Below are 57,671 nucleotides of genomic sequence, written 5' to 3'. Positions count from 1 at the left end.
AGCATGCCGGTGTCAGCATTCCAGAAGTCGCGGAAGTAGAAGTGGGCGGAGTGCTCGCCGCCGAAAACGGCACCTTCCTTGGCCATGACTGCCTTGATGAAGGAGTGGCCCACGCGCGTACGGACTGCGCGTCCGCCGTCGTGCTCCACGAGTTCGGGGACCGCGCGGGAGGTGAGCAGGTTGTGGATGATGCTGGGTGTTTCCTCGCCCTGGGCCTTGGCGCGGGCGATCTCGCGCCGGGCCACCATGCCGGTGATGGCCGACGGCGACACGGGCTCGCCTTTCTCGTCGATGACGAAGCAGCGGTCGGCGTCGCCGTCGAAGGCCAGGCCGATGTCCGCCCCGTGTTCGATCACTGCGGCCTGCAGGTCCCGGAGGTTTTCCGGTTCCAGCGGGTTGGCCGGGTGGTTGGGGAACGAACCGTCCAGCTCGAAGTACAGGGGAACGATGTCGAAGGGCAGCTTGGGCAGGAGCGTGTCACCCAGGACAGCCGGGGTGGTCAGGCCGGCCATGCCGTTGCCGGCATCCACCACCACCTTCAGCGGGCGGGAGGCGGAGAGGTCAACAAGCTTGCGGAGGTACTCGGAGTAGTCCCGGAGGACGTCGCGGACGCTGATGAGGCCCCTGGTGCCGGCAGCGGGAATGGCACCTGCGTTGAGGTACTGCTCCGAGAGGGCCTGGATTTCCTTGAGGCCGGATTCGGAGGAGATGGGCACGGCGCCTGCCTTGGCCATCTTGATCCCGTTGTACTCGGCAGGGTTGTGACTGGCGGTGAAGGTTGCCCCGGCACGGTTGAGGAAACCGCAGGCGAAGTAGAGTTCGTCCGTGGAGATCAGGTCCAGCAGCTCCACGTTGGCTCCGCGGGTTGCCGCTCCATTAGCGAAGGCTTTGGTGAACTCGGGAGAGGAAGGACGCATGTCCCCGCCCACCACGATGGTCTGTCCCTCAAGCTGCAGGACATCCACGAACGCGGCCCCCACGGCTTCGACGATTTCGGCGGTGATCGACTCGCCCACAATCCCCCGGACGTCGTAGGCCTTGAAGGATGCCGAGAGATCAAATGTCGTTGTCTGTTCGCTAGTCACGGGCTTTATCTTACGTGTGCGCCGCCTGTGGCAAAGGGGGCTTTGAGGCAACTTGCGTAACAGCCGGAGCTTTGCAGTGCGTCGTTGACCGGTTTCCACATAGCGTTTCCACATAGCGGCCCTGGTGCTGTGCGGGGTGTCGGAGGGTGCTGGGATACTGAATCAATGGCCAATAACCAGTACGCTTCCACAGTTTCCGCCACCCCAGTCAGAGATTCGGCAGATCCGGGTGCGCCGGGAACCGCAACGCACGCCGAGGCGCTTGAGGTTCTCCGCGGCCTGGTGGGGAACCCGGGCGCCGTCTTCCACAACGGGCAGTTTGAAGCCATCGAGGCATTGGTCGACGGCGGACGGCGGGCCCTGGTGGTCCAGCGCACCGGCTGGGGCAAGTCAGCCGTGTACTTCGTGGCATCCCTGCTGCTGCGCCGCCGGGGCGCCGGCCCCACGCTCATCGTCTCGCCCCTGCTTGCCCTGATGCGGGACCAGGTGGCAGCCGCTGCCCGGGCCGGGGTCCGCGCCGTCGCCATCAACTCCGCCAACCAGCTGGAGTGGGACACGGTTCGTGAGCGCCTCGCCGCCGATGAGGTGGACGTCCTCCTGGTTTCCCCGGAACGGCTCACCAACCCCGCGTTCAGGGAAACGCAGCTGCCCGAGCTCCTCCGCAGGACCGGTTTGCTGGTCATCGATGAAGCCCACTGCATCTCGGACTGGGGCCACGACTTCCGTCCCGATTACCGCCGGATTGCGGACCTCATCACCCGCCTCCCGGACACGGTACCGGTCCTGGCCACCACGGCCACGGCCAACTCCCGCGTGGTGCATGACATTGAAGAGCAACTCGGCGCAGGAGTCCTGACCATCCGCGGCTCCCTGGGCCGTGACTCGCTTCGGCTTGGCGTCCTTGCGCTGCCGAACTCGAAAGAGCGGCTGGGGTGGCTGCTGACCCACCTGGCAGACCTCCCCGGGAGCGGCATCATCTATACCCTGACCGTTTCCGCGGCGGAGGACACCGCCCGGCTGCTGTCCGAAGCGGGACACAACGTGCTCGCCTACACGGGGCGGACCGATCCGGCGGACCGTGAGCGGGCCGAGCAGCTCCTGAAGGACAACCAGGTCAAGGCGCTGGTGGCCACGTCCGCCCTGGGAATGGGCTTCGACAAGCCCGATCTTGGCTTCGTTGTCCACCTCGGCGCGCCCTCTTCGCCGGTGGCCTACTACCAGCAGGTGGGCCGTGCCGGCCGAGGTGCCGCGAATGCCGACGTGCTGCTGCTCCCCGGCTCCGAGGACCGCGAAATCTGGCAGTACTTCGCCACAGCGTCCATGCCATCCGAGGAGAAGGCGGCGGCCGTGCTGACGGCGCTGGCCGAAGCCGGCTCAGCGCTGTCGACGGTGGCGCTGGAAGCCAGGGTGGATCTTCGCCGCACGCCGCTTGAACTGTTGCTGAAAGTGCTGTCCGTTGACGGAGCCGTGGAGCGGGTCGGCGGGGGCTGGCGGTCCACTGGCCAGCCGTGGGTTTACGACGCCGAGCGCTACCGCCGCATTGCCGAGGCTCGCGTGGACGAGCAGGAGTCAATGGTGATTTACCAGGACACTGCGGGCTGCCGGATGGAGTACATCACCTCGGTCCTGGACGACGAGACGGCCCGTCCGTGCGGCCGGTGCGACAACTGTGCCGGCCAGTGGTTCCCGGCGGATGTGGCGGCCGACGCCACAGCGGCGGCAAACCAGACCCTCAGCAGGGCGGGCGGCGTTGTGGAACCGCGTCTTCAGTGGCCCAGCGGCATGGACCGTCTTGGGGTTCCGGTGAAGGGGAATCTCAAACCGGGCGAGGGCCTTTCGGAAGGGCGGGTCCTTGCCAGGCTGACGGACCTGGGGTGGGGCGGTGCCCTGCGGGAACTGTTCGCCGCCAACGCGGAGGACCGGCCGGTGGATCCGGGAATGCTCCAGGCCTGCGTGCAGGTACTGCGCGAATGGGGGGCCGGTGATGGCCGGAATCCCGGATGGAGCGGGGCTGGGAGGCCGGCCGCCATTGTGGCTGTGCCGTCCCGCAGCAAACCCCAACTGGTGGGTTCGCTGGCCCGGGGCATCTCCGACATCGGTCGCATCCCCTACCTTGGCGGGCTGGAGCTGGCCCACGGGGGTCCCACCGGCGGACGCGGCGGCAACAGCGCCTACCGGCTCGCGGGGGTATGGGACCGGCTGGTGGTGGGCCCGGAGCTCGAAGCCGCCCTGCAGTCTGTCCAGGGCCAACCAGTGATGCTGATCGACGACCTCACGGACAGCCGGTGGACCCTCACGGTCGCGGGGCGTGCCCTTCGGCAGGCCGGGGCGGGAGCGGTGCTGCCTCTGGTGCTGGCTCAGGCCGGCTGACTGCTGCCCCTGCATGCCGGGGGAGCAGGACGCTGTCCACGGTGCTTGCCAGCATCAGGACGGCCATCGCCAGGAACGCGCCGCGGAAAGGGCCGGCCGGATCGTGGGCCGCGGAGCCGAGACCGTCAAAGGTTCGGATCAGCAGGGCCGCGACCGCTATGCCCGAACCCGTACCCAGCTGTACCAGCGTGGCCGAGACCGTGTTGGCTGACGTCAGCTGTGCCGGGGGAATATCCGCGTACTGGACGGAGGCGTAGGCCGAGAAGCCGATGGAGCGGAACGCACCGCTGCACACCAGCAGGACAACCATCAAAACCTCCGGGGTTTCCGGTGTCAGGAGGGAGCAGAGCGCGAAGGTAACTGCAGATGCCAGCGAGGCGAACACCAGCATCGCCTTGAAACCGAACTTCCTGATCAACGGGGTGGTGGCGGGCTTAATCCCGATGTTTCCGACGAACACGGCTGCCACCAGGGCGCCGGCGTGCAGCGGTGACCAGCCGAACCCGGCCTGGAACATCAGCGGCAGCAGGAACGGGACCGAACTGATGGTGACCCGGTACACGAATCCGCCCGTGGCCATGGCCCGGAACGTCCTGGTGCGGAAGACCTGCAGGTTGAACAGCGGATGGGGTGTCCGCCGCATCCAGAGCACGGCGCCGGCCAGTGCCGCAACCCCCGCCACGGCGCTGATTCCGGCCCAGGGCAATTCCGGGCGGCTGCTTGCCAGCTCCAGGCCAGCCACCAGTGCACCCACCCCCACGGTGGTCAGGGCCATCCCGGGCCAGTCCAGCCGCCGGCCGGGATCTCCGGGCACTGCCGGAACCAGCCGCAGCGACGCCGCAAACGCGGCAACGCCTAGCGGAAGGTTCACCAGGAAGATCCAGTGCCACGACAGGTACGTGGTGAGCGCCCCGCCCACCAGCGGTGCCAGTACTGGCGCCAGGAGCCCGGGCCACACCAGGAACGCGGTGGCACGCAACAGCTCGGACTTGGGGGTGCCGCGCAGCACCACCAGGGTTCCCACCGGCACCATCATGGCGCCGCCGGCACCCTGGGCGATGCGGCTCAAGGTCAGCATGGCCAGGTCCTGGCTGAGGGAGCAGGCCAGGGATGAGAGGGTGAACACCGCGATGGCCGTACAAAAGATCCGCCTGGCACCAAACCGTTCAGCGAGCCAGCCGCTGAGGGGGATCCCGATCGCCACTGTCAGCAGGTAGGCAGTCATGGTGATGTTGACGTCGGCGGCAGGGATGGCGAAGTCCGCGGAAATGCTGGGAATGGCCGTGGTGAGGACCGTGCCGTCCAGGAATTCCATGAAGAACGCTGCCGCCACCAGGAGTGCCAGGCGCGGGTTCCATGCCGTATGGACGCCATCCGGCTGGTGTGGGTTGTTGCGTGCCGCCATGCGCTAATCCTGCCACTGCGCCACCGGCAGACGCCCGCGGTGTCCGTAGGCCGGACAGCGCGTTCCGAGCGCCGGAGGCACTCTCCCAGCCGGGGGCCAGTGCTGGTCCACCCGCCCGGGAACGCAAAAGGCCCGGGAACGCAAAAAGCCCGGGAACGCAAAAGGCCCCGGTCCAAGGACCGGGGCCAAACGCGGAGACGGGGGGATTTGAACCCCCGGTCGAGTTTAACCCCGACCCTTCATTAGCAGTGAAGTCCATTCGGCCGCTCTGGCACGTCTCCAATTGCTATTCCTAGCCCACCAAGGATACGCAGAACCGGCCATGCAGTGCAAAACGGTGCCTTAGACGGCGTTCAGTCCGGCTGACGGGGACTGGATGCTCAGAGGTCACCGCTGCGCGGGGCGGACCATGCGAATCTCCGGCAGGTCCTCCCAGTCCGGCAGGACGTCCTCTGCGCCGTCGGGGTGGAAGCCGAAACGCCGGTAGAAGCCGATGGCCCGGCTCTTGCCGGCGGCAAACGTGCCCCTGGGCCAGCCGCTCAACGTCGCCGGCGCAGGCCCTCCGGACCGCCAACCCAGGTGCCATGGCGGTCAGCCCGCCAAAGCTTTCCACAGGAAGTGCTGGCTGCGGGCCTGCAGCGCGGCGGCCTGCCGGTTGTCCGAGGCGCCGGCGTGCCCGCCCTCCAGTGCTTCGTGGAACCACACATTGGGGATGCCCATTGCCAGCATCCGGGCTGCCATCTTGCGTGCCTGGACGGGACCCACACGGTCGTCCGAGGTCGCTGTCCAAATGAACGTTTCCGGATAGTCCACTGCGTCCTTGAGCAGGTGGTAGGGCGAGAAGGTCCTGATGTACTCCCACTGTTCGGGAACGTCCGGGTCCCCGTACTCGGCAATCCACGAGTGCCCGGCAGAGAGCCTGGTGTAGCGGCGCATGTCCAGCAGGGGCACCCCGCAGGAGACGGCCCGGAACAGTTCCGGGTACCGGGTGAGCATGTTCCCCACCAGGAGTCCACCATTGGAGCCCCCCACGCAGCCCAGCCGCCGTGGGGAGGTGACCCCGCGGGAGATGAGGTCGCGGGCAACGGCTGCGAAGTCCTCATAGGCCAGGTGACGGTTTTCCTTCAGCGCTGCCCGGTGCCAGGCCGGACCGTATTCGCCGCCGCCCCGGATGTTCGCCACCACATACACGCCACCGCGCGGGTGCGGGGCCTTCCCGTCGCTCCCCTCCGACAAAGTAGTCCGCCGCTCCAGCCACGCCCGGCCCACGGTGCCGCTGTAGGCAGGTGTTCGCGAAACCTCAAATCCGCCGTAGCCGGACAGCTGGGTGGGGTTCTGCCCGTCCAGGGCCAGGCTCCGCGGAGCTACCTGGAAATACGGGACCCGGGTGCCGTCGTCGGACACGGCGAAGTGCTGCTCCACCTCATAGTCACTGTCCGCAAAGAACGACGGCGAGGTCTTGACCACCGCGTGGCGGCTCACCACCCCGGCTGTCCCGGCGCTGCCGTCCTCCGGGGCACGGTCCTCGGGGGCACGGTGCTCCAGCGTGCCCCGCATCAGGGTGGTGGGGGTGGTGAAGCCCGTGGCGATGAGCCAGAAGTCATCGCCTGCGCCGCCGTCGGCCGTCCCCTCATCCTCGTCATCCACGGCGTAGGCGTTCACGTCGTGCAGGGGCGGGCAGGCATCCAGGAGGGTGGCCGGCCAGCTGCCGTCCGCGCCGGCGGAAGGCCGGGACGGGTCCAGCACCCGGATCTCGGAGGAGACGTCCTTGAGCAGGTTGAGCAGGAGATGGTTCCGGGTCCAGCTCCAGGACTGCAGGGACGTGTGGGCATCGGGGGTGAACAGGACCGTGAGGCTGCGACCGCCGGCCAGGTAGTCCTCGAAGTTGGCGGCAAGCAGGGCCCCGGAAGGGTAGGTGGTGCCGTCCAGGACCCAGTCCTGCTGCGGACGGAAGAGCAGCCATTCCCGGTGGGCGCTGACGTTGACGTCCGTGGGCACATCAATCTGTACCCAGGCTTCGTCCCGCAGCACGAAGTTGGTGCGGTTGAAGAAGTCTATGTAGTCCACGGCGAAGGTCCGCTCAAAGCCGGGCGTGGAGTCGTGCGCAGCGACGGCCATCATGTGCTCTTCCGCCACCTCGAACAGGCGCGGGGCAGCTGCCAGGGAATCGCCGCGCTTGAGTGTCACCGCCGTCCGCGCGTAGGAGGATGCTGTCTTAGGCAGCCCGTCCGCGGTGGAGGCGACCAGCAGCGCATCGGCGTTCAGCCAGGACACGTTGCCTTTCGCCGTGGGCAGGTCGAACCCGCCCTGTGCGGGATCGACAAAGGCGCGTGCCTCGACGTCGAACTCCCGGTAGCGGTTCGCGTCGCCGCCGTCGGGAGAGAGGGCAAGCAGCGCGAGCCGGTAGGGCTCGCCCGCCGCGGGGCGCAGGAACGTGGCGCCGTGGAACACCCACTCTTCCCCTTCGGCGCGGGACAGCTCGTCAACGTCCAGCAGGATGTCCCATTCGGGGGCATCGGTGCAGTAGCTCTCCCAGGTGGTCCGCCGCCAAAGACCCTTGGGGTTCTGCCGGTCGCGCCAGAAGTTGTAGTACCAGTCCCCGCGCTTACCCACCATGGCGATCCGGTCCGTGGAGTCCAGCACTTCCAGGATGCCGGCTTCGAGATCCGTGTAGCCGCCGTCCTCCAGCAGGTCCTCGGTGCGGGAGTTTTGCTCCTTGACCCAGGCCAGCTGTTCCTCGCCATAGATGTCCTCCAGCCACACATTCTCGTCGACGGGTTCCGGTGCGGCTTCCCGGGAAACTGTGCCTGACGTGTCCCGGCCGGGACCGGGAACGGACGCTTGATCAGCTGCTGTGGTGGTCATGCGCCCCATCCAAACAACATCCCCCGTGGCTGGCAAGTCAAGCGGCCGGCGCACACTCCGCCTCCAGCCCGTACGCTGTATGGCGTGGAATTATCGCAGAGCAACCGGGCCGTCATCATCGGCGGCGGCCCCCGTGGCACCAGCGTGCTGGAGCGGCTACTCGCCCACACTGCCGCGGCCGGGGACCGGAAAGCGCACCTGCATATCGACGTCGTGGATCCCTACCCGGTGGGCCCGGGTCACGTGTGGCAGCCGGATCAGTCCCGGCTGTTCCTCATGAACACCCAGTCCTTCTATCCCACCCTGATCCCCGAGGATCCGTCACTGCCCGCGCCTATTGCCGGCACCACCTTCGACCAGTGGCGGGCACGGCACCAGCGGGACCCGCTGCCGGCCCTCACCGCCGGGGAACGGGCGGAGCTGGCGGTGCTGGAATCGAATGACTTTCCCAGCCGCGCCCTCTACGGCCGCTACCTGCGCTGCACCGTGGAGGAGTTGCTGGGCAAGGCTCCGGACGGCGTCACGGTTGAATTCCACGAAACGTCGGCACTGTCGGTGCGTCCAGCGGGGGACGGAACGTTCGACGTCGGGCTGGCCACCGGAGCGAGCATCAGAGCCAGCTCCGTGGTGCTGGCCCTGGGGCACATCCCCTCGCGGCTGAATCCGGAACAGAGGGAACTCCAGGGCGCCGCCGGCCAACTGGGCCTGCAGTACTTTCCCCCTGCCGTCCCCGCGGACGTGGACTGGACCAGGATCCCTGCCGGTGAGCCGGTCCTGGTCCGCGGCATGGGACTGAACTTCTTCGACACCATGGGCCAGCTCACCGAAGGCCGCGGGGGGAAGTTCGTGTCCACTGGCAACAGGCTTGAATACGAAGCGTCCGGCCAGGAGCCCCTGATCATCGCGGCGTCCCGGCGCGGAACCCCCTACCGCGCAAAAGCGGCCCTGGACGGTTACTACGCCTCCGCCATCACGCTCCGCTACCTCACTGAGGCCGCCATCGAACGGTTGGCCAAGGCCGGAATCCGTCCGTCCTTCGATCACGATCTATGGCCATTGCTGCACCGCGACGCCCTGTGGGCCTACTACTCAACGCTGGTGCGCTCGCAGCCCGGCGCCGTGCCCGATTCTCCCGCGTTCCTCGCAGCGCTGGAGGAAGCCCTGCAGCCGCACGCGCACAGTGCCGCGAACTGGGAGGACAACGTTGAGAGCGTCCTGGCCGTCCATGTAGGTCCGCGGCACCGACTGGACCTTCCCGGGCTCGCGGCTCCACTGGCAGGCCGTTCGTTTGAGTCCCGCAGGGGCCATGACGCCGCGGTGGTGGAGTTCCTGCTTGACGATGCACGCCGCTCGGGCCTGGGCGAGGATGATCCGGTCAAGATGGCCATCGCGGCGTTGCACCACGGACGCGCGGTGCTCAAGACCGCAGTGGCCGACGGCGGCATCACCGATGAATCATGGGTTGCCGGCCTGCGTGGCTGGTTCGAGTCGTTTGTTGAGGGCCTGGCCAGCGGACCGCCCGCACTGCGTGCCGAACAGCTCGCTGCGCTCGCAAGGGCCGGGGTGGTCAGCTTTGTTGGGCCCGACCCGAAATTCCGCGTTCACCGGAAGCCTGCGCTGTTCACCGCGTCCTCGCCGTGGGTGGCGGGGCCGCCCGTCACCGCGCGGACCATGGTAGAGGCGTTGGCCCCCGGCAACCGGGTCTCGGCCAACGATTCACCGGTTCTGGAGCAGTTGCTGTCCGATGGGCTGGTGCGGCCCAAGCTCATGATGACTGCGGAAGGTGCTCCCATCGAGTCCACAGGCCTGGACGTGGAGCCCCACCCGTACCGCCCGGTCGCCGCCAACGGGTCCGTGACCGAGGGCCTCTTTGTGCTGGGACTACAGTTGTCGTCGGCGCAGTGGGGTACCGCCATCGCCGCGGAGGCGGTGCAGCCCGGCGGCCCCGCCTACCGCAGCGGCCAGCGCACCCTCCGCGATGCGGACGAGATCGCGGCGGCCATCCTCGCCAGGGCCTAACCGAATATGGCTTAATCCACAATGCAAAAACCCCTGACTGCCGTTGCCGGCTGCCAGGGGTTCCCTTGCGGAAGGTAAGAGATTCGAACTCTTGGTACGGGGTTACCGCACACTGGTTTTCAAGACCAGCTCCTTCGGCCGCTCGGACAACCTTCCTCAGCTAGTAGTGTTTCATAGGCACTTGCCTGCAACAAAACAGGCCCGGGGAAGCGCCCGGTGCACACTGGATGCAGCCAGGATTTTAGTCAGGAACGGGAGAGGTCCATGAAAGCCGTCTACATATCGGAACCGGGCGGCCCGGAAGTGCTGGAAGTCCGGGACGTGGATGCCCCGGTGCCCGGCCAGGGCGAAGTGCTGATCGACGTGGTGGCGGCCGGCCTGAACCGGGCCGATGTCCAGCAGCGCAGGGGGTTCTACCCGCCGCCGCCGGGCGCCTCCGAGGTCCCCGGGCTGGAAGTGTCAGGCCGGATCGCCGGCTTCGGGCCAGGCGTCAGCAAGCCATTCTCGCTGGGGGACAAAGTGGTGGCCCTGCTGGCAGGCGGCGGCTATGCCCAGCAGGTGGCGGTCCCGGCCGAGCAGGTGCTTCGGGTGCCCGAAGGTGTGGACCTGGTCACCGCCGCATCGCTGCCGGAGGTGGCCGCGACGGTGTACTCGAACCTGATCATGACGGCGCAGTTGCAGCCGGGTGAAACGGTTCTTATCCACGGAGCCACCGGCGGGATCGGCACCATGGCCATCCAGCTTGCCAAAGCCTTCGGTGCCAAAGTGGCCACCACAGCCGGAACCGATGAGAAGGTGGGCACCGCCAAGGCATTCCTTGGAGCGGACATCGCCATCAATTACAAAGAGGAAAACTTCCCGGACAGCCTTCGGCGGCAGAACGGCGGCAAGGGGGCGGATGTCATCCTTGACGTGGTGGGGGCCAAATACCTCCAGCAGAACCTGGACGCCCTGGCTGACTATGGGCGCCTGGTGGTGATTGGGCTGCAAGGCGGTGCCAAGGGCGAGCTGGACCTGGGGCTGCTGCTGAAGAAGCGTGCAGCCGTGGTGGCTACCGCCCTGCGGCCCAGGCCGGTGGCGGAAAAGGGTGCCATCATGACCGCAGTCCGCGACGCTGTATGGCCCCTGGTTGCCGACGGCAGGATCCGGCCGCTCGTCGCCAAGACCTTCCCGCTGGACCAGGTCAGTGCAGCACACCGGTATTTTGACAGTGGCGATCACGTGGGCAAGATCCTCCTGGTCATGTAAGACCTCCAGTACATACCGGGTATTGCACCGGCGATCTTTCGGAGCTAGGCTCGCTATACGCGGTATGCACGGGTCTTGGGGGCCTGTGCATACCGGTAATGACCAGCCCGGGGGAGCAACATGTCGATTCGCCACAGCCTCCTCGCCCTGCTGCAGGACCAGCCACGCTACGGCTACCAGCTGCGGGTCGAGTTCGAAAGCCGCACGGGAGCCACCTGGCCCCTGAATATCGGGCAGGTGTATACCACCCTGGACCGGCTGGAACGCGATGCCCTGGTGGCCAAGGAAGGCGACGACGGCGAGGGCCATGTGGTGTACAGCATCACCCCCGCCGGCAAAGCGGAGGTGCGGAGCTGGTTCGCCGCTCCCGTGGAGCGGAACAACCCGCCCCGCAACGAGCTTGCCATCAAACTCGCGCTCGCCGTTACCCTGCCCGGGGTGGATGTCCAGGCCATTATCCAGGCCCAGCGCGTAGCATCGATCAGGGCCCTGCAGGACTACACCAAGGCCCGCCGTGACACGGCGGCAAACCAACGGGCCGCGGATACCGCCTGGCTCCTGGTGCTCGATTCGCTGATTTTCCAGACCGAAGCGGAAGTCCGCTGGCTGGACCTCTGCGAAGCCAGGATGGTCCAGCAGGCACAGGCTGCCGCCACGTCTGCAGGCCGGAAAACATCCAACGGGGCCACGGAAGACGCCCCGCTCAACGCGGACAGCCGCCGGTGAGCGTGCAGGGACCGCAGCAGGTCCTTGAACTTGCCAAGGTTGGCAGGACGTTCGGGGAAGGCGCCACGGCGGTAGCAGCACTCCGTGACGTCCACCTCACCATCTCCGCGGGGGAGTTCGTCGCCGTCATGGGTCCTTCGGGCTCCGGCAAGTCCTCCCTGCTGGCCGTTGCCGGGGGACTGGACCGGCCGACGTCGGGCGCTGTTTACGTCGAATCCACACCCTTGGCCGGGCTACGCCTGAATGAACTGGCCCGCCTGCGCCGCCGCGCCGTCGGCTACGTTTTCCAGGACTTCAACCTGGTTCCCACGCTGACCGCCGCGGAAAACGTGGCGTTGCCGCTGGAGCTGGATGGCATATCCGCACGGAAGGCCCACCGGCAGGCCGCCGATGCGCTCCGGCAGGTGGGCATCCCGGAGCTGGCCGACCGGTTCATGGACCAGATGTCAGGCGGCCAGCAGCAGCGCGTGGCCATCGCCCGTGCCATCGTGGGCAAGCGGCGGCTGATCCTGGCCGACGAGCCCACCGGTGCGCTGGATTCGACAACGGGCCAGGGAATCATGGAGGTCCTGCGCGCCAGGGCCGACGCCGGTGCCGCCGTCATGCTCGTCACCCACGAGCCCAGGCACGCCGCCTGGGCGGACCGCGTGGTCTTCCTCCGGGACGGGCGCATCATTGACCAGGCGGCCGCCATGCATGATCCCACGATGCTCCTGACGCAGGCCGGGCTCTAATGCCAATGGACGTGGCTCCAGCGCCGCAAGGGCGCCGGAGCGGCTACCGGATTGCCCTGCGGCTGGCCCGCCGGGACATCGCCCGCCACAAGGGCCGGTCCCTCCTCATCCTCCTCCTGATCATGGTGCCGGTGGCGGGAATGACCGGCGCCGCCACCCTCTACCAGAGCTCACAACGGACCCCCGCCGAGACAGTCCAGTACGAGCTGGGCAACACCCAGGCACGGTTCAGCGTCCTGCCTGTGCCCAGCGCGGACTCCCTGCAGGACCCGCTCAATGACGGAGTCATCGCCTCCAGCACGGGTCGATTCGATCCGGAGTTCCAGCGAACGGACCCTTTCGAGGCCATCCCGGCGGGCTATGACGTCCTGCCCCAACGCCTGCTGCAGCTGACCACCGGAGTGGGGGAGGCGCTCGTTTCATTCGAGGGCCGCGAGGTGGATGCACTCAATCCGGCCTTCACCGGCAAGTTCAGCCTCCTCGAAGGGCGGGCGCCGCGCGCAGCGGCGGAGGTACTCGTGTCGCCGGGCCTCATGGGACGTTTCCACCTCACCTTTGGACAGGAATTTACGACGTCGGCAGGAACGTTCGTCCCGGTGGGAACCATCCGCGACGCATCGGCCGCGGACGGCAACAGTTTCCTGTATCTGCAGTCCCGCCAACTGCCCGCGGACTTCGCCCCCGGCCCAATGGCCCGCCAGTCCGTGTCCTACTACCTGGTGGGCCCGGAACCGGTCACGTGGCAGCAAGTCAGGGACGCCAACAGCAAGGGCGTGGGGGTGCTCTCCCAAAGTGTGGTGCTGGACCCGCCGCCCCTCGAGCAGCGGTTGGTTCCGGGTTCGCAGCCGCGGGATGACTCGTCGGCGGCCACGGCCGTCTACGCCACCTTCGGCCTGATCGGGGCGCTCGCCCTGCTTGAGGTCGGCCTGCTCGCGGGTGCTGCCTTCGCTGTCGGAGCAAAGCGCCAGGTGCGTGAGCTGGCTCTGCTGGCGTCCGCGGGAGTGGAAAGTTCCACCCTTGGTGCCGTCGTCACGGCTGGAGGACTGTGGCTGGGATGCCTCGCCGTCGCCTTCGGATCCGCGCTGGGGTTCGGAGCCGCCGCCGTCGTCGTCCAGCTGGTCCGCAGGACGGGATCCGTCCGGCTGGCCGGCCTGCACCCGGACGCACTGCTGACCGGAGTGGCCATGGCCATGGGCCTTGCCGCCTGCGTCCTGGCCGCGATGGTCCCTGCCCGCCGGGTGTCACGGCAGGCGGTGCTGGGCGCGCTCAAATCCGGGCGGGCGCCGGCACCTATAGGACGGCGCACCACCCTGGCCGGTGGCGTGACGCTGGCAGTTGCCGCGGCGCTGCTGGCAGCCGGCTGGCTTCTGAGCGGCTCCAGCAGCGACCCGGACCGGCGGGCGGAGCAACTGCCACTGGTGGTGACGATGCTGATTGCGGGAGCAGTCCTCGCTGTAGGCGGCCTGGTGATGCTGACCGGCTGGCTGATACTCCGCCTGACGTCCCGGGCACAGTGGCTGCCCCTCTCCCTCCGGATGGCGGCCCGGGACTCCGCCAGGAATCGCGGCCGCAGCATCCCCGCCGTCGCGGCAGTGCTCGCGGCTGCCACGCTGGCCAGCGCGGCGTTGGTGCTGTCCGCCAGCCAACAGGCGGGACTGCGGGAAACGCACTATTGGGGTGCCCTTGAAAACCAGGCATACCTGCCGCTGGTTGTGGACCCGCCCTTGGCGGCTGATGGAAGCAGGAAGCCGCCACTGCACGTGGACGCTTCTGCGCTCTCCACTGCCGTTGCTGATGCCCTGGGCACTGTCGAGTCGAGCCAGCCCATCACGGCTCCGGAAAGCCTGCGGAACTGCCCCGAAGGTCCCGCTGATCCCACGCTGGCGGCACGAACTGATACCTCGAATTGCCTGCTGTATGCGCTGGCCAGGCCGCAGGCCAGCGAGTGTCCGAAGACGCCGCAAGGAAGACTGCTAGACCCGGGGGACTGGCGGTGCCGCGGTTCCATGGTCAACGAGCAACCAACTGACCGGGCCATCCTGGTGGGCGGTGCGGAGGAAATCCGTGCGGTGCTGGGCCGCAATGCGTCCGCGCAGGCGCTGGCGGTCCTGGACGCCGGCGGAATGGTGGTGACCAACCCGGTGTTCGTCGACGACGGAAGGGTCTCGTTGCAGGCCCAGGACGTCCGGACGCAGGTGCCGTCGGCGCGCGGGCCTGGCAGCGGGCACGCCACGGTCAGGAGCGACTCCCTCGCAGCGTCAGTGTTGGAACCTGCCGTTCCAGTGCCCTGTTACGGAATTGTCTCGCCGGCAACCGCAGAACGCCTGGGCCTCCACGCGGCACCGGCCGGACTGCTGTTTCAGCTAGTGAAGTACCCCTCTGAGGCGGAAGCTGATGCAGCCTCCGCTGCGGCCGCTGCCGTCTATGGGCAGCCCGGCATGACCTTCCGGGCGGAACCGGGCATTTCGCAGGGCAGCCTGTGGATGACCTGGTCCATCGTGGCTGCGGCTGCACTGATCACCTTCAGCGCAGCCGGCATCACCACCGGACTGTCCCTTGCCGACGCCCGCGCGGACCACGCCACCTTGGCCGGCGTTGGTGCGTCACCCCGGCTGCGCAAGGCCCTCGCCGGATCGCAGGCGCTTTTCACCAGCGGCCTGGGCACCATCCTGGGGGCGCTGGCAGGGGCGGTGCCCGCGTTCCTGATCGTCCTCTCGACGGACATGCGGACGGCAGCGGAGGTTCCCTGGCTCCAACTGCTTGCCCTTGTAGCAGCTGTTCCGGTGACGGGCGCGTCGCTTGCGTGGGCCTGCACCCGCTCCGGCCTGCTTCTGTCCCGGCGGGGCCTGGCCTAGCAGGACAGCCGCCGTTGCCCTCATTCGTCGCCGCGTCACTGCCGCTCACCGCACAACCCGGCGCCGCGCCGCTGTCGGCCCCTCCTGGGGGAACCGGCGTTGGTAGGGTGCCCAGTGGCAGAAGTGTGGGAAAACTCTCAAGGAGGAGACATGGCCGGAGCGCCTGACGAACGGAACAGCGGATCCCGGGCGGAGGGTGGACTGGCTACAGACCCGGATCTTCCCCCGCCCGCCGTGGACGAGGCACGGCTGGAAGCCGAGGACCGGAAATGGACCCCGGCAAAGATTGCACTGTGGGCTGCGATCGCCCTGATGGGCGGCGTGGCCTGGTTCATGCTGGCCATCATCCGCGGCGAGACCGTCAACGCCATCTGGTTCGTCTTTGCCTCGGTGTGCACCTACCTGATTGGGTACCGCTTCTACTCCAAGGTGATCGAGCGCTACATCACCAAGCCTGATGACCGCCGCGCCACCCCGGCCGAGTACAAGGCGGACGGCAAGGACTACGTCCGCACGGACCGCAACGTGCTGTTTGGCCACCACTTCGCCGCGATCGCCGGCGCCGGCCCGCTGGTGGGTCCCGTCATCGCCGCCCAGATGGGCTACCTTCCCGGCACCATCTGGATCATCGTGGGCGTCGTCTTCGCCGGTGCTGTGCAGGATTACCTGGTGCTGTTCTTCTCCATGCGCCGCGGCGGCCGCTCGCTCGGCCAGATGGCCCGAGAGGAACTCGGCGTTATCGGCGGCACGGCCGCCCTCATTGCCACCCTGCTCATCATGGTGATCATCGTCGCCATCCTGGCGCTCGTCGTCGTCAACGCCCTGGGTGAAAGCCCCTGGGGTGTGTTCTCCGTGGGAATGACCATCCCCATTGCCCTCTTTATGGGCGTCTACCTCCGCTACCTGCGGCCCGGCAAGGTCATGGAAGTCTCCATTATCGGCTTCGTCCTGCTGATGGCCGCCATCATCGGCGGCGGCCTGGTGGCGCAGACCGAATGGGGCGCAACGGTGTTCCACCTGGACAAGGTGACCATCGCATGGGGCCTCATCATGTACGGCTTCATCGCCGCGATCCTGCCGGTGTGGCTGCTCTTGGCTCCGCGCGACTACCTCTCCACCTTCATGAAGATTGGCGTGATCGTGATGCTCGCGCTCGCCATCATCGTGGTACGGCCCGAAGTCAATGTTCCCGCGTTCAGCGAGTTCGCCGGCCGGGAGAACGGCCCGGTGTTCTCCGGCGCACTGTTCCCCTTCCTGTTCGTCACCATCGCCTGCGGCGCCCTGTCCGGGTTCCATGCCCTGATTTCCTCCGGCACCACCCCCAAGCTGGTGGAGAAGGAACGGCAGACCCGGTACATCGGCTTCGGCGGCATGCTGATGGAATCCTTCGTGGCCATCATGGCCCTGGTGGCCGCCATCTCGATTGACCGCGGCCTGTACTTCGCCATGAACGCCCCGGCGGCCCTGACCGGCGGCACCGTGGAAACCGCGGCCACCTGGGTCAACAGCCTGGGCCTGGCCGGGGTAAACATCAGCCCCGACCTCCTGTCTGAGACGGCCCGGAATGTTGGCGAGCAGAGCATCGTGTCCCGTACCGGTGGTGCACCCACCCTGGCAGTGGGCCTGGCCCACATCATGCACCAGTTCGTCGGCGGGACGGCCATGATGGGCTTCTGGTACCACTTCGCCATCATGTTCGAGGCGCTCTTCATCCTCACCGCAGTGGACGCAGGCACCCGCGTTGCACGGTTCATGCTGCAGGACTCCATCGGCAACTTCGTCCCCAAGTTCAAGGAAGCCTCCTGGCGGCCGGGCGCCTGGCTCTGCACCGCCATCATGGTGCTCGCCTGGGGCGCGGTGCTGCTGATGGGCGTCACCGATCCGTTGGGCGGCATCAATACGCTGTTCCCGCTGTTCGGCATCGCCAACCAGCTCTTGGCCGCCATTGCGCTGGCTGTTTGCCTGGCCATCGTCGCCAAGCGCGGCACCTTCAAGTACCTGTGGATGGTCGCCCTGCCGCTGGCATTCGCCGCAGTGGTCACCATTACGGCGAGCTACCAGAAGATATTCTCCTCCACCCCTGCCGTGGGCTACTTCGCCAACAACGCTGCTTTCAGCAAGGCGCTGGCCGACGGCAAGAAGGAGTTCGGCACCGCGAAATCGGTGGCTGCCATGGAGGCCGTTGTCCGCAACACCGCCATCCAGGGCTGGCTGTCCGTGATCTTCGTGGTGCTCAGCATCATCGTGATTGCCACGGCGGTGCTCGCCACGGCCAAGGCCTTCCGTGACAGGGCGGCCGGGACAGCCACCACGGACAACGAGGACCCGGCAGTTCCGTCGCGCGTCTTTGCTCCTGCAGGACTGGCGCCCACAACGGCCGAACGTGAGCTGGCTGCCGAGTGGGGGAACGTGCCCGCCGACGCCCGCGTTGAACGGGCCGGGCATTGACGAGCACCGGCATCGCCCTGGTGGCCAGCGGATTCCGTGGGTTCGCCCGCCACCTGGGCGGCGTCATGGGCGCCGACGCCTACGCCAAATACCTTGAACACCATAGGTCGGCCGGGCACCAGGAAGCACCCATGTCGGAGCGGGAGTTCTGGCGGGACCGCACGGACCGCCAGGACACCAACCCCCAGGGCAGGTGCTGCTGATTGAGCCCGCAGCGGACAAGCCTGCCACTGTGCCTCACTGGTGGACCCTGCGCGGTTGGGCCGTGAGAGTATGAACGCATGAGCGATCCCAAAGACACTCAGGCAGCTGAGGACCTCCCGGTAGAAGGCACTCCCGTTGATGACAGCGAGGCTCCTCTTCAGGCCCCCACTGACGGGGGCGGCAGGCCGCGGGGCAGCAACCTGCAGGATTTGGTGGATGAGCCTGCCAAGGTGATGCGGATCGGCACCATGATCCGGCAGCTCCTCGAAGAGGTGAAGTCCGCACCGCTGGACGACGCCGCGAGGGGCCGGCTCGCTGCCATCCACGAACGCTCCATCAAGGAGCTTGAGGACGGGCTGGCTCCGGAGCTGGTGGCGGAACTGGACCGGATCAGCCTGCCCTTCTCCGACGAGGCCACGCCCTCCGACGCCGAGCTCCGGATCGCCCAGGCCCAGCTGGTGGGCTGGCTTGAGGGGCTGTTCCACGGGATCCAGACGGCCATCGCCGCCCAGAACGCAGCCCGCGAACATGCGGCGGCACAGCTGCAGCTGCGCCAGCTGCCGCCGGGCACCATGATTGCGCCCGGCGTGGTCATCGGTGAAAACGGCGAGCCACAGCGCGCCGCGGCCGGAGCCCGGCCGGGGCAGCCGGCGCGGCCCGGCCAGCGTGAGGACCCGGACCACGGCCCGGGCCAGTACCTGTAGGCTCCGCTTGGGCTTTTTCAGCGCCGCCAGGCAGGGGCGCAAGGACGACGCGGAACTGGGCAAGGGGTTGTGGCGCCGTGCGCACGACCGCTTCCACCGGGGACTGGACCGCTTCCATCAGGTGCTTGAGGGCGTGGAGGACGACCGGCTGTACGGCGAGCTGGTGGACATCGCCAACCAGCTCGCTGCCCTGCTGCCGCGCGTCCGGGCGGTGTGCATGGAGGCACAGCGGCGTGCCCCCAGCGAAGGGCTGGACATACCGGCCGGCCTGGCGGACGTCCACAGATCCCTGTCCAAGGCAGGAAATTCGCTGGCGACTACGGCCGAAGCGGCAGCAATGCTGCGGCTCGCCGTGGGGCCGGTCCCGGTGGGTGCAGCGTCCGTCCACCGCCGCGCTGAGTCCGTCTTCCAGCAGGTGGACGACGCCGAGAGGCAGCTTCACAGGGAATAGTTGAGCAAGCGTTCGGAATTATTCCCGATTCGGAAGCATACTTTTCTTTTAAGCGGCTGGCTGACAGGGCCCCTAATCGACGCGCTCGGCTCCAGGGCCTTGGCAGGATTGGTTCATGACTCTTTCACCTACCTTGACTTTCAACGACGGAAACACGATCCCCCAGCTCGGCTACGGTGTGTGGCAGGTTGAGGACGACGTGGCTGAAAAGGTTGTCCGCCAGGCGTTCGAAGCCGGCTTCCGCCACATCGACACCGCAAAGATCTACGGTAACGAGGCAGGCGTAGGCCGTGCCATCGCCAGCTCGGGCCTGTCGCCGGAAGAGATCTTCATTACCACCAAGCTGTGGAACGCGGACCAGGGCTACGAATCCACCCTGGCCGCCTTCGAGGAATCCATGGACCGGCTCGGCCTGGAAACGCTGGACCTCTACCTGATCCACTGGATGCAGCCCAAGCAGGACAAGTACGTTGACACCTGGAAGGCGCTAATCGAGCTCCAGAAGCGCGGCCGGGTCAAGTCCATCGGCGTCTCCAACTTCACCGTTGAGGGCCTGCAGCGCATCATCGATGAAACGGGCGTGGTTCCGGCCATCCACCAGATCGAACTGCACCCTTACTTCAGCCAGCGCGAACTGCGTGAATTCGGCGCGTCCAAAGGCATCCTGACCCAGGCCTGGTCCCCGTTGGGCCAGGGTGGCGAGCTGCTGAAGGACCCGGCCATCGCGTCCATCGCTGGCAAGCACCAGGCCACACCTGCCCAGGTGGTCATCGCCTGGCACCTCGCGATCGGCAACGTGGTCATCCCCAAGTCCGTGACCGAGTCGCGCATCAAGGAGAACTTCGCAGCACTTGAGGTCTCCCTGGATGCAGGGGACGTTGAAGCCATCAACAATCTGGACCGGACTGCCGCCGGCGAAGGCCGCATCGGAGCCGATCCGGCGGTCTCCGACTTCGCCTAGTACGGACTTCGCCTAGTACAGAGTTCGCTTTGTCCGGACTTCGCCTGGTCCCGTGGGCGGCGAGGCCGGCCCACTTGGCTGGCGGACACCCGCCCCAGACCAGCGTCAGCCCGTGCTGCCGGCAACCGCCAGGCAGCACGGGCTGATGCCGTTAACCTGGCTATGCCCGGCACGGGTGCACGGGTGCACGGGTGCAGGGGTGGACGGGCAGACGTGTGGCTGGGCGGACGTGGCCGGTCAGGCAGCCAACTGGATGTGGTCCACGGTGACGGAGTCCACCACGGCCCAGTTGTCTTCGCCGTGGCAGTGCCTGCAGGCGAAGCGCTCAGCCTCTTCGAGCGTCTCGAAGACCTCGGAGTGTGCCCGGCCGCGGTCGGCGTCGAAGTACGTTACGTGAAATTCCTGAACAGCTTGGTTCTCCATAAATCCAGTCTGCAACCGGGGTCTGACATTCTTAGGAACCAAGCCCGCGTGTTGTGGATAGACGCCGCCCCGGGTTGCAGAATGCAACCCCTGCCGCCTGATTACCGGGCGGCGTGGTCCGGGATTGCGGCACCCCGGACCTTCAGGGTCAGTGCGGCCAGCGCCAGCATTCCCAGCCCGGTCCAAACGAGTGTTCCGCTCCAGATCTCGGGGGAGAAACTGAGCGCGCCGTCGTGGAGCGCCACACCGGCGAAATAGGGGGCCCAGAACACGATGGGGATGAGGCCTGCCGCGGTCATGAGCCGTGCGGGGTGGCCAGGGGTGGGCCGGATTACCGCCCACACCGCTCCCACAAGGATGGAACCGGCCAGGGCAACCGGCACCAGCCAGGCGTCCCGCAGGGCAACCATGACCTGGAGGGCTGCGGAGGGGATAAGGGCCATTGCTGCGGGCACCACAAAGTGCAGGCGCCACCGCAGCGAAAGCAGCAGGACGGGTACGAAGAGGGCGAACGTCGAGACGAGGAACGTTGCCAGGGACACCATGATGCTCGAGGACGTCGGGACTGTCACCGCGGGCTGCGCCCCGGCCGCGGTTGTGTATGTCTGGATGAGCCCATGCCGGGCGAAGACCGCGAACTCCTGCAGGATGAACGCGGCAACCATTCCGGCGAGCATGGCGCTGGCTAATGCCGGTATCAGCCGGGCCCCCGGCTGGGCCGGCGCCTGCCACGCGGCTGAGAACGGTGCGCCCAGGATGAGGAAGCCGCCGGTGGCCAGGCCCAGATGGGACGGACTGAACAGCGCGCTGATGTTCTGCTCGATCCCGAACACGGAGTGCCAAGCGAAGTCGGCAACTCCGGAGGCGAGGAATAGCAAGACTCCGCCCACCGCGGGCCCGTATCCGGCGGGGACGGCGTCGGTCCACCGCGTACCGGGTGCGTGCCGGCGCCAGGTTAGCGTGGCGATCCAGACGGCGCAGGCAGCGAAGCCGGAGTAGAGGACCGCGTGCCACGGAGTGAAGAACGTCTCAAGGTTCCTGAGGTTGTTGTGGGCCCAGCCGTCAACGTAGGTCCCGGTGAGGAGCCAGACGCCGGCGACCAGGGTGATGACGTCTTCGCCGGCGGTGGTGGAACGGTGAACGGACACCGGCGGAACCGCAAAGGCGTGAGCTGCTGCTGCGTCCATAGCTCCAGAGTAGGTCGCGGCTTGGCCTGGGGCGAGAGGCAATCGTTCAGCCCGGGCGCAGGCCGCCGGCTTCTTTCAGTTCCTGCCCAGGCGGAGCACGCGTTCCTGGGCCAGCATGGCCGTCCGGCTGGCTTTGTCGGCCGCCCGCGCGGCTTGTTTCGCTTCGGCCGCGGTGGTGGCAAGCCGCTTGCGGGAGCGCTCCAGTCGTTCTTCGGCCGCCTTGAGCCGGGTCCGCAGCTCCAACGTTTCCTGCTGTAATTCGGCGATATGCGCCTTTGTCTGCTCCTCCTGGTCCTGCAGATCCGCCGCCAGGCGTGTCGCCTCCTCTTCGGCAGCCCGGGCTTCGGCAAGGGCCGCCTTGGCCCGTTCCAGCGCTGGCGGCGAGGCCGGCCGGGGAGTCTGCCGGACTGCCTCCAGCCGGGGCTTGGCGGCCGTTGCCTGGGAGCCACGTGCCGGCGTCGTCCGCGTCTTCGGCGCTGTCACCTTCGCCGCCGCCTTTGGTGCTGTGGACCTCCATGCAGCCGGGGGAGCGCCGGCGTTTCGGGCGGATGGAGCCGGAAGCAGCCCGGGGAGGGCTACCGTCCCATCCAGGTCGACGTCGTTGACGCCGTCAGCGGACAGGACCTTCAGCAGCCGGCCGCTGGCCACGGCATTGGCGGCACCGATGTCTGCCGTCAATGCCCTGAGGGTCTCCTCGACGTCGGAAGCCATCGCGTCGCCGATGGCACGGCCCTGCTCCTGGGCAACAGAGCGGGCAATGTCGACGGCGTCAGCGAGCATGGTGCGCCGCTCACGGCCCAGCTCACGGAGGGCAGGGGCGTCCAGCGAGTCCTGGGCTGCCCGCATCCGCGTACCAAGTTCGCCCAGCCCGTCCAACACGTCCGGCCGGTGCCGGGCAAGCATGTTGAGCGCCCATGCGGCGACGGAGGGTTTCGGCAGGCCTCGGACCGCTGCGGCCAGATCCTTGTCCTGGGTGGCAACCTCCTTTGCGGCCGCAGCCCGCTCGGCAACGAAGTCGTCCAATGCCCCGGCATACAGCCGATCCGCAATGTCAGCCAGGGCTTCGTCTTCCATGACGCCATCCTAGGCGCCGGGCAATCCGCGATTCTGCAGGTCCTTCCGAACCGGACTTAAGCCTTCCACATCAGGGCAGCGGCAAATGCACCCTTTTAGTCATCCGCCGGGAGGGGTACGTTTCTGGAATGGACGATTCATATCAGGTCATCGTGGTTGGCGGGGGTTTTGCCGGGAAGACGGCGGCTGAGGAGTTGGGCCGTAAGGGCGTCCGGGTTCTGCTGCTTGACGCCAACAACTACCAACAGTTCCAGCCACTCCTCTACCAGGTGGCTGCATCCCAGATCGGGGTTTCCACAGTCACCCGGCCCCTCAGATCGGAATTCCGCGGGATCAAAAGCGTCCGGGTCCTGACGGCTGAGGTGACCGCCATCGACGCGGCCAACCGCGCCGTCACCACCGCGGACGGGTCCACTTACCGGGCGCAGGCCCTGGTCATTGCCACGGGGGCAGTGCCGAACTTCTTTAACACCCCCGGCGCCGACGAGCATGCCTACCCGCTGTACTCGGTGGCGGACGCAACGAAGCTCAGCGCGGCCATCACCGCCATCATGGACGAGGCCGACCGCGAACCCGGCGCGGACGCTGACGTGATTGTGGTTGGCGGGGGGCCCACCGGCGTCGAGACCGCCGGCGCGCTGGCGGAAAACGTCAAATACCTCGTGCCCAAGTACTTCTCGCCCGAGCTGGCCGCACGATGCCATGTCCACCTCGTGGATATGGTTCCAAACGTACTTGCCGCTTTTTCGGAGAAGTCGCAGGCGTATGCGCGGGACCGCCTGACAAAACTGGGCGTTCAGCTGCACATGGGCCAGGCCGTGGGTGAAGTCCGCCCCAACGGTGTAACCCTCAAGGACGGGACCGTCATCCCTGCCCGGATTGTGGTGTGGGCCGGCGGCCTGCAGGCCGGGCGGATCATCACCGAGTCCGGCATGAAACAGGGCAGGGGCGGGCGGGTGGACGTGCATCCCGATCTGACAGTCCCCGACCTCGACGGCGTCTACGTCTTGGGCGACTCCGCCAATATCACCGACGCCACCGGGAACAAGTTGCCGCAGCTCGGGTCCGTGGCCCAGCAGTCGGGTAAGTGGGCGGCCCGGAATATCTATGCGGACCTTACCGGTGGCGTGCGGGAGCCCTTCCGTTACTGGGACAAGGGGTACATGGCCATGGTGGGACGCGGCGCAGCAGTCGCGGAACTGGGGCGCCGGCGTCTGCAACTGCAGGGTCCCCTGGCCTTCGTGTCATGGTTGGCGGTCCACCTGGCGCTGCTGCCCGGATTCCAGCAGAAAGTCAGGGCGCTGTTTTCCTGGGCCAATGGCTACGTCACCCACAGTCCGTCCCAGGTGGTGGTGGGCCGGCCGGATTAGCCGCGCGGCGTCGTTGGGCCCGGGCTGCCGCCGTCAGTTCTTCTGGAAACTTAGGAGGCGTCCCGCCACGGCCCAACCGGTAGCCTCGTAAGGGGCAGCCGCATCCGGCTCGACCACCATATGCAGGTACTCGGCGCCATGGAGGAACGCCTCCTCTGCCATCGCCGCGAACAGGCCGCGTTCGAAGGCCTCCTTCTGCGGTCCCTGGGGGAGTTCGGTGATGGCCACAGCGGCGAAATCGTCCCGCACCTGGATGCGTCCCTTGGCGACAGGGTGGTCGAAAACCGTGACCTCGACGGCGTCGTACGTCTCCATGGGTGCCAGGGCCACCTGGGAGTTGGGAGGCAACTCCACGTCCGTGTTCAGCTCGGCCGTCGGAGCCATCAGCAGGATCCGCTCGGCCACAGCGGTGAGGCCTCCGGTCGCTACGCCCTGTGCGGCGTCGGTGTCGGCGCAAAGCAGGGTGAGGCGGACGCCGGACCCGCCCGCGGCCATGCCGGCGAACTTCTCGGCGTCACGCCCCGGCCAAGCCGCCACATACTCACGTCCCGCGGACCCCTGCCCCATGCCGGCGTGGATTATGAAGCCGGCATCGATGGGATCCGCGTTGCGTTCCTGGAGGTCTGCCCAGGCGGGAACCCAACCGATTGCGGGGATGTCATGTTGTTCCGGCATGAGGAATTCCTAACGTTCAGCACCGGCCGGACAGGGGCCACCCGGTGCGGCTTGCCTGGGCTTCGCTGTCAACGTATCGGATCGGGAGGCAGCCCGCCAGCCGGAGCCGCGCGGGTCCAGTGTCCCGGGCGGAGATACCTCAGGGCAGGTACCTCAGGGCAGGTGGGCGAAGGACATTCCTGCTGCCAGAAACTTGTCCACGGCCTGTTTCACACCTTCCGCTGTTCCGCCGTTCGGGTGGTTCCCGTGGCAGATCACGACGTCCCCTGCCCGGGCCTTTCCCACCTCTTTAGCTACGACGGCGGCTGGAAAGGTTGCGCCTCCGTCGCCATTGATGCTGAAGCCCACCGGCTTCACACCCAACGCGCCCAGGATGTCCGTGGCGACGTCGTCCATGTACGCCGTGCCTGGGCGGAAATACCTGGGACGCTTGCCGATGACGCCTGCCAGGGCTTCGTCGTTCGGCATGATCTCGTCGTAGACTTCGGCCACATTCCTGGTGCCGGAAATGCCGTAGGCCGTGTTGCCGGTGGTGGACAGCGGCTTATGGGAAGTTCCGTGGTTGGCGACCTCAAAGAGCGGGTCTGCTGCCAGCTGCCGGGTCGTGGCGGGGTTGGCTGCCATCCACCGCGAATTCAGGAAGAGCGTGGCCGGGATGTGGCGTTGGCGCAACGCGTCGAGCAGTGCCTGATCGTAGCCGCTGCCGCCGGGGCCACCGCAAAAATCGAAAGTGAGGGCGATTCCCGGTGCGCCGGGCGGCAGCCGCGTGATGACGCCGGGAGCCTCCAAGCCCCAGTATTGGGCCGGGTGCTTCCCAAAAGTCTCGACAATCTGCGCGCGTGACGGCAGGGGTGCCGCGGTGCTGGGGGCGGGCTCGTCGCCGTCGGGACCGGAGTGCAGGACCGCCGAGCTGAGGTCCGGCGCGCCATCGTCGGGCACCGGCATGTCCGGTTCCCTGGATGCTTGCCTTTGGTGCGGCTGAAGGTCGGGCACCGCGGCAGACAATGTCAGCACTGCCGCCAGCAACACCGCCCTGCGGCCGGGGCCTTTCCCATCCTGGCTCAGGTGCCGCGGGACATGTGGTTCCACCGCTAAATCCCTTTTCCGGGCCGGCGTGCGGCGCGTGTCAAGCTTCCCCGGCCTTGGCCTGCGGACGTGGCGGTACCAGGATGCTGCGATATGCCGGAAATGCAGCGTCGCAGGACGCGGCGCGCGGAACAGCAGCCTGAAAGCAGGGAATCATACCGGGAGGATACCTTGGCTGCGTTGCTATTTCCTGAACCTTGCCCGGCGCCGGGGCGGCGGCCGTAATAAACGGCTGTGGCAGGGGACTTTGGTCCCTGTTACCCCGTCTACGGGGACGTTTTACTTGGAGTTTGGGATGGGCAAAGCGCCCGTCACAGGGCACCAGCTCTGATACCTGAGCACGGAGGGAACATCCAGCAATGAACCTCAAGGACCGTTGGGGCCACCTGGACCCGGCCACCCAGAAGTGGCTTATCGATAACCCGGGATGCCAGATACTTCCACGAACGATTACCGCGGTGATCTCAAAGGAAACCGGTGAGAGCCTTCCTACCGGGCTGCATGGCGAGGCAGCCATTTCCCGCGAGGACCAGGACTTCATCAGATCAAAAATAAGTGAGCAGCCAAGGACCTGACGGCTCCGGCAGCACCATCCGCTTAACCAGCGAAAAACCCCGGAAACCCCTGAAACAAGGGGCTGTCCGGGGTTTATCCCGAGCTTCCTATCAGAATCGAACTGATGACCTTTTCATTACGAGTGAAACGCTCTACCGACTGAGCTAAGGAAGCACCGCATGACATCCCGGTGGAACCGGGCGCTTCATGCAAGAGTCAACTGTAATAGAGTCCCCTCGCCCCGGTCAAAATGGGGTGGAAGGACGCAGGTGGGGCGTTCAGCACACCGTGTTGTCGGCGGGAAGCTTGCCACCCACCAGGTAGTTGTCTACGGAGTCCTCGAGGCAGCTGTTGGCCCGGCCGTAGGCGGTGTGCCCCTCGCCCTTCCATGTCAGCAGCGCAGCGTTCCCCAGCTGCTTGCGCAGGGACGCAGCCCAGTCAACGGGGGTTGCGGGATCGCCGGTGGTGCCGACAACCACGATGGGGGAGTCCCCGCTGTATTTCGCCGGCGCCGGCGTGCGGACGTTCTTGTACGGCCAGTCCGCGCATGTGGTCCCGCCGTAGGCAAAGAAGTAGCCAAGGGTTGGGGAATCCTGTTCCAGCCGCTTCTCCTCCGCCCGCATGCCCGCCGCGTCCGAAACCATGGGGTAGTCAAGGCAGTTGACCGCGTTGAACGCGAACGTCGAATTGGACGTGTACTTTCCGTCGGGCCCGCGGTCTGCGCCGAGGTCGGCGAGCCGGAGCATGAGGCTTACGTCTCCGGACATGGCGGCCTCCAACGCCTGGGTGAGGGCCGGCCAGCTCTGGTCGTTGTACAGCGGGGTAATCAGGCCGCTGACAAACGTGGTGGCATTGACCAGACGCCCGTCCTTTGCGGTGCGGGGCGTTTCCTGGACAGCGTTGATAAGGTCCCGGATCTGCTGCACGCCGGAGTCCGCGTCACCGCTCAAAGGGCACTTGCTCTGCTTCTGGCAGCTGGCAACGTAGGTGTGGAGGGCTTTTTCAAAGGCGCGGGCCTGGCCGCTGGTCAGCTCTTCATTGCTGATGGATGGGTCCAGGGCGCCATCAAGGACCATGCGGCCCACGTTGTCCGGGAAGAGCGAGGCGTAGGTGGACCCGAGGAATGTGCCGTAGGAGTACCCCAGGTAGTTGAGCTTGGTGTCGTTCACCACAGCACGGAGCACGTCCAGGTCCTTGGCAGCGCTGACGGTGTCAATGTGCGCCAGGACCGGGCCTGTTTGCGCCGCACACTGGGCGGCTATGGCCTTGTTGTCCGCCAGTGCCGCCTGCAGCCCGGTATCGGTTTCGAGGGCGTAGGTCTTGGCCCTGGAGGCGTCGCGTTCCGCATCCGTCATGCAGGTGACGGGGGCGGAGCGCTTCACACCGCGTGGATCGAAACCCACAAGATCGTAGGCGTTGCGGACGGCAGCTGAAAAATGGATTCCGGCAGCGTCCTTGACGAAGTCGTAACCGGAGGCACCCGGACCGCCCGGGTTGACCAAGAGGCTGCCGGTCTTCTTACCCGTGCTCGGCGCCCGAAGCGCGGCCAGCTGGATGGTGTCGCCGCCCGGGTTGGCGTAGTCCATGGGGACGGTCACTTTGGCGCACTGGAATTCCCCTTCGCAGGGCTGCCAGACGACCTCCTGCGAGTAGAACTTTTCCAGCCCGGCAGGAGCGGAGGCCACGATGGAAGGATCTGCCTTGGCGGTAGCCGCCTCCGGTGCGTTTTTTCCTCCACCGTTGAGGAGGCTGCACGAGGCCAGGACCATGGCCAGGGCCATGGCGCCCGCGGCGCGGATGGCTACCGGCAGGAACCTGTGGCGTGCGGGCAGGGGGCGGGCAGTCATCGGGTCTCCTTGGAGGGCTGGATCAGGCTGGCCGCCATGGACTCTATGGTCAGCAGCGGGGCAACGTTGGTGGTGGTGATGCGTTCGCGGGCTTTGTTGATGGCATCCATTCGGGCCAGCGTGGCTTCCGGAGTGGTGCGGGCGGCGAACTCCTCCAGCTCACTCCTCAACTCAACGTTGACCAATTCCACAGCGTTCCCCATCTGGATGACCAGTACGTCCCGGTAAAAAGACAGTAAGTCGGTAAGCGTCCGGTCCAGGGAATCTGTGATGGATCTCTTGGCCCGCCGCTTCTGGTCGTCTTCGAGCTGTTTTAACTGGCTGCGCATGGCTGGGGGCAAGGTTCCGGACTCCGGCGCTCCCAGGGTGGCGAGGAGGGCTGTCTTCTCCGCAGCGTCCCGCTCCTCGTTGGAACTGTTGGCCTCTGCAGTGGCAATCTTGACCAGCTTGTCCGCCATCATGACCGCTGCCGTTACGCCGCGCAGTCCGAGCGGAAAGCGGACCGTCTCCAGGCGACGTTCCCTCGCGGCAGGATCCCTGGCCAGCCGGCGGGCAATGCCCACGTGGCTTTGCGCGGCACGGGCTGCCTGTTCCGCGAGGGCAGGGTCCACGTGGTCGCGCCTGACCAAGAGGGCTGCAACGTCCGAGGCTGGCGGCAGCCGCAAGGCAACGCTGCGGCAACGCGAGCGGATAGTCACCAGGACGTCGGCCGGCGACGGCGCACACAGCATCCAGACGGTGCGGGGAGTAGGTTCCTCGATGGCCTTGAGCAGCACGTTTGTGGTGCGTTCGGCCATGCGGTCGGCATCCTCCACCACAATGATCCGCCAACGCCCCGAAGACGGCCGGTTTCCCGCCGTCGCTACCAGTTCACGGGCTTCGTCAATGGTGATAGTGACTTTTTCGGTGCGCACGAACGTCACGTCTGAATGCGTTTCGCCCAAAATGGTGCGGCATGCCTGGCACTGCCCGCAGCCACGCAGGCGCACGTCCTCCTGGTCGCAGTTCAACGCGGCCGCGAACGCCTTGGCCGCATTGGAACGGCCGGACCCCGGCGGACCTGTGAACAGCCAGGCATGCGTAAGGCTTTCACCGCTTGCGGCCTGGCGCAGTTGCTCGACGACCGCGGGCTGGCCCTGGAGGTCATCCCAAACGGTCACGATCCACCGCCATGCTGTGCTGCTCCCCGCACTGCCGGTAGTTGCACTGCATCCTGAGCTGCTGCGGGGGGAGTATCAAGCAGGGCATCGACCCGGGCGAGGATTTGCCCCGCCAACTCGTTAACCGGCAGGTGGGCCGGGAGGACCAAATATGAGGCGGGGCGGCTTGCCGCCAGGTTAAGGAAAGCGTCCCGGATCCGGGCATGGAACTCGTCAGCTTCGGATTCGAGCCGGTCTTCCGCCGCCTGGCCCACGGTCCGGCGGAGGCGCCCCAGTTGCGGGTCGACGTCGAGGAGGACCGTCAGGTGCGGCTCGAGGCCCGAGGTGGCCCACTCATTGAGGGAACGCACGGCGTCCTGGCCCAGGTCGCGGCCCGCCCCCTGGTAGGCCACGGAGGAGTCGATGTACCGGTCAGTCAGCACAATCTCGCCACGGCCGAGGGCGGGGCGGATGACCTGGCTGGCGTGGGCGGCGCGGGAAGCCGCAAAGATGAGGGCTTCCGTGTGGGCGTCGATGTCACCGTTGCCGTGGTCCAGCACCAACGACCGCAGCTTTTCGCCGACCGGGGTCCCGCCGGGCTCACGGGTACGCAGTACGGTGTAGCCCCGGGATTCCAGTGCCGCCGCCAGCCGGGCCGCCTGGGTGGACTTGCCGGCACCATCGCCACCTTCGAATGCGATGAATACGCCGGCCCTCTGTTTGTTCACTTCTCAAGCCTACCGAGGCGCGGGGACATTTTAGGCCTCCACATACTCCCTGTGCAGGACGGGTGGAAGGACCAGCGTCCACGAAGCGACACCCCTTTTCGGCCCAAATGGCAGGAACAGTACGCTTTTGCCCATGAGTCTTTCCGAACACCAGGCCGCATCCCTTTCGCCCCAGACCGTGGTGGTTGCGGCGGGGCGTCCGCCGCGCGAAAGGGACCAGCCGGTCAATCCTCCCATTACCCTTTCCTCCACTTACTTCGGGACCGGCCCGCTCGGTGATGGCGACCGGGGTTACGGCCGCTACTCCAACCCCACCTGGGATCCCTTCGAGGAAGCGCTTGGCCAGCTCGAGGCATCCACGCTGCCTGGCCTGCTCTATGCATCGGGACTGGCAGCGGTCAGCTCCGCATTGTCCCTGATCCCCGCCGGCGGTGTGCTGGTCATGCCCAACCACAGCTACTCCGGCTCCCTGGTGATGGCCTCGGAACTCGCCCAAAAGGGCTTCATTGAGCTCCGGACGGTGGACATCGCCGACACCGATGCGGTCAAGGACGCACTCGCGCCCCAAGGTCCCTCGTGCAAGGCCGCCGCCATGCTGTGGTTGGAGAGCCCCACCAACCCCATGCTCGGAATAGCGGACATGGCCGCCGTCGCAGAGGCCGCGCATGCCGCCGGCGCCATCGTCGTCACGGACAACACCTTCTCCACGCCCTTGGTGCAGCAGCCCCTGTTGCTCGGATCCGACGTCGTCCTCCACTCGGTGACCAAGTACCTGGCCGGGCACTCCGACGTCGTCCTCGGCGCGCTGGTCACCTCCAACCCTGAGATCCGGTCCGACCTGCTGCACCACCGCATCATCCACGGCGCCATCGCCGGTCCCTTTGAAGCATGGCTTGCACTGCGCGGCCTGCGGACCCTCGCCCTTCGGGTGGAGCGGTCCCAGGAGTCCGCGATGGTCCTGGCGGAACGCCTCGCCGCGCACCCGGCCATCGAATCCATCCGGTTCCCCGGGCTCGATTCCGATCCAGGCCACGTCCGCGCCAAAGAGCAGATGAAGGGGTTTGGTTCCATCATCTGCGTCCAGGTGGCGCCCACGGCAGGCCTCAGCGGTGCTGACGCGGCGGACAAACTGGTGCAGGCGCTGGATCTCTGGCTGCCTGCCACGTCCCTGGGCGGTGTGGAGTCGCTGATCGAACGCCGACGGCGGCACTCGGCCGAGCCCGTCAGCGTCCCCGAGAACCTGGTACGGCTGAGCGTTGGGGTGGAGAGCGTTGAGGACCTCTGGGCTGACCTGGAGCAGGCGCTGCACACGCTGGGCGGCTAGGCTGGGCTTGTGGACGGTCGAATAATCATTGCGTACGTGGAGCAGGCAGTCTTCTTCATCCTTGGCCTCGTGGCCCTGGGGCTTGAACTGTGGGCGTTCGTGGACTGCGCCCGGCACAAGGCCAACGCCTTCGAAGCCACCGGCAAACGGACCAAGACCTTCTGGCTTGCCCTGACCGGTGCGTCGGCTTTGGTTGGCGTGATTTCGCTGTTCGGGGCCGGCGGAGGCCTCTTCAGCACCCTGGGCCTGTTCGGTCTGGGCGCGGTTGTGGCCGCCTCCGTCTACCTGGCAGATGTCCGCCCCGCAGTGAAGGATGCAGGCCGCGGCGGCAGCCGCAACATGGGCCCGTACGGCCCCTGGTGATTCCCTAACCCAGCGGGGCCACTGCCTCCCAGTCCACCGTGAGCTCGCCAAGCCGCCATCTGGCGGGGCCGTCGTGGACCGGCCACCCGGTGTCGCGCAGGCTGCGGCACATGCCCACCCAGCGCTGCCTGTTGCCAAATGAGGCAAGCGGCGCGCTCTCAAGCCATGCCCTGTCCATCGCCTGCATGAAGGCATGCACAGGTTCACCGGGAACGTTCCGGTGGATCAGGGCTTTGGGAAGCCGCTCGGCCACTTCGGAAGGCAGGTCTAAACTGCCGAAACGCACCGAGATGCTCAGGGACACCGGGCGGTGCCGGTCGAGTGCCACCCATGTGACCCGTCGCCCGATTTCGTCGCACGTGCCGTCAACGAACAAGCCCCCGGGTGACAGCCGGTCCTGCACCAGCCGCCAGATGCCCTGCACGTCGGCTTCCTCGTACTGCCGCAGGACATTAAAGGCCCGGACCAGGACAGGACGCCCGGGAACGGGCAGTTCAAAGCCGCCCACCTGGAAGGTCAGCCGGGGACGCTGCAGCGGAAGCGCTGCCCGGACCCGCTCGGGCTCAATTTCGATCCCGCAGACCCGCACGTCGGGTCTGACGGCTGCGAGCCTTTCATAGAGTTCGACGGCGGTGGCGGGCGTTGCGCCGTAGCCCAGGTCAACCACCAGCGGGTCCGCCGCGGACCTGAGGCGCCAGGCCTGCGGTCCCGCCAGCCAACGGTCCACCCGGCGCATCCGGTTGGGGTTGGTGGTCCCGCGGGTCACATTGCCCACCGGCCGGCCCTGCCTGGCGGCGGGCCTCCGTCCGGAGAGTTGCGGGGCGTTCACCCGCTCAGCCTTTTGAACCACCGCCCAACCCTATCCCTGCCTCCGAAGCCTTGTAACGCTGGGCGGGCGGCAACCCCGCTCAGCTAGGATGAAAATCATGACTTACAAGCTGATTCTGCTGCGCCACGGCCACAGCGAATGGAACGCCAAGAACCTGTTCACCGGCTGGGTGGACGTTGACCTGAACGACCAGGGCCGCGCGGAAGCAGGGCGCGGCGGCGAGCTGCTGGTGGAGAACAACATCCTCCCGGACGTGCTCTACACCTCCCTGTTGAAGCGGGCCATCAACACCGCCAACATCGCCCTGGACAAGGCGGACCGCGGCTGGATCCCGGTCAAGCGTGACTGGCGCCTCAATGAACGCCATTACGGTGCGCTGCAGGGCAAGGACAAGGCCCAGACCCTGGCCGAATACGGTGAAGAGCAGTTCATGGAATGGCGCCGGTCCTATGACACCCCGCCGCCGCCCCTGGACGACAACAGCGAATTCAGCCAAGCCCACGACCCCCGGTATGCGGACCTGGGCGACGCCCTCCCGCGCACCGAGTGCCTGAAGGACGTCCTGGTCCGGCTCCTGCCCTACTGGGAGTCGGACATCAAGGAAGACCTCAAGGCCGGCAAGACCGTCCTGGTCACCGCCCACGGCAACTCGCTCCGCGCGCTGGTCAAGCACCTGGACGGCATCAGCGATGAAGCCATTGCCGGCCTGAACATCCCCACCGGCATCCCGCTGGTTTACGACCTCGACGGCGACTTCCAGCCCGTCAAGCCCGGCGGCACCTACCTCGATCCCGAGGCCGCCGAACAGGCTATCCTGGCCGTCGCCAACCAGGGCAAGAAATAAGACCTTAACCCGTACGACGGCGGGCTGGCCACCTCAGGTGACCAGCCCGCCGTCGAACTCCCTTGGTTTAGCTGTGTTCGGTGGCGTTGGGCTGCCACGCGCCGGTCACCAGGTAGGTCACCTTCTGGGCGACGGAGACGCCATGGTCGGCGAAGCGCTCGAAGTAGCGGCTGGCGAGGGCAACGTCCACGGTGGTGGCAGGGGACCCGGACCACTCGGGAGCTGCGATGGCCTTGAAGACGCTCAAGTGCAGGTCATTGATGGCCGTGTTCGCCTTGAGGATGTCCCTGGCCACCTCAAGGTCGCGGGTTTCCAGCAGGACCGTCAACTTGTCGGCGATCTCCTGGTCCAGTTCGGCCATCCGGTTGAACGTCCCGGTCATGGATTCCGGAATCACCGTGGAGGGATACCGCAGCCGGGCCAGCTGCGCGATGTGGCGCGCGAGGTCGCCCATCCGCTCAAGGGATGCGCTCATCCGGAGGGAACCTACGATCATGCGCAGGTCGCTGGCGACAGGACCCTGCAGCGCGAGGATGTCGATGGCCCGCTCATCCAGGCTGTTCTGCAGGAAGTCAATGCGTGCATCTGCAGCGATGACGTCCTGGGCGAGGTCCACGTCCGCCACCTGGAATGAGGTAGTGGCCTTGTCCATCGCTTCGCTGACCAGGCGGGAGATCTCCACCAGCTGGTCACCAACCTGGGTGAGCTCTTCCTGAAAAACCTTACGCACGTGGGCGTCCTTTCCTTGGAACTCCCGCCGGCCGCTCCAGGGCAGCAGGAATCGTGTCGCCAATGGGCGCTCTAACCACTAACTTTGTCATCGCCCGGTAAACGATTATGCCCACACAGATGAACGTTAGTTGAACCGTTCCCCCTAAGTGCCCGGAGTCGGTGGGAGGCGTCATCCATGAGCATAAAGTGGAGCTGTGGATCCTATGCTCATTGGCCTGGTTGCCGGCCTGATCGGCCTGGCGCTTGGCACGTTCGGCGTGCTTGCCTACCGGGTCAGCGAGAAGCAGCGCGAGCTGCTCGACGTCGACGCCGGGGAGCTTGCGCTGCCCGCCGGCGCAGCGGAGGTGCTGGCCGTCGTCGGACGCGCTTTTGTGGTGCTGGACGATGTTGACGGCGTGGTCCGTGCCAGCCCCGCAGCCTACGCGTACGGCCTGGTCCGCGGGCATACCGTGGTGCACAAGGAGCTCCTGGATATGACCGCAGGGGTGCGGCGGGACGGTGTCATCCTGGAAAAGCAGCTTGAGCTTCCGCGGGGGCCGCTTGGGAAGGGAACCATCGTCGTCCAGGTCCGCGCGGCCATGCTCGGTGAGGAATACATCCTGCTCCTCGCCGATGACCGGACCGAGATCACCAGGACCGAAGAGATCCGCAACGACTTCGTGGCCAACGTATCGCACGAACTAAAGACTCCGGTGGGCGCGATCTCCCTGCTCGCGGAGGCGCTGGAATCGTCGGCTGATGACGAGGAAGCCGTCCGCCGCTTCGCGAAGCGCATGCACAAGGAGTCCGCGCGCCTGGCCGCGCTTGTCCAGGACATTATTGAGCTTTCCCGCCTGCAGGGCGCCAGCGTGACCCAGCAGGGCGGTCCAGTCGACATCAATGCGGTCATTGCCGAAGCCGTGGACCGGTCCCAGCTTCCCGCCGAGAGCAAGAACATCAGCATCGTGGTGGGCGGCCGCACCGAGGGCAACGTGTTCGGGGACCAGGATTTGTTGGTGACGGCGCTGCGGAACCTCATTGACAATGCCATCCGCTATTCACCGGCGAACACCCGCGTCGGCATTGGCGTGCGGTCCAGGGACGGCCTGGTCTCCATCTCTGTGACCGACCAGGGGGACGGGCTGTCGCCGGAGGACCAGGAACGCGTCTTCGAACGCTTCTACCGCGTGGACGCCGCCCGTTCCCGCCAGACAGGCGGCACGGGCCTGGGCCTCAGCATCGTCAAGCACGTGGCATCGAACCACGGCGGTGAAGTGACGCTGTGGTCCCAGCCGGGCCAGGGATCCACCTTCACCCTCCGGCTGCCCGAGATGGAAGGGCAGGACGGCGACACCGGACCTTCCGTTTCCAGCGCACCCGCCCTGGCGCCCGCGCAAGGGGCCGCGGAACAATCCAGCCTTACCCAAGTACCCCGCGCCGCCGGCGCAACAGAACGAGGAGCCAGCGCTTGAGCAGGATTTTGATTGTCGAGGACGAGGAGTCATTCAGCGATCCCTTGTCCTATTTACTGGGCAAAGAAGGGTTCGAGGTTGAGGTGGTGGACAACGGCCTGGACGCCATCACCGAATTCGACCGCAACGGCGCCGACCTGGTGCTGCTGGACCTGCAGCTCCCCGGACTCTCCGGCACGGAGGTGTGCCGCCAACTCCGCCAGCGCTCAAGCGTCCCCGTGATCATGCTGACCGCCAAGGACTCCGAAATCGACAAGGTGGTGGGCCTGGAACTCGGCGCCGACGACTACGTCACCAAGCCCTACTCATCCCGTGAACTGGTGGCCCGTGTCCGGGCGGTCCTGCGGCGGCAGGGCGAACCAGAGGAACTGATCTCGGCCACGGTCCAGGCCGGGCCCGTCCGGATGGACATCGAACGGCACGTGGTGAGCGTGGACGGCGAACAGGTCCTGCTTCCCCTAAAGGAGTTCGAGCTGCTGGAGATGCTCCTGCGCAACTCGGGCCGGGTACTCACCCGGGGGCAGCTGATTGACCGGGTATGGGGCTCAGATTACGTTGGCGACACCAAAACCCTGGACGTCCACGTCAAGCGCCTCCGCGGGAAGATCGAACCGGACCCTTCCGCCCCGCGCTACCTGGTGACTGTCCGCGGCCTCGGGTACAAGTTCGAGCCGTAGGCAGCAACGGAAAATGCCGCAAAAAAGGGAGGAGCCTTGGGCTCCTCCCTTTTTGTGTCCGCTGCAGCCAGCGCGCTTCTAGCGGGCGGTGGCGGTTGCCGTTGCAGACGCCGTGGCGCCCGCCGTTGCCGACGCCGTGGCGCTGGAGGTTGCGCCGGCAGACGGGCTTGCCGAGGAGGAAGCGGAGGACGACGGCGTGGACGTCGCCGAGGGGCTCGGAGTGGGCACGTAGTCCTTGTACTCCGGCAGGGTGGCGTCCAGGACGGGAACCTTGACAGTGTTGCTGACGTTGGTGCCGCTCTCGGTGATCTTGAGGTCCACCATGGAGCCCGGCTTGCCGCCGGTGGTGCTCAGGATGGCCGCATCCGACTTTTCATTCAGCAGCGTGTAGGAGTTGGCCTTCACGGCAACCTCGGTCTGTGAGCCCTTGGCGCCGTTGACGGTGAGCTTCACGTCCTTGGAGGAGGAGTTGTAGACGGCACCGATCAGGCGGCCGGGCTCATTTTCGCTGGTGGAGACGATGAGCATGTTCCGCAGTTGCAGGGGACCGAGGTCTGCCCGGATGCCGTCCGAGGCGGAGTACTGATGGCTGGTCTGCTGGGGCGTGATGTAACCGCAGCCCGCGGTCAGCAGGCTGGCGCCAAGGGCAGCAGCCGTCAGTGCCAGTTTGCCGCGCTGGGCCCGGTTCATCGCAGTGGAACGCACGTCACGTACTCCTCAAGAAATTTGAAGTCTTTTTCAGCCATAGCCTATCGGCAAAGAGGGGTAAACAAGGATTCGGCGGTGTCACATCGTCCGTGGGAGCGCTCACTTGATGCACTAATCGGTGCATCCGTCAAGGGGGTGCGGGGGGTTGATTAGGCCGTTTTTCCGCGTATTTTCGCGGTTGGGAGCCCTTTCTCCGGCCGGTCATATGCCTGAATCGTGATAAACTGGTCTGCGGGAAAGGGGAAATGTCCACATGGTATTTGAGGTCGGCGAGACAGTAGTTTACCCTCACCACGGTGCTGCGAAGATTGAAGAAATCAAGATGCGCACCATCAAGGGCGAAGAGAAGATGTATCTCAAGCTCAAGGTGGCTCAGGGTGATCTGACCATTGAAGTTCCAGCAGAGAACGTTGACCTTGTTGGGGTCCGGGACGTAGTGGGCAAGGAAGGCCTGGAGCACGTTTTCGATGTGCTCCGTGCCGAGTTCACCGAAGAGCCCACCAACTGGTCACGCAGGTACAAGGCAAACCTCGAGAAGCTTGCTTCCGGTGACGTCATCAAGGTGGCAGAGGTTGTTCGCGACCTGTGGCGCCGGGATCACGACCGGGGCCTTTCCGCAGGCGAGAAGCGAATGCTGGCCAAGGCCCGCCAGATTCTGATTTCAGAACTGGCGCTGGCTGAGAAGACCGACGAGGAGAAGGCTGCAAGCGTTCTCGACGAGGTCCTGGCTTCCTAAGAATTTAGCCCCGGCGGCACGCAAGTGCCGCCGGGGCTTTTTTGGGCCCACCCGTCGGTGTCCTTGGCGCCCAACGGAAGTGGCGGCGTCGTAGGCTAGTCCGCATGAGTGAATCACCCACGCGCCTGGTCACTGCAGTCATCGTGGTTGCCGCAGGGTCGGGGCAGCGCCTTGGCTACGGAATGCCCAAGGCAGCGGTGCCCCTGGGTGGAGAGCCCATCCTGGGGCATGCCCTGCGGGGCATTGTCACATCAGGGGTGGCCAGCCAGGTGTGCGTGGCGTTGCCTGCCGGGGACCACGGCCTGCGTCAGTTGTGCGACGACTTCCGGGAGGAGCTTGCCGACGGTGGCCCCCTCCTGACGGTTGTTGACGGCGGATCCACCAGGGCGGAGTCCGTTCGCGCCGGTATCGCTGCCCTCATGGAAGGCATCGAGGCCGTCCTGGTCCATGACGCCGCCCGCGCCCTGACTCCCGAATCCGTTTTCCACCGCGTTTCCGATTCCCTTGCCGCCGGCGCCGCTGCAGTCATTCCAGTGCTTCCCGTGGTGGACACGGTGAAGACCGTCGCCCCCACCGCGGGTGATGGCATTGCGCTTGCGCCGGAGGTGGTCACGGGGACGGCCCGCCGAGAGGAATTGCGGGCTGTGCAGACCCCGCAGGGCTTCAAAGTCGGCACGCTGTTGCAGGCACACGAGGCGGCACAGGCGTTGGACCAGCAGCAGGCCGCTGCCGTCACCGATGACGCCATGCTCGTGGAAATGCTGGGCACGCCCGTCCACGCTGTACGTGGGTCCACACAGTCCCTGAAGATCACCACGCCCCTGGACCTTATCTTCGCCGAAGGGCTCCTTGAGGGCCCGCTCGGCGCCCGGTGGGTGGAAGGATGAGTCCGGACATGGTCCTGCCGCGCACCGGCGTGGGAATCGACGTCCACGCGTACGCCCCCGAGGACTCGCCCCGCCCACTCTGGCTTGGCGGGCTCCTATGGCCGGGAGAACGTGGCCTTGCCGGGCACTCTGACGGCGACGCCGTCGCCCACGCCGCCGCAGACGCGCTGTTTTCGGCTGCCGGTATCGGCGACCTTGGCACCCACTTCGGTACCGACCGCCCGGAATTCGCCGGCGCGTCCGGCGCAACCCTCCTTGCCGAAGCTGCACGGATCGTCAGGGCTGCCGGGTTCGAGATCGGCAATGTCGCCGTGCAGTTCGTCGCCAACCGGCCCAAATTCGGGCCACGACGGGAAGAGTCGCAAAAGGTCCTCAGCGAGGCGGCCGGCGCCCACGTAGGCGTCACGGCAACCACCAGTGACGGATTGGGATTCGCTGGACGCGGGGAGGGTATTTCCGCGGTGGCCACCGCCCTGGTGTACCCGCGACAGCCCGCAGCCATCGGTTAGTCTGGAGCGGTGACCCTGCGCTTCTATGACACTGCCTCCGCCGAAGTCCGGAACTTCGTCCCCATCGTTGAGGGCAAGGTCAGCCTCTATTACTGCGGGGCCACGGTCCAGGGGATGCCGCACGTAGGCCACATCCGATCCGCCATCGCGTTCGACCAGCTCACCCGCTGGCTGGAGTTCCGGGGCCTGCGCGTTACCGTTGTCCGCAACGTGACTGACATCGACGACAAGATCCTGGCCAAGTCCGAGGCATCGTTCGCACCGGACTTCAGCCCCGAGGTGGGAGAAGTGCCCCGCGAAGAATGGTGGGCGCTGGCGTACCGCTACGAGCAGGAGTTCCTGAAGGCCTACGACACACTGGGCGTCTCCCGTCCCACCTACGAGCCCAGGGCCACCGGACACATCCCCGAGATGCATGCCCTGATCCAGCAGCTCATCGACCGCGGCCATGCCTACCCGGCGCTGGACGACTCGGGCGACGTGTACTTCGACGTCCGCTCCTGGAACAAGTACGGCGCGTTGACCCGGCAGAACATCGATGACATGCAGGCAGCGCCCGACGCCGATCCCCGCGGCAAGAAGGACCCCCGCGACTTTGCACTGTGGAAGGGTTCCAAAGAGGGAGAGCCGGCCACCGCCAGCTGGGCATCGCCCTGGGGTGCCGGACGCCCCGGCTGGCACCTGGAGTGCTCCGCAATGGTCACCAAGTACCTCGGGACGGCGTTCGACATCCACGGCGGCGGCCTGGACCTGCGTTTCCCGCACCACGAAAACGAGATGGCCCAGTCGCAGGCGGCGGGACACCCGTTCGCCAACTTCTGGATGCACAACGGCATGGTCACCTACCAGGGCGAAAAGATGTCCAAGTCCATTGGCAACACCATCAGCCCTGCGGAAATGCTGGAACTCGCCCCACCGCGGGTGGTGCGCTACTACCTGGGCCAGGCGCACTACCGATCCATCCTGGACTACCGCCCAACCTCGCTGCAGGAGGCCGCAGCCGCCGTCGAACGCATTGACGGATTCCTGGCCAAGGCTGCGGCACGCTTCGGCGGTGATGCGGGCATCGTGGACGGCAGCCACGGTTCCTCTTCCGCGGGCGTGGACGCATTCTGCGAAGCAATGGACGATGACCTCAACGTCCCGCGCGCCCTGGCCGCACTGCACGAAACCGTCAGGGCCGGCAACACGGCCCTCGCTGAGGGCGACGACGACGCCGCCCAGAACGCAATGCACGCCGTGGTCCTCATGACCGGTGTCCTGGGCTTGAACGACGTGGCCGGCACCGCAGCGGTGAGCACCCGTGAGGCCGAGGCGCTGGCTGTGCTGGTGGAAGAGCAGTTGTCAGCCCGGGCGGCCGCCCGTGCGGACAAGGACTGGGCGAGGTCCGACGCGATCCGGGACATGCTTAACCAGGCCGGCGTGGTGGTGGAGGACGGCCCGGACGGCGCCACCTGGAGCCTCAAGCGGGACTGAACAGGCCGCTGCCGCCGATTTTTTTCGGATCAGTAGACTGGTAGGCAGACTCAGTCAGCACAATCAAGGGTGGAACATCATGGCCAACAATGGTCGCCGATCGGTTAAAGCGAAGAAGGGCCCAACCGTCGGAACCGGTGGCCATGGCCGCAAGGCCCTCGAGGGCAAGGGGCCCACGCCCAAAGCCGAGGACCGCGTCTACCACAAGGCACACAAGTCCAAGCAGCTTGCCGAACGTTCCGCAGCCAAGCGCGGGACCGGTGCCCGCAGCGCCGGCGCTGCGAAGTCCGGCCCCAAGGGCCGTGCCACCGAGGAAGTAGTCACAGGGCGCAACTCCGTGGTCGAGGCGCTCCGCGCCGGCATCCCGGCTAAAGCCCTCCACGTCGCCATCCGCATCGAAATGGATGACCGCGTCAAAGAATCCCTGAAGCTCGCCGCCGAACGCGGCATCCCGCTGATGGAAACGGGCAAACCTGAGCTGGACCGGATGACGGACGACGCCGTCCACCAGGGCCTGGTGCTGCAGATCCCGCCCTACGAGTACCAGGACGCCTACGAACTGGCCGAGGAAACCGTGGACAAGTGGAAGAAGGGGCACGTCGCCAACGCGCCACTCTTCGTTGCCCTTGACGGCATCACCGACCCCCGGAACCTGGGCGCGATCATCCGCTCCGTTTCCGCGTTCAGCGGCCACGGCGTGATTGTGCCCGAGCGCCGCTCCGTCGGCGTCACGGCCTCCGCCTGGAAGACCAGCGCCGGTGCGGCCGTCCGCGTGCCCGTGGCCCGCGCCTCCAACCTGAACAACGCCCTGAAGCAGTTCAAGAACATGGGGATCTACGTTCTGGGGCTCGACGGCGACGGGGACGTTTCGCTGCCCGAGCTCACCCTGGCCAGCGAGCCGGTGTGCATCGTGGTGGGCTCCGAAGGGAAGGGCCTGAGCCGCCTGGTCCGGGAAAACTGCGACCAGATCGTCTCCATCCCCATCGATTCCGCCATGGAGTCATTGAACGCTTCAATGGCCGTGGGCATCTCGCTGTACGAGGTATCCCGCCAGCGCGCGGCGGGATAGTACCGCCAGCGGTCCATCCATGGGGGTTTCCCGTCGCCGCAGGGGCGTATGGGCAGGTCAAGTGCCGCTGACCGCTACTATTTAGGTGATGGTCATGCCGCTTTTCGACACCGCCTCCACCATGGACGCCTCCTCGGCTGTTCCCCTCGGTGTCAGCGTCCCGCGCGCTGATTCGGGTGGCACCCGCCACCATGCCGGCGGACGCGCCAACGTTGCCTGCTTCGCGCCCGCCGTGGCCAGCTTGGACGTTGTCTACTGCCCACCCGGCGGCCAATGGCGCAGCCAGCGGCTGCCCAACGTCACCAAGGGGGTCCACCACGGCATCGTGGAGGACCTGCCGTACGGATCACGCTACGGGTTCCGCCCGTCGTCGGACACCCAGCCTTTACTCCCGAAGGTTCCGGCTGCCAAGGGTAACGGCTCCGTCCGCCAGCCCCTGCTGCTGGACCCGTACGGCAGGGGAGTGGACCAGCGCGACGGCTTCCTCACCAGCGTCCGCACCGCCACTGACTTCGACTGGGAAACTGACGAACGGCTGCGTCTTCCCTGGCGCAACACCATCGTCTATGAAGCGCACGTCCGCGGCCAGAGCATGCTCCACCCCGACGTACCGGAAGAGCTGCGCGGCACCTACGCCGGCCTGGCCCACCCCGCCGTCGTGGAACACCTCACCGGCCTGGGCATCACGTCCGTCCAGCTCCTGCCCGTCCACTTCCACCTCGATGAGCCGCACCTGCAGGACCTGGGGCTCAGCAACTACTGGGGGTACAACACCGCCGCGTTCTTTGCGCCGCATCCCGGCTACGCCACCCGCGCCGCCCAGGAAGCGGGCCCCCAGGCGGTCCAGGATGAGTTCAAGGCAATGGTCAAGGCGCTGCACGCCGCCGGCCTGGAGGTCATCCTCGATGTCGTGTACAACCACACGGCCGAGGGCCCGCCCGGCGGCCAGGTCCTGAGCTTCCGGGGCCTGGGGGAGGACACGTACTACCGGGTGGACGGCAACGGCAAGTACATCGACACCACTGGCTGCGGCAACTCACTCAACTTCGCGGACCAGCACGTGGTCCAGCTGGTGACAGACTCCCTTCGGTACTGGGTGGACGAGTTCCACATCGACGGTTTCCGGTTCGACCTTGCAGTCACGCTCTGCCGCAATGCCGCGAATGAATTCGACCCCCACCACCCCTTCCTCACCAGCGTCGCCGCCGATCCTGTCCTGTCCGAGGTCAAGCTGATAGCTGAGCCCTGGGACATAGGCGACGGAGGGTGGCAGACCGGCCGGTTCCCCCGCGGCTGGGTGGACTGGAACGACCACTTCCGGGACGCGGTGCGGAGCTTCTGGCTGGCAGACCGTGCGGCCATCGATTCCGGCGGCGACGGCGGGAGCATGGCCAAACTCGCAGACGCCCTGTCCGGTTCCGCCGCCCTCTTCCGGGGATCCGGCCGCTCACGCCTGGCATCAGTCAACTTCGTCACCGCCCATGACGGGTTCACCCTGAACGACCTCGTGTCCTTCGACCGCAAGCACAACGAGGACAACGGCGAGGAAAACAGGGACGGGCACGGTGACAACCGCAGCTACAACCACGGCGTTGAGGGACCCACTGAGAACGCCGTGATCCTGGCGCAGCGCGCGCAGTCGCGGCGCAACCTGATGGTGTCGCTGATGGTGTCGCTCGGAGTACCCATGATCACCGCAGGGGACGAGTTGGCAAGGACCCAGCACGGGAACAACAACGCCTACTGCCAGGACAGTGCCATGACGTGGCTCGACTGGACGCTGACACCGGAGGCGCATGAGATGCTGCGCAGCACCAAACGGTACATCCGGTTGCGCAAGGAGTTCCTGGCTGCCCAGCCCCACGATTTTCCTGTCCGGGATGAACAGTCCTACCTTTATTGGTTTGACCAGCACGGCCAGCCCATGTCCACCGAGCGCTGGAACGATCCCCAGCACCGCGTCCTGCAGCTGCTGCTCCGCGATGACGGCGGCGACCTTGCCGGCCTGGTGGTGGTGAACGGCAGCGCCCGGGACGTCAAGGTCACCCTCCCGGATGCCGGGAAGCCGGCTCCGGGCCTGTTCGAGCTGCGGCTGACCACTTCGCCCCGCCACAAGCAGCGGCAGGGCATCCAGGTGGCCGCGGGAGACATCGACCTGGCCGAGGCCAACTCCATCAGCATCTACCGCACCTAGACTCCAGACCACCCACCCGTCAGGTAGACCCGAATGCGCAACCGCTCCATCGTCCCACTGCTCCTCACCACCCTGGTGGTGCTGGCCATGGTGGCGTTCGGCGGCGCGGGGCTGTTCGGCCAACAGACGGACGGCACGACGCCGGGGGCTGCTTCCAGCAGCACGTCCGCTCCGGGCGGGACGGCGCCGTCCCCGGCAGCGAAGCAGTCAGCCCCGCACCGGGCAGCCAACCCGTCCAGTTTGCCGGAGATACGGGAATCCGCGCTCCCGGTGGAGGGCCGCCGGGTGCTTGCGCTGATCCGGGCAGGCGGCCCGTTTCCGTACGGGCAGGATGACCAGGTGTTCGGAAACCTTGAGCGGGTCCTGCCCGCCCGGGACCGCGGCTACTACCGCGAGTACACCGTCCCAACGCCCGGTGGGTCGGACCGGGGTGCACGGCGAATCGTGGCGGGAAATGGCGGGGAGAAGTACTACACCGGGGACCACTACGCAACGTTCGAGTACATAGCGGAAGGCAGCTAGCACAACCATGAAAATCTTCTCCGGCGACACCTGGACCCTCGAAGAGCTGCAGGAACAGGTGGCCGACGCCGGGCGGCGCTGCGTGATGGTCCCCCCGGCGGACAGCAAGCGCGCCGTCCTGGAAACCTTCGGCGAGGTCCTGGACTTTCCCGAGCACTACGGCGTGAACCTCGACGCATTGAACGATTCCCTTCACGACTTTGCCGACAGCATCAGCGAGAATGGCAACCCGCCCGTCACGGTCCTGTGGCAGGTGGCGGCACCGTTCCGCGCTGACAGGTCGTTCGGGATCATCTGCGAGATCCTGCAGGACGCAGAACGGTATGCGGGCAAGGACCTGTCCGTCACCGCGGTGCTGCTCTAAGCGGAACTGCTAGCCTCCCGGGGGTTCCTCGTGCGACACATAGGTGTCCAGCAGCGCGGAGGCCCTGCCGCCGTCGTCCTCCGCCGCCAGCCCCTTGCGCATGTTTTCCGCCTTCTGGCGTCCGGCCGGGAACGGCGGAAGCAGTGGGATCTCGGGGTCGGTCAGGACCTCGATCACCACCGGGCAGTCGGCGGCGAAGGCCTGGTCCCAGGCCTCGCCCACCAGTTCCGGGTCCTCCACGCGAATGCCTTTGAGCCCCAGCAGGTCGGCGTAGCCGGCGAAGGGGAAATCGGGCAGTTCCTGGCTCGCTGCAAACCTCGGCTCCGCCTCCGATTCACGCTGCTCCCACGTGACCTCCGTCAGCTCGCGGTTGTTGAAGACGCACACCACGAACCTTGGGTCCTGCCACTGGCGCCAGCGGTGCGCTACCGTGACCAGTTCCGCCACACCAAGCATCTGCATGGCGCCGTCGCCGGCCAAGGCCACCAGCGGACGGTCCGGGTGCGCCAGCTTTGCGGCGATCCCGTACGGGATGGAACAGCCCATGCTGGCCAGCGTCCCGGACAGATGCGCGGGGACTCCCGTGGGCAGCACCAGTTGGCGGGCGTACCAGTAGACGCAGCTCCCGACGTCGACACTCACCTGGGCGTTCCCGGGCAGGCGGCCGTTGAGCTCCCGGACCACCCGTTCGGGGTTAACGGGGCTGGCGGGCACGGCGGCACGGTCAGCCGCGAGGATACGCCAGCGGCTCACTTGCGCTTCCACGTCCGAGCGCCATTGGGTGCGTGCCCGATGCTCCAGCCTCTGGTTCAGGGCTTCCAGGGCTGATGCCGCGTCGCCCGCCAGGCCCGCCTCAACGGGGTAGCGGTTGCCGATCTTCTTTTCGTCGATGTCGATCTGCACGGCACGGGCGGCACCCGGCGGTGGATAGAACTCGGTCCAGGGATCATTGGACCCCACGATGAGGAGCGCGTCGCAGTTGCCCAGCAGGTGCGCACTGGAGGTGGTACCCAGATGACCCATGGTACCCACGGCAAAGGGCAGGGTTTCGTCTACATACGGCTTGCCAAGAAGGCTGGTGGCGATTCCCGCGCCAAGCTTCTCCGCCACTGCAACCACTTCCTTGCCGGCATGCCTGGCTCCCTGGCCTACCAGGAGCGCCACGCGCTCCGCGGAGTTAAGCAGTGCGGCTGCGGCAGCCAGGTCCTCGTCCCGCGGGGTCTTGGCCGCGGCGCTCCAGGACGGGGCGGTGACCACGATGCCGTGTTGTTGCTCCAGCTCAGGCGCGGGCGCGGACTGCACGTCGTGGGGAACAATGACCACGCAGGGGGAGGAGGTGGCCTTCGCCGTCCGGAAGGCACGGTCCAGCACCATGGGCACCTGCTCCGCCGCGCTGACCAGTTGCACGAACTGCGATGCGACGTCCTTGAACAAGGCAGGCAGGTCGATTTCCTGCATGTAGGCGGACCCCAGCACGGTGCGGCTTTGCTGCCCCACAATGGCCACCACCGGCACGCCGTCCAGCTTCGCGTCATACAGCCCATTGAGGAGGTGGACAGCCCGGGGCCCTGGGTGGACGTCACCACCCCCACGCCACCGGTGTATTTTGCATGCCCCACGGCCATGAAAGCCGCCGATTCCTCATGCCGGGCCTGGACGAAGTCAACCTGCCCATCGGTCCCCTCAGTACGGCGGAGGGCACCCATGAAGCCGTTGATGCCGTCCCCGCTGTAGCCGAAGACCCGGTGCACGCCCCAGGCGGTGAGGCGCTCCACGATCACATCGGCCACCGTGCGTTCAGTCATTGGGTCCTCCTGGATCGGTTCCTGGCCTGCCTGCCAGGGACCGTACCCACGAGACCAGCGGGCTAAGCGTTGACGATCAGTCCCAGCTCCGCCTTCGACGCAAGGGCCTCATGCCGCGGCAGGACCCGGACGGTGTAGCCGAAGGGGCCCGAGCGGTCGATCACCAAGGATCCGCTGAACAAGTGCCGGCCGTTGCCCAGGTCCTCCTTCACCTGCAGCTCCATCATGGTGATGTCCGCCAGGGCGTCGTTTTCCTCGGCGCGGCCGTAAGCCACCTCAACGCAGACGTCCTCGGGGGTGAGGACGTTCAGCGCCACATAGGCGTTGACCTGCATCGTGTCGCCGATCTGCGGGTCCTCGGACACTCCCACCGAGTCCACGTGCTCCACGTGGACCTGTGGCCAGGCGCCGCGCACCTTTGCGGACCACGATGCCAGCGCGCGGGCCTGGGCGTAGGAGTTGGCGGTGGCGCTGCGGCCGGCTTCGGCGGCGGGACGGTACAGGATGTTGACGTAGTCGCGGAGCATGCGCTCTGCGGAAACCGCCGGACCCAGGTGGGAGAGGGTGTGCTTGATCATGGACACCCAGTGCGTGGGGACTTTCTCCCGCGGCGTGGTCGACGGGCCCGCAGCTCCTGCCGCCTCGGACACCGTGCTCCCGTAGAAGCGCGGCGCCACCTGCGTTTCCAGCAACTCGTACAGCGCTGCAGCCTCGATGTCGTCGCGTTCTTCCGGCGAAGCATCATTGTTGGCGGTGGGGATCGCCCAGCCGTTTTCGCCGTCGAACATTTCATCCCACCAGCCATCCAGGACGGACAGGTTCAGGGACCCGTTCAGTGCCGCCTTCATGCCGGAGGTACCGCACGCCTCCAGGGGCCGCAGCGGGTTGTTCAGCCATACGTCGCAGCCCGGGAACAGGGTCCTGGCCATGGCGATGTCGTAGTTTGGCAGGAACGCGATGCGGTGCCGGACCTCGGGATCGTCCGTGAAGCGCACCAGGTCCTGGATCATCTTCTTGCCCGCGTCGTCGGCAGGGTGGGACTTCCCGGCGATGACCAGCTGGATGGGGTGTTCCTTATGCAGGAGCAGTGCCTTCAGCCGGGCCGGCTCGCGCAGCATCAGCGTGAGCCGTTTGTAGGTGGGCACCCGGCGGGCAAACCCGATGGTCAGCACGTCAGGGTCCAGGACGTTGTCGGTCCAGCCCAGCTCGGCGTCTGCCGCGCCGCGCTTCTTCCATGCTGCGCGCAGCCTGCGCCGGACGTCCTCCACCAGGGCGGCGCGCATTTCACGGCGGAGCGCCCAGACATCGGCGTCGCTGACGTTGTAGGCCAGGTCCCATTTGCCGAGCGCTTCCGCCTCGCTGCCGAACTGGTCGCGGGCCAGCTTCGAGATGCGGCTGTCCACCCAGGTGGGCACGTGCACGCCGTTGGTCACCGAAGTGATGGGCACCTCGGAGTGGTCGAAGCCCGGCCAGAGCGCCGAGAACATTCCGCGGGACACCTCACCGTGGAGTTTGGCCACGCCGTTGGCGCGCTGGGCCAGGCGCAGGCCCATGACCGCCATATTGAAGACGGCGGGGTTTCCGTCCGCGTAGTTTTCCCTGCCCAGTTCCAGGATCCTGTCCACCGGCACTTCGGGGGCCAGCCCGGCCTGGAAGAAGTGGCTGATCTGGTTGATTTCGAACCTGTCAATGCCGGCCGGCACCGGCGTGTGCGTGGTGAAGACGGTGGAGGCGCGTCCGGCGGCCAAAGCCTCGTCGAACGTCAGGGCCTGTTCCCCGGACATCAGCTCCTGGATGCGTTCGATCCCGAGGAACCCCGCGTGGCCTTCGTTGGTGTGGAAGACCTCCGGCGCGGCGCAGCCCGTCAGCTTCTCGAAGGCGCGCAAGGCCTTGACCCCGCCCATGCCCAGCAGGAGTTCCTGCTGCAGCCGGTGGTCGCCGCCGCCGCCGTACAGCCGGTCGGTGATGCCGCGGGCGGCGTCGTCGTTGCCCGGCACGTTGGAGTCCAGGAGGAGCAAGGGAACGCGGCCGACGTCGGCCCGCCAGATGTGTGCCAGCAGCCGGCGCCCGTTGGGCAGGGGAAGCGATACCTCCAGTGCCTTGCCGTTGCCGTCGGGGGACGGCTCCCGGAGCAGGGTCAGCGGCAGTCCGTCGGGATCCAGGACGGGGTAGGTTTCCTGCTGCCATGCGTCGCGGGACAGCGACTGCTTGAAGTAGCCCGCTTGGTACAGCAGGCCCACCCCGATCAGTGGGACGCCCAGGTCCGAGGCTGCCTTCAGGTGGTCCCCGGCAAGGATGCCCAGGCCGCCCGAATACTGGGGGAGGACCTCGGTGATGCCGAATTCGGGCGAGAAGTATGCGATGGAGGCGGGTGCATCCGGTCCCAGGCCCTGGTACCAGCGCGGCTCCTGGAGGTACCGGTCAAGGTCCTGCTCGGCGGCGCGCACCCGGTCCACCACCGACTGGTCCGCGGCGAGTTGCTGGAATTCCTCCCGGCTGACCATGCCCAGGAACCCGACGGGGTCCTGCCCGCTTTCCTCCCACAGGTGCGGGTTCAGCCCAGCGAAAAGTTCCCGGGTGGGGCGGTGCCAGGACCACCGCAAATTGCTGGCCAGCCTGGCCAAAGGCCGGATGGGTTCGGGGAGGACTGTACGGACCGTAAACCTGCGGATTGCCTTCACCTGCGTCACACTAACCGACAACATGCGCGGCTGGAACAAGCTTTCGGTTTCTTTTGGGTAAATGACAGGGGCATGAAGAAAATAGGCCGCGGCACGACGAACTTTAGTGAGCAGGCTTAGCAATCCGGGTCATTTCTCGCTAACGTCGAGCCTGTGACGACTAACTCGAGAATCAGTGCCGCATCAACCAAAATGCCCCAGCGCAGTATCACCGAGGACCTGCGGTTCGGGCGTTTTCCCATCACGGCCGTGCAGCCCGTCGTCGAGGACGGCAAATTCCCGGCGAAGGCCCTGCCCGGCGAGGCCATCGTGGTGGGGGCCACCGCCTTCCGCGAGGGGCATGACCAGCTCGGCGTCAGCGCCGTGCTCCTTGACCCTTCCGGTGCCGAGCGCCAGCGCGTGCGGCTTGCGCCGCCCCGCGGGGAAAGGGGCATGGGCACGGACCGCTGGGAAGGCGTGCTCACGCCGTCGGAAACGGGGAACTGGTCCTTTGTCATCGAAGCCTGGCACGACCGCTACGGCACCTGGCACCACAACGCCGAGGTGAAGATCGACGCCGGGATCGACGTCGAACTCATGCTCACTGAAGGTGCCAAACTGCTTGGTGAAGCGTCCGCGGAGGACTTCCGGGACGAAGTGGACCGGGCAGCCCTGCGGCACGCCTCGGAGATCCTGGGTGACCAGTCCCGGAGCACAGAGGAACGGCTCGGGGCCGGCTTCAGCCAGGAAATCGCGGACATCGTTGCCCGCCAGCCCATCCGGGAACTCGTCACCGTATCCGCGAAGTATCCCCTCCTGGTGGAGCGGGACAGGGCCGGGCGGGGCGCCTGGTACGAGTTCTTCCCCCGGTCCGAAGGCGCCGTCAAGGACCACAACACCGGTGCCTGGACGTCAGGCAACTTCCGGACCGCGGCCAAGCGCCTCGACGCCGTGGCGGCCATGGGATTCGACGTCCTCTACATGCCACCCATCCACCCCATCGGCGTGCAGTTCCGCAAGGGCCCCAACAACACCCTGGTGGCCGGCCCCAACGATCCCGGTTCACCCTGGGCCATCGGGGCCAAGGAAGGCGGCCACGACGCCATCCACCCCGACCTCGGGTCCTTTGAGGACTTCGACGCCTTCGTGGCGCGGGCCAATGAGCTGGGCCTGGAGGTAGCCCTGGACCTCGCGCTCCAGGCGGCCCCGGACCACCCCTGGGTGGAATCCCATCCGGAATGGTTCACCACCAGGGTGGACGGCAGCATCGCCTACGCGGAAAACCCGCCAAAGAAGTACCAGGACATCTATCCGCTGAATTTCGATAATGATCCGGAAGGTCTTTCCCAGGAAATCCTGCGGATCGTGTTGCTGTGGGTCAGCCACGGCGTAAAGATCTTCCGCGTGGATAATCCGCACACCAAACCAGTGTGGTTCTGGGAATGGCTCATAGCGGAAGTGGATAAAGCGGTACCGGGCGTAGTGTTCCTGGCCGAAGCATTTACCCGCCCCGCCATGATGCACGCGCTGGGCAGGGCAGGCTTCCAGCAGTCCTACACCTACTTCACGTGGCGCAACACCAAGAAGGAAATCGAGACCTACTTCGAGGAAGTGAGCCACGAATCCCCCGCGTTCTTCCGCCCCAATTTCTTCGTCAACACACCGGACATCCTCACGGAATACCTGCAGTATGGTGGACCGGCGGCGTTCCGGATCCGGGCTGCCCTGGCCTCCACGGGAAGCCCGCTCTGGGGCGTCTACGCCGGCTATGAGCTGTTCGAGCACGTCGCCCGGCCCGGCGCCGAGGAGTACATCGATAACGAAAAGTTCGAGTACAAGGCCCGCGACTGGGACGCCGCAGCGGAGTCCGGGCGCTCGCTGGCCCCGTACATCACGCGGTTGAACCACATCCGGCGGGACCATCCCGCGCTGCTGGACCTGCAGAACCTGACGGTCCACCAAAGCACCGATGACTCCACGGTTGTCTACTCCAAGCACAAGACCCTCCCCGACGGGTCCAAGGACACCATCATCGTGGTGGTCAACGTGGACCCGCACGTCACCAAGGAATGCAGCGTGGTCCTGGACCTTGCGGCCCTCGAGCTGGACCCGCAGGACATCACCCCCGGCGGCGGCTTCTTCGTGGACGACCTCATCTCAGGCCAGAGCTGGGAGTGGGGCGAGTACAACTACGTGCGGCTTGATCCGCACGTGGAGCCCGCCCACATCCTGAGCGTGAGGAGAATGCATCAGTGAGTTTCAACCCGCAAAGTTCCGGCCACTTCACTCCCAAGAGCACGTTCGAGCTAAATGCGCCTGGCCTTCAGCATGACCCGTTGTGGTACCGCAAGGCAGTGTTCTACGAAGTACTCGTCAGGGCCTTTGCGGATGCCAACGGCGATGGGTCCGGGGATTTCTCCGGGCTCATCGACCGGTTGGACTACCTGCAGTGGCTGGGCGTGGACTGCCTCTGGCTGCCCCCGTTCTTTCAGTCGCCGCTGCGGGACGGCGGTTATGACATCTCCGACTACAACTCCGTCCTGGACGAGTTCGGCACCATCAGCGACTTCAAGCGGCTCGTGGCCGAAGCCCATGCACGCGGCGTCCGCGTGATCATCGACCTGCCGCTGAACCACACGTCCGACCAGCACCCCTGGTTCCAGGAGTCCCGGAAGGATCCGGACGGTCCCTTCGGGGACTTCTACGTCTGGAGCGACACGGACGAGAAGTACCAGGACGCCCGCATCATCTTCGTTGACACGGAGGAATCGAACTGGACGTTCGACCCCATCCGCCGCCAGTTCTTCTGGCACCGGTTCTTCAGCCACCAGCCGGACCTGAACTTCGAAAACCCCAAGGTGATCGACGCCGTCTTCGACGTTGTCCGGTTCTGGCTGGACCAGGGGATTGACGGTTTCCGGGCAGATGCCATCCCCTACCTCTTCGAGGAGGAGGGCACCAACTGTGAAAACCTTCCGGCCACCCATGAGTTCCTCCGCCGGCTGCGGGAAATGGTGGATGAAAGCTATCCCGGCCGCGTGATCGTCGCCGAGGCAAACCAGCCGCCCAACGAGGTGGTGGAGTACTTCGGCACCGTTGAGGAACCCGAGTGCCACATGGCGTTCCACTTCCCCATCATGCCCCGCCTCTACTACGCGCTGCGCGACCAAAAGGCAGCGCCCATCATCGAAACCATGCGCGACACCCCGGACATCCCCGAGGGCGCACAATGGGGCACGTTCCTCCGCAACCATGACGAGCTGACCCTGGAAATGGTCACCGCGGATGAGCGCGCGGCGATGCTGGGCTGGTACGCCCCGGATCCCCGCATGCGCGCCAACATCGGGATCCGGCGCCGGCTGGCACCCCTGCTCGATAACTCGCGGGCCGAAATCGAACTGATCAACGCGCTCCTGCTCTCGCTTCCGGGCAGCCCGTTCCTGTACTACGGGGATGAGATCGGCATGGGGGACAACATCTGGCTCGAGGACCGCGACGCCGTCCGTACCCCCATGCAGTGGAACCCGGACCGGAACGCCGGCTTCTCCCACGCGGATCCCGGCAAGCTGTACCTGCCGCCCATCCAGTCCCTGGTGTACAACTACGCCATGGCCAACGTGGAGGCCGAGGCCGCCCATTCCGGCTCCCTGCTGCGCTGGACCCGGCAGATCCTCAGCGTCCGCAAGAACCACCCGGCGTTCGGGCTGGGCGGCTTCAAACATGTGGAAGCAGACCATGACGCCGTCCTGGCCTACCTGCGCGAGCTGCCGGCCAGCAACCCTGCCGGTGCCAACGCCGAGACCATCCTCTGCGCCTTCAACCTCTCCCAGCACCCGGTCGCTGCCACGCTGCGGATTCCCGAATATGCCGGCAGGGGGCTCCGCGATGTGTTTGGCGGACAGATCTTCCCCGGCATCGGCGACGACGGCACCCTCACCCTGACCATCGGAAGCCACGATTTCTTCTGGCTCCGCATGCGGACGGCGGGGTCCAACCCCTCGTCGCCCTACACCCAGGCCATGCCCATCCTGTCGATAGAGAACTGAGATGAACCAGCCAATCCTCACTCCCGCCCTTACCGCGCTGCTCAAGGAATGGCTGCCGCAGCAGCGTTGGTTCCCGGTCAAGACCCCCGATTTTGCCATTTCGCAAGCCGGCAGCCTGGGCCTGACGGACCCCAGCGGGCACGCGGCGCTGGCCGTGTTCCTCCTCAACGTCACCACTGAGGGGCGCGAAGGCGGTCCGCGGACCGCCGTCGTCCAGGTTCCCTTGAGCTTCCGGCCTGCACCGGCAGGGGGAATGGAGCGTGCGCTGGTGGGGCAAGCGGCCGGAATGGATCCCACCCGCCCGTGGGTTTACGACGCCGTTCACGACCCCGACTTCGTGGGCGCCTGGCTGGAGCTGATCCGCCAGGAGGAAAAGGCAGCCAGCGGTACCGCCACGGGATTCCGGGTGGAAGGACCCCACCGCCTGCCCACGGCGAAGGGTGTGGTGAAGGTGCTCTCCGGCGAGCAGTCCAACAGTTCCGTCATAGTGGACGACGGCGAGTCCGCGGCAATGGTGAAATTCTTCCGGGTCCTTTCGGACGGGACCAACCCTGAGATTGAAGTGGGAGCTGCCCTGACCAAGGCAGGCACCTCCGAAGTCCCTGCCACGCTTGGCTGGGTGAGGGGGGAATGGCTGGGGCACGGCCACCACGCCACCACAGGTGCCGGGCAGGGCGCCCGTTATGTCCAAGGCGAGCTTGCGGTGGCCCACGAATTCCTCGCCGGCGGCCGTGATGCCTGGCGGCTGGCGGTGGACGCAGCCCGCTCCGGCACGGACTTCACGGCAGAAGCCAGGGCTTTAGGCGCAGCCACCGCTACGGTGCACAAGCGCTTGGCGGAGGCGCTGGGGCAGTCGGCTGTGCCTGGACCCGGCAAGGGGCCGGGACCTGCTGTTGCACAGCGCGTCCGGACCGCCTGGGCGGAAGCCCGTGCCGCCGTCGGACCTTACGACGATGCCCTGGACTCCCTGCTTGAAAACCTGGACAAAGCCCCAGCCGGGCCCCTTCAGCGGATCCACGGCGACCTTCACCTGGGCCAGATCCTCCAGGTCACAGGCCAGTCCGGCGACGAGTCGCGCTGGGCGATCCTTGACTTCGAAGGCGAACCCCTGCGGCCCATCGCGGAACGGAACGTCCCGGACGTGCCCCTGCGCGACGTCGTCGGGATGCTCCGCTCCTTCGACTACGCCGCCGGAGCAGCCCGGCGCGAGCAGGAGGGCGCGCAGGTCCCGGAAAATTGGGTTGACGACTGCTCCGACGCCTTCCTTGCAGGGTACACGGCAGTCATTCCCGGAACGGTGGACCGGACCTCGCCCCTGTTTGTGGCATTGTGGCTGGACAAGGCGCTGTACGAAGTTGTTTATGAAATGCGTAACAGGCCCGACTGGGTGGCGATTCCAGTAAACGCCTCCAGACGGCTCCTGGGCAGTAACGGTGCCGGCGAATCCGCCGGCGCAGCATCGGAAGGTAACGAAATGACAGGCTCAGCACGAACTGACCGCCCGGGGGTGCCCCTGCACGTGGACGAAGGCATCCTGGGCAGGATCGCGAACGGTGAACACCACGCCCCCCACTCTGTCCTGGGCGCCCACCTGGACGACTATGGGCATGTCACCGTCCGGACCGTGAAGCATCTGGCCGAGGCAGTCACCGTGGTCACGCAGGCGGGTGAAGTTCCCATGGAACACGAAGCCCACGGCGTATGGGTTGCCGTCCTGGACCCGCTGGAGCAGGGACACGTGCCCGACTACCGGCTCACGGTCACCTACCCGGGCAAGGACCCGGTGACCGTTGACGAGTCCTACCGCTACCTGCCGACGGTGGGCGAAGTCGACCTCCACCTCATCGGTGAAGGGCGGCACGAGAAACTCTGGCAGGTGCTTGGCGCCCACGTCCGGCACTACAAGTCAGCGCTGGGGGACGTGAACGGTGTCTCCTTTGCCGTGTGGGCTCCCAACGCGCAGGCCGTCCGGGTCAAGGGCGACTTCAACGCCTGGGACGGACGGGAACACTCCATGCGCTCCCTGGGTTCCTCCGGGGTTTGGGAGGTCTTCATCCCCGGCGTCGCCGCCGGTGCCTGCTACAAGTACGAAATCCTGACGCGCGGCGGCTACTGGGTTGAAAAGGCCGACCCCCTGGCGTTCGGCACCGAGGTGCCGCCGTTGACGGCCTCCAGGGTCGTGGAGCCGTCCTACGCGTTCAAGGACAGCGAATGGATGGAAGCACGGGCCCAGCGCGACCCGCACAACTCGGCCATGAGCGTCTACGAAGTGCACCTCGGGTCCTGGCGCCTGGGCCTCGGCTACCGGGAACTCGCCAAGGAACTGGTGGACTACGTCAAGTGGCTCGGGTTTACGCACGTGGAATTCATGCCCGTAGCGGAGCACCCGTTTGGCGGGTCCTGGGGCTACCAGGTCACGTCCTACTTCGCGCCCACATCCCGGTTTGGGCACCCTGACGAGTTCCGCTACCTGGTGGATTCCCTCCACCAGGCCGGAATCGGCGTCCTGCTGGACTGGGTGCCCGCACACTTCCCGAAGGACGCCTGGGCGCTGGCCCGATTTGACGGCGAGCCTCTCTACGAACACGCCGACCCGGCCCTTGGCGAACATCCGGACTGGGGCACCCTCATCTTCGACTTTGGCCGCACCGAGGTCCGGAACTTCCTGGTGGCAAACGCCCTCTACTGGCTGGAGGAATTCCACATCGACGGCCTGCGGGTGGACGCGGTAGCCTCCATGCTCTACCTCGACTACTCGCGCCAGGAAGGGCAGTGGCGGCCCAACCGCTTCGGTGGCAGGGAGAACCTCGAGGCCATCTCATTCCTGCAGGAAGTCAACGCCACCGTGTACAAGACCCACCCCGGCGCCGTCATGATCGCGGAAGAATCCACGGCGTTCCCGGGCGTCACTGCCCCCACCAGCCACGGCGGCCTGGGATTTGGCCTGAAGTGGAACATGGGCTGGATGCACGATTCCCTCAAGTACATCTCCGAGGACCCCTATAACCGCAGGTGGCACCACGGCACGGTCACGTTCTCCCTGGTCTACGCCTTCACGGAAAACTTCCTGCTGCCCATCAGCCACGATGAGGTAGTCCACGGCAAGGGCTCCATGCTCCGCAAGATGCCCGGTGACCGCTGGCAGCAGCTGGCGAACCTCCGCGCCTTCTTTGCCTACCAGTGGGCACACCCCGGCAAGCAGCTCATCTTCATGGGTACCGAGTTTGGCCAGGAAGCCGAGTGGTCCGAACAGCATGGCCTGGACTGGTGGCTCGCGGACATCCCTGCGCACAGGGGACTGCAGCTGCTGACCAAGGACCTCAATGAGCTGTACTCATCCACCCCGGCCCTGTACACACAGGACAATGTTCCCGCCGGCTTCCAGTGGATCAACGGGGGAGACGCAGACCGCAACGTCCTGTCGTTCATCAGGTGGGACACCGAGGGTAACCCGATTGTCTGCGCCATCAACTTCTCCGGCGGCCCGCAGGTGGGTTACACCTTGGGAGTCCCCACTGCCGGGACCTGGACCGAGGTCCTGAACACCGACCACAGCACGTATGGCGGGTCCGGTGTGCTGAACGAGGGCGAGCTGAAGGCAACAGACGAAGGACAGGACGGCCAGCCGGCGACATTGACTGTCACGCTGCCTCCGCTCGGTGCGTCCTACTTCAAGCCCGGAGTACAAGCGGCCGGCTGACCTAACCGGCCCGTTGTACAAGGAAGGCCCGGAATCCGCGTGATTCCGGGCCTTTCGGCTGCCTTCAGGAGGCCCTTTTGGGGCCGACTGGCGATCCGGCAGGAGTGGTGGTACAGTTTATTTCCGCGCTGCTCCACGGAGTCAGACGGAAAACCGACCCCCCAAGCATAGGCTGAGGATGGTCGCGGACGCCGGTTTGACACGCAGGAGGTCAGCGGGTAAGTTTGAAAAGTTGCTCCGGAGCGATCCTGAACGTTGTGTTTGGGTGGTGCCGGGTGTGTCTGTTGTTTGAGAACTCAATAGTGTGCCAAGTTTGTTGATACCGATTATGTATGTAATTGGTTGATTGTGCTGTGCCGCCACCCCGTGGTGTGCATGGTGTTTTTAGCTGGTTTCAAATTTTGTGCAGCTTTTGCCGCCGTTATTTCCGGTGGTTTTGGTTGTGTCTGTTTGTTTTCAACGGAGAGTTTGATCCTGGCTCAGGATGAACGCTGGCGGCGTGCTTAACACATGCAAGTCGAACGATGATGCCCACTTGTGGGTGGATTAGTGGCGAACGGGTGAGTAACAAGGTAATAACCTGCCCTTGGCTCTTGGATAAGGCTGGGAAAATGGG

The 57,671-nt window shown here is 66.3% G+C and carries 45 protein-coding genes, 3 tRNA genes, 1 rRNA gene and 1 pseudogene (1 of these 50 running past the window's edge); 30 read left to right on the top strand and 20 right to left on the bottom strand.

Annotation, left to right across the window (positions count from 1 at the left end):
* Positions 1-1,085: the 5' portion of a phosphomannomutase/phosphoglucomutase gene (locus tag J7I84_RS14485; protein ID WP_214945251.1), read on the bottom strand. The gene continues 334 nt to the left of window position 1, outside the view; 1,085 of the gene's 1,419 nt are visible here — the first part of the coding sequence; the start codon lies at positions 1,083-1,085; the stop codon falls past the left edge of the window.
* Positions 1,086-1,250: 165 nt separating this feature from the next.
* Here J7I84_RS14485 and J7I84_RS14480 point away from each other — a divergent pair, with 165 nt between their 5' ends.
* Entirely contained in the window at positions 1,251-3,455 is a 2,205-nt protein-coding gene (locus J7I84_RS14480; RefSeq protein ID WP_214945250.1) for an ATP-dependent DNA helicase RecQ, read from the top strand.
* Here J7I84_RS14480 and J7I84_RS14475 read toward each other — a convergent pair.
* From J7I84_RS14475 to J7I84_RS14460, 4 genes are all read right to left on the bottom strand, one after another.
* Positions 3,379-4,860 carry an MFS transporter gene (locus J7I84_RS14475; protein ID WP_214945249.1) on the bottom strand — a complete coding sequence of 494 codons (1,482 nt, stop codon included), beginning with the start codon at positions 4,858-4,860 and terminating at the stop codon, positions 3,379-3,381. The genes J7I84_RS14480 and J7I84_RS14475 overlap by 77 nt on opposite strands.
* 192 nt (positions 4,861-5,052) lie before the next feature.
* A tRNA-Ser gene (locus J7I84_RS14470) sits at positions 5,053-5,141 on the bottom strand.
* A gap of 106 nt (positions 5,142-5,247) precedes the next feature.
* Entirely contained in the window at positions 5,248-5,403 is a 156-nt protein-coding gene (locus tag J7I84_RS14465) for a hypothetical protein (protein WP_311381148.1), read from the bottom strand.
* Positions 5,404-5,451: 48 nt separating this feature from the next.
* Positions 5,452-7,725 (bottom strand): prolyl oligopeptidase family protein, encoded by a 2,274-nt coding sequence (locus J7I84_RS14460; RefSeq protein ID WP_214945248.1) that lies wholly within the window; start codon positions 7,723-7,725, stop codon positions 5,452-5,454.
* Positions 7,726-7,809: 84 nt separating this feature from the next.
* Between J7I84_RS14460 and J7I84_RS14455 the strand changes: the two genes are divergently transcribed.
* Positions 7,810-9,744: an FAD/NAD(P)-binding domain-containing protein gene (locus J7I84_RS14455; protein ID WP_214945247.1), complete on the top strand. Its 1,935-nt coding sequence runs from the start codon at positions 7,810-7,812 to the stop codon at positions 9,742-9,744.
* A 68-nt stretch (positions 9,745-9,812) separates the two neighbouring features.
* Here J7I84_RS14455 and J7I84_RS14450 read toward each other — a convergent pair.
* Positions 9,813-9,900, bottom strand: a tRNA-Ser gene (locus J7I84_RS14450).
* A 108-nt stretch (positions 9,901-10,008) separates the two neighbouring features.
* Here J7I84_RS14450 and J7I84_RS14445 point away from each other — a divergent pair.
* The 9 genes from J7I84_RS14445 (at position 10,009) to J7I84_RS14405 (ending at position 20,075) form a co-directional block, all read left to right on the top strand.
* The gene (locus tag J7I84_RS14445; RefSeq protein WP_214945246.1) at positions 10,009-10,992 is read left to right on the top strand and encodes an NAD(P)H-quinone oxidoreductase; all 984 of its coding nucleotides are present in this window, start codon (positions 10,009-10,011) and stop codon (positions 10,990-10,992) included.
* 120 nt (positions 10,993-11,112) lie between these two features.
* Positions 11,113-11,718: a PadR family transcriptional regulator gene (locus J7I84_RS14440; protein WP_214945245.1), complete on the top strand. Its 606-nt coding sequence runs from the start codon at positions 11,113-11,115 to the stop codon at positions 11,716-11,718.
* Positions 11,715-12,452: an ABC transporter ATP-binding protein gene (locus tag J7I84_RS14435; RefSeq protein WP_214945244.1), complete on the top strand. Its 738-nt coding sequence runs from the start codon at positions 11,715-11,717 to the stop codon at positions 12,450-12,452. Before J7I84_RS14440 ends, J7I84_RS14435 begins: the two co-directional genes overlap by 4 nt.
* Positions 12,453-12,457: 5 nt before the next feature.
* On the top strand, positions 12,458-15,307 hold the full coding sequence (locus J7I84_RS14430; protein ID WP_251046647.1) for an FtsX-like permease family protein: 2,850 nt from the start codon (positions 12,458-12,460) through the stop codon (positions 15,305-15,307).
* Positions 15,308-15,457: 150 nt separating this feature from the next.
* Positions 15,458-17,755 carry a carbon starvation CstA family protein gene (locus tag J7I84_RS14425; protein ID WP_214945242.1) on the top strand — a complete coding sequence of 766 codons (2,298 nt, stop codon included), beginning with the start codon at positions 15,458-15,460 and terminating at the stop codon, positions 17,753-17,755.
* The gene (locus J7I84_RS14420; protein ID WP_251046646.1) at positions 17,752-17,958 is read left to right on the top strand and encodes a YbdD/YjiX family protein; all 207 of its coding nucleotides are present in this window, start codon (positions 17,752-17,754) and stop codon (positions 17,956-17,958) included. The genes J7I84_RS14425 and J7I84_RS14420 overlap by 4 nt, the downstream gene beginning before the upstream one ends.
* A gap of 78 nt (positions 17,959-18,036) precedes the next feature.
* The gene (locus J7I84_RS14415) at positions 18,037-18,663 is read left to right on the top strand and encodes a bacterial proteasome activator family protein (protein ID WP_214945241.1); all 627 of its coding nucleotides are present in this window, start codon (positions 18,037-18,039) and stop codon (positions 18,661-18,663) included.
* A gap of 7 nt (positions 18,664-18,670) precedes the next feature.
* Positions 18,671-19,114, top strand: coding sequence for a hypothetical protein (locus tag J7I84_RS14410; protein WP_214945240.1), 444 nt, complete (start codon positions 18,671-18,673; stop codon positions 19,112-19,114).
* Between the two features lie 115 nt (positions 19,115-19,229).
* On the top strand, positions 19,230-20,075 hold the full coding sequence (locus J7I84_RS14405; protein ID WP_214945239.1) for an aldo/keto reductase: 846 nt from the start codon (positions 19,230-19,232) through the stop codon (positions 20,073-20,075).
* 237 nt (positions 20,076-20,312) lie between these two features.
* On the opposite strand, the gene J7I84_RS14400 is transcribed toward J7I84_RS14405, so the two are convergent.
* From J7I84_RS14400 to J7I84_RS14390, 3 genes are all read right to left on the bottom strand, one after another.
* Positions 20,313-20,498 carry a hypothetical protein gene (locus J7I84_RS14400; protein ID WP_214945238.1) on the bottom strand — a complete coding sequence of 62 codons (186 nt, stop codon included), beginning with the start codon at positions 20,496-20,498 and terminating at the stop codon, positions 20,313-20,315.
* Positions 20,499-20,599: 101 nt separating this feature from the next.
* Positions 20,600-21,685: a hypothetical protein gene (locus tag J7I84_RS14395; RefSeq protein ID WP_214945237.1), complete on the bottom strand. Its 1,086-nt coding sequence runs from the start codon at positions 21,683-21,685 to the stop codon at positions 20,600-20,602.
* 75 nt (positions 21,686-21,760) lie between these two features.
* Positions 21,761-22,759, bottom strand: a complete 999-nt coding sequence (locus tag J7I84_RS14390) for a hypothetical protein (RefSeq protein WP_214945236.1) — start codon at positions 22,757-22,759, stop codon at positions 21,761-21,763.
* A gap of 128 nt (positions 22,760-22,887) precedes the next feature.
* On the opposite strand from J7I84_RS14390, the gene J7I84_RS14385 reads away from it, so the two are divergent.
* Positions 22,888-24,129: an NAD(P)/FAD-dependent oxidoreductase gene (locus J7I84_RS14385; RefSeq protein ID WP_214945235.1), complete on the top strand. Its 1,242-nt coding sequence runs from the start codon at positions 22,888-22,890 to the stop codon at positions 24,127-24,129.
* Between the two features lie 33 nt (positions 24,130-24,162).
* On the opposite strand, the gene J7I84_RS14380 is transcribed toward J7I84_RS14385, so the two are convergent.
* Together J7I84_RS14380 and J7I84_RS14375 are read right to left on the bottom strand one after the other, a co-directional pair.
* Positions 24,163-24,804, bottom strand: a complete 642-nt coding sequence (locus tag J7I84_RS14380; RefSeq protein WP_214945234.1) for a hypothetical protein — start codon at positions 24,802-24,804, stop codon at positions 24,163-24,165.
* A 153-nt stretch (positions 24,805-24,957) separates the two neighbouring features.
* On the bottom strand, positions 24,958-25,749 hold the full coding sequence (locus J7I84_RS14375; protein ID WP_251046645.1) for a polysaccharide deacetylase family protein: 792 nt from the start codon (positions 25,747-25,749) through the stop codon (positions 24,958-24,960).
* A gap of 500 nt (positions 25,750-26,249) precedes the next feature.
* On the opposite strand from J7I84_RS14375, the gene J7I84_RS14370 reads away from it, so the two are divergent.
* On the top strand, positions 26,250-26,465 hold the full coding sequence (locus tag J7I84_RS14370) for a hypothetical protein (RefSeq protein WP_214945233.1): 216 nt from the start codon (positions 26,250-26,252) through the stop codon (positions 26,463-26,465).
* Between the two features lie 81 nt (positions 26,466-26,546).
* Here J7I84_RS14370 and J7I84_RS14365 read toward each other — a convergent pair.
* From J7I84_RS14365 to tmk, 4 genes are all read right to left on the bottom strand, one after another.
* A tRNA-Thr gene (locus J7I84_RS14365) sits at positions 26,547-26,619 on the bottom strand.
* A 104-nt stretch (positions 26,620-26,723) separates the two neighbouring features.
* A complete protein-coding gene (locus J7I84_RS14360; RefSeq protein WP_214945232.1) occupies positions 26,724-28,292 on the bottom strand; it encodes an alpha/beta hydrolase in 1,569 nt (522 codons plus the stop codon).
* The gene (locus J7I84_RS14355) at positions 28,289-29,452 is read right to left on the bottom strand and encodes a DNA polymerase III subunit delta' (RefSeq protein ID WP_214945231.1); all 1,164 of its coding nucleotides are present in this window, start codon (positions 29,450-29,452) and stop codon (positions 28,289-28,291) included. Before J7I84_RS14355 ends, J7I84_RS14360 begins: the two co-directional genes overlap by 4 nt.
* Positions 29,449-30,159 carry a dTMP kinase gene (gene tmk, locus J7I84_RS14350; RefSeq protein WP_311381147.1) on the bottom strand — a complete coding sequence of 237 codons (711 nt, stop codon included), beginning with the start codon at positions 30,157-30,159 and terminating at the stop codon, positions 29,449-29,451. Before tmk ends, J7I84_RS14355 begins: the two co-directional genes overlap by 4 nt.
* Before the next feature lie 133 nt (positions 30,160-30,292).
* On the opposite strand from tmk, the gene J7I84_RS14345 reads away from it, so the two are divergent.
* Entirely contained in the window at positions 30,293-31,483 is a 1,191-nt protein-coding gene (locus tag J7I84_RS14345) for a PLP-dependent aspartate aminotransferase family protein (RefSeq protein WP_214945230.1), read from the top strand.
* Positions 31,484-31,492: 9 nt separating this feature from the next.
* Positions 31,493-31,846, top strand: coding sequence for a DUF2516 family protein (locus J7I84_RS14340; protein ID WP_214945229.1), 354 nt, complete (start codon positions 31,493-31,495; stop codon positions 31,844-31,846).
* Between the two features lie 4 nt (positions 31,847-31,850).
* Here the strand turns inward: J7I84_RS14340 and J7I84_RS14335 are convergent, their stop codons facing one another.
* Positions 31,851-32,696 carry a class I SAM-dependent methyltransferase gene (locus J7I84_RS14335; RefSeq protein ID WP_396020072.1) on the bottom strand — a complete coding sequence of 282 codons (846 nt, stop codon included), beginning with the start codon at positions 32,694-32,696 and terminating at the stop codon, positions 31,851-31,853.
* Positions 32,697-32,772: 76 nt separating this feature from the next.
* On the opposite strand from J7I84_RS14335, the gene J7I84_RS14330 reads away from it, so the two are divergent.
* Complete coding sequence (locus J7I84_RS14330; protein WP_214945227.1) at positions 32,773-33,519, top strand: phosphoglyceromutase; 747 nt, start codon at positions 32,773-32,775, stop codon at positions 33,517-33,519.
* Between the two features lie 67 nt (positions 33,520-33,586).
* Here the strand turns inward: J7I84_RS14330 and phoU are convergent, their stop codons facing one another.
* Positions 33,587-34,249: a phosphate signaling complex protein PhoU gene (gene phoU / locus J7I84_RS14325; protein WP_214945226.1), complete on the bottom strand. Its 663-nt coding sequence runs from the start codon at positions 34,247-34,249 to the stop codon at positions 33,587-33,589.
* A 205-nt stretch (positions 34,250-34,454) separates the two neighbouring features.
* Between phoU and J7I84_RS14320 the strand changes: the two genes are divergently transcribed.
* Both J7I84_RS14320 and J7I84_RS14315 read left to right on the top strand, forming a co-directional pair.
* Complete coding sequence (locus J7I84_RS14320; protein ID WP_214945292.1) at positions 34,455-35,702, top strand: cell wall metabolism sensor histidine kinase WalK; 1,248 nt, start codon at positions 34,455-34,457, stop codon at positions 35,700-35,702.
* A complete protein-coding gene (locus tag J7I84_RS14315; RefSeq protein WP_142119926.1) occupies positions 35,699-36,379 on the top strand; it encodes a response regulator transcription factor in 681 nt (226 codons plus the stop codon). The genes J7I84_RS14320 and J7I84_RS14315 overlap by 4 nt, the downstream gene beginning before the upstream one ends.
* Before the next feature lie 78 nt (positions 36,380-36,457).
* Here the strand turns inward: J7I84_RS14315 and J7I84_RS14310 are convergent, their stop codons facing one another.
* Positions 36,458-37,069 carry a hypothetical protein gene (locus tag J7I84_RS14310; protein WP_214945291.1) on the bottom strand — a complete coding sequence of 204 codons (612 nt, stop codon included), beginning with the start codon at positions 37,067-37,069 and terminating at the stop codon, positions 36,458-36,460.
* 271 nt (positions 37,070-37,340) lie between these two features.
* Between J7I84_RS14310 and J7I84_RS14305 the strand changes: the two genes are divergently transcribed.
* The 8 genes from J7I84_RS14305 to J7I84_RS14270 all read left to right on the top strand — a co-directional run bounded on the left by J7I84_RS14305 (position 37,341) and on the right by J7I84_RS14270 (position 44,844).
* Positions 37,341-37,823 (top strand): CarD family transcriptional regulator, encoded by a 483-nt coding sequence (locus tag J7I84_RS14305; protein ID WP_011690592.1) that lies wholly within the window; start codon positions 37,341-37,343, stop codon positions 37,821-37,823.
* 104 nt (positions 37,824-37,927) lie between these two features.
* Entirely contained in the window at positions 37,928-38,710 is a 783-nt protein-coding gene (gene ispD, locus J7I84_RS14300; RefSeq protein WP_214945225.1) for a 2-C-methyl-D-erythritol 4-phosphate cytidylyltransferase, read from the top strand.
* The gene (gene ispF, locus J7I84_RS14295) at positions 38,707-39,219 is read left to right on the top strand and encodes a 2-C-methyl-D-erythritol 2,4-cyclodiphosphate synthase (RefSeq protein WP_214945224.1); all 513 of its coding nucleotides are present in this window, start codon (positions 38,707-38,709) and stop codon (positions 39,217-39,219) included. Before ispD ends, ispF begins: the two co-directional genes overlap by 4 nt.
* A gap of 9 nt (positions 39,220-39,228) precedes the next feature.
* Positions 39,229-40,695 carry a cysteine--tRNA ligase gene (gene cysS / locus J7I84_RS14290; protein WP_214945223.1) on the top strand — a complete coding sequence of 489 codons (1,467 nt, stop codon included), beginning with the start codon at positions 39,229-39,231 and terminating at the stop codon, positions 40,693-40,695.
* A gap of 79 nt (positions 40,696-40,774) precedes the next feature.
* On the top strand, positions 40,775-41,764 hold the full coding sequence (gene rlmB / locus J7I84_RS14285; protein WP_214945222.1) for a 23S rRNA (guanosine(2251)-2'-O)-methyltransferase RlmB: 990 nt from the start codon (positions 40,775-40,777) through the stop codon (positions 41,762-41,764).
* A gap of 88 nt (positions 41,765-41,852) precedes the next feature.
* The gene (gene glgX, locus J7I84_RS14280; protein ID WP_214945221.1) at positions 41,853-43,958 is read left to right on the top strand and encodes a glycogen debranching protein GlgX; all 2,106 of its coding nucleotides are present in this window, start codon (positions 41,853-41,855) and stop codon (positions 43,956-43,958) included.
* 33 nt (positions 43,959-43,991) lie between these two features.
* Positions 43,992-44,480: a ribonuclease domain-containing protein gene (locus J7I84_RS14275; protein ID WP_214945220.1), complete on the top strand. Its 489-nt coding sequence runs from the start codon at positions 43,992-43,994 to the stop codon at positions 44,478-44,480.
* 7 nt (positions 44,481-44,487) lie between these two features.
* On the top strand, positions 44,488-44,844 hold the full coding sequence (locus tag J7I84_RS14270) for a barstar family protein (RefSeq protein WP_214945219.1): 357 nt from the start codon (positions 44,488-44,490) through the stop codon (positions 44,842-44,844).
* A 9-nt stretch (positions 44,845-44,853) separates the two neighbouring features.
* Here the strand turns inward: J7I84_RS14270 and J7I84_RS14265 are convergent.
* Positions 44,854-46,649 (bottom strand): annotated as a pseudogene (locus tag J7I84_RS14265) (thiamine pyrophosphate-requiring protein).
* Positions 46,650-46,711: 62 nt separating this feature from the next.
* On the bottom strand, positions 46,712-49,330 hold the full coding sequence (gene glgP, locus J7I84_RS14260) for an alpha-glucan family phosphorylase (RefSeq protein WP_214945218.1): 2,619 nt from the start codon (positions 49,328-49,330) through the stop codon (positions 46,712-46,714).
* 192 nt (positions 49,331-49,522) lie between these two features.
* Between glgP and J7I84_RS14255 the strand changes: the two genes are divergently transcribed.
* The 4 genes from J7I84_RS14255 to J7I84_RS14240 form a co-directional block, all read left to right on the top strand.
* Entirely contained in the window at positions 49,523-51,565 is a 2,043-nt protein-coding gene (locus J7I84_RS14255) for an alpha-1,4-glucan--maltose-1-phosphate maltosyltransferase (RefSeq protein ID WP_214945217.1), read from the top strand.
* A complete protein-coding gene (treS, locus tag J7I84_RS14250) occupies positions 51,562-53,355 on the top strand; it encodes a maltose alpha-D-glucosyltransferase (protein WP_214945216.1) in 1,794 nt (597 codons plus the stop codon). Before J7I84_RS14255 ends, treS begins: the two co-directional genes overlap by 4 nt.
* 1 nt (position 53,356) lies before the next feature.
* Positions 53,357-57,055, top strand: a complete 3,699-nt coding sequence (locus tag J7I84_RS14245; protein WP_214945215.1) for a 1,4-alpha-glucan branching enzyme — start codon at positions 53,357-53,359, stop codon at positions 57,053-57,055.
* Between the two features lie 456 nt (positions 57,056-57,511).
* A 16S ribosomal RNA gene (locus J7I84_RS14240) occupies positions 57,512-57,671 on the top strand; the annotation flags it as partial.

Source organism: Arthrobacter sp. ISL-85, from assembly GCF_018613675.1.
Classification (GTDB): domain Bacteria; phylum Actinomycetota; class Actinomycetes; order Actinomycetales; family Micrococcaceae; genus Arthrobacter.
Note: the sequence above shows the minus strand (reverse complement) of the source record. Positions and strands in the feature narration are given on the sequence as shown.

Coding starts and splice junctions, on each gene's coding strand:
- J7I84_RS14275 (WP_214945220.1), top strand. CDS start 43,992: ATGCGCAACCGCTCCATCGTCCCACTGCTCCTCACCACCCTGGTGGTG.
- J7I84_RS14385 (WP_214945235.1), top strand. CDS start 22,888: ATGGACGATTCATATCAGGTCATCGTGGTTGGCGGGGGTTTTGCCGGG.
- J7I84_RS14345 (WP_214945230.1), top strand. CDS start 30,293: ATGAGTCTTTCCGAACACCAGGCCGCATCCCTTTCGCCCCAGACCGTG.
- J7I84_RS14460 (WP_214945248.1), bottom strand. CDS start 7,725: ATGACCACCACAGCAGCTGATCAAGCGTCCGTTCCCGGTCCCGGCCGG.
- J7I84_RS14320 (WP_214945292.1), top strand. CDS start 34,455: ATGCTCATTGGCCTGGTTGCCGGCCTGATCGGCCTGGCGCTTGGCACG.
- J7I84_RS14415 (WP_214945241.1), top strand. CDS start 18,037: ATGAGCGATCCCAAAGACACTCAGGCAGCTGAGGACCTCCCGGTAGAA.
- J7I84_RS14400 (WP_214945238.1), bottom strand. CDS start 20,498: ATGGAGAACCAAGCTGTTCAGGAATTTCACGTAACGTACTTCGACGCC.
- J7I84_RS14430 (WP_251046647.1), top strand. CDS start 12,458: ATGGACGTGGCTCCAGCGCCGCAAGGGCGCCGGAGCGGCTACCGGATT.
- ispD (WP_214945225.1), top strand. CDS start 37,928: ATGAGTGAATCACCCACGCGCCTGGTCACTGCAGTCATCGTGGTTGCC.
- J7I84_RS14305 (WP_011690592.1), top strand. CDS start 37,341: ATGGTATTTGAGGTCGGCGAGACAGTAGTTTACCCTCACCACGGTGCT.
- J7I84_RS14395 (WP_214945237.1), bottom strand. CDS start 21,685: ATGGACGCAGCAGCAGCTCACGCCTTTGCGGTTCCGCCGGTGTCCGTT.
- J7I84_RS14245 (WP_214945215.1), top strand. CDS start 53,357: ATGAACCAGCCAATCCTCACTCCCGCCCTTACCGCGCTGCTCAAGGAA.
- J7I84_RS14445 (WP_214945246.1), top strand. CDS start 10,009: ATGAAAGCCGTCTACATATCGGAACCGGGCGGCCCGGAAGTGCTGGAA.
- J7I84_RS14440 (WP_214945245.1), top strand. CDS start 11,113: ATGTCGATTCGCCACAGCCTCCTCGCCCTGCTGCAGGACCAGCCACGC.
- J7I84_RS14370 (WP_214945233.1), top strand. CDS start 26,250: ATGAACCTCAAGGACCGTTGGGGCCACCTGGACCCGGCCACCCAGAAG.
- J7I84_RS14380 (WP_214945234.1), bottom strand. CDS start 24,804: ATGCCGGAACAACATGACATCCCCGCAATCGGTTGGGTTCCCGCCTGG.
- glgX (WP_214945221.1), top strand. CDS start 41,853: ATGGTCATGCCGCTTTTCGACACCGCCTCCACCATGGACGCCTCCTCG.
- rlmB (WP_214945222.1), top strand. CDS start 40,775: ATGGCCAACAATGGTCGCCGATCGGTTAAAGCGAAGAAGGGCCCAACC.
- ispF (WP_214945224.1), top strand. CDS start 38,707: ATGAGTCCGGACATGGTCCTGCCGCGCACCGGCGTGGGAATCGACGTC.
- J7I84_RS14360 (WP_214945232.1), bottom strand. CDS start 28,292: ATGACTGCCCGCCCCCTGCCCGCACGCCACAGGTTCCTGCCGGTAGCC.
- J7I84_RS14480 (WP_214945250.1), top strand. CDS start 1,251: ATGGCCAATAACCAGTACGCTTCCACAGTTTCCGCCACCCCAGTCAGA.
- J7I84_RS14390 (WP_214945236.1), bottom strand. CDS start 22,759: ATGGAAGACGAAGCCCTGGCTGACATTGCGGATCGGCTGTATGCCGGG.
- J7I84_RS14425 (WP_214945242.1), top strand. CDS start 15,458: ATGGCCGGAGCGCCTGACGAACGGAACAGCGGATCCCGGGCGGAGGGT.
- J7I84_RS14270 (WP_214945219.1), top strand. CDS start 44,488: ATGAAAATCTTCTCCGGCGACACCTGGACCCTCGAAGAGCTGCAGGAA.
- J7I84_RS14310 (WP_214945291.1), bottom strand. CDS start 37,069: ATGAACCGGGCCCAGCGCGGCAAACTGGCACTGACGGCTGCTGCCCTT.
- J7I84_RS14330 (WP_214945227.1), top strand. CDS start 32,773: ATGACTTACAAGCTGATTCTGCTGCGCCACGGCCACAGCGAATGGAAC.
- J7I84_RS14255 (WP_214945217.1), top strand. CDS start 49,523: ATGCCCCAGCGCAGTATCACCGAGGACCTGCGGTTCGGGCGTTTTCCC.
- J7I84_RS14405 (WP_214945239.1), top strand. CDS start 19,230: ATGACTCTTTCACCTACCTTGACTTTCAACGACGGAAACACGATCCCC.
- J7I84_RS14475 (WP_214945249.1), bottom strand. CDS start 4,860: ATGGCGGCACGCAACAACCCACACCAGCCGGATGGCGTCCATACGGCA.
- J7I84_RS14375 (WP_251046645.1), bottom strand. CDS start 25,749: ATGCCGGTGCCCGACGATGGCGCGCCGGACCTCAGCTCGGCGGTCCTG.